Source organism: Mesorhizobium sp. WSM4819 (assembly GCF_055811215.1).
This window is the reverse complement of the sequence record NZ_JBVVQO010000040.1, coordinates 1-57,671: the sequence shown is the minus strand read 5'-3', so window position 1 is coordinate 57,671 and position 57,671 is coordinate 1. Positions and strand designations below refer to the sequence as shown.

The window sequence follows — 57,671 nt, the reverse complement described above, 5'->3', positions numbered from 1 at the left end:
ACGACGTAGTTGTCCGGATGGCCGAGAAAGTTCGGCAGGTAGAAGACGAAATAGGCGAAGATGAACAGGAACACCAGCATCCCGAACGCGTCCTTGATGGTCGCGTAAGGGGTGAAGGCCACGGTATCGGTCTTCGATTTGACCTCGATGCCGGTCGGGTTCGACTGGCCGACCACATGCAGCGCCCATATATGCAGCACGACGACGCCGGCGATCATGAACGGCAGCAGATAGTGAAGTGAAAAGAAACGGTTCAGCGTCGGGTTGTCGACAGCGAAGCCGCCGAGCAGAAGCTGCTGGATCCATTCGCCGACCAGCGGAATGGCGGTGAAGAAGCCGGTGATGACGGTCGCGCCCCAGAACGACATCTGTCCCCAGGGCAGCACATAGCCCATGAAGCCTGTCGCCATCATCAGGAGATAGATGATGCAGCCGAGGATCCACAGAAGCTCGCGCGGCGCCTTGTAGGAGCCGTAATAGAGGCCGCGGAAGATGTGGATGTAGACGGCGACGAAGAAGAACGACGCGCCGTTCGAATGCAGATAGCGCAACAGCCAGCCCGAATTCACGTCGCGCATGATCTTCTCGACCGAATCGAAGGCGAGACTGCTGTCGGCCGCGTAGTGCATGGCCAGCACGATGCCGGTCAGCATCTGCGCCGCCAGCATGAGCGCCAGGATGCCGCCGAAGGTCCACGCATAATTGAGGTTGCGCGGCACCGGATAGGCGACGAAGCTGTCATAGACCAGCCGCGGCAGCGGCATGCGGGCGTCGACCCAGCGTCCGATACCGGTCTTGGGCGTATAGGTCGAGTGTCCCTCGCTCATCGAAATGTCCCCTCGCCTCAGCCGATACGGATCTTGGTGTCGGAAATGAACTGGAATACCGGCACCGACATGTTCTCCGGCGCCGGCCCGCCGCGGACGCGGCCGGCGGTGTCGTATGTCGAACCGTGGCACGGGCAGAACCAGCCGCCGAACTCGCCTTCCTGGCCGAGCGGAATGCAGCCGAGATGGGTGCAGACCTGGACCATCACCATCCAGGCCTCCTTGCCAGGCGTGGTGCGGTTGGCGTCCGTCGCCGGCGCATCGGCCGGCAGATTGGCGTTGCGGGCGAGCGGATCCTTGAGCTCGGCCAGATTGACCGCCTCGCCGTCCTTCATCTCTTGTTCGGTGCGATTGCGCACCACCACCGGCTTGCCGCGCCATTTCACCACAAGCGACGTTCCCGGCGTCAGCGAGGAGACGTCGACCTCTACCGAGGCCAGCGCCAGCGTCGAGGCATCCGGGCGCATCTGGTCGATGAACGGCCAGGCGACGGCGCCCGCGCCGACCACCGCGGCCATGCCCGTGGCGACGTAGAGAAAATCACGACGGTTGGGATCCTGGATGTCGGTTGCGCTCACGGGTGCCTGATCCTTTCGCCTCTTCCGTGCCGATGGCCGAGGCTTGTTCCCCGCTCTTTCACGCCAACCCGACAGCGCATGGCGAACAGGCTAGCGAATTCCTCCGGCAATTGGCCTTCGGTTTATGCGTGAAGCCCGTTTTTGTCCAGACGGGTGAAGGCACAAGGGCAGATTGTCGCGGGGACGCAATTCGACGGCGGACGGCGTGGCGACGGGCACATGTCGAACACGGCGAAAACGAGCGAAATCAACCCGCGAAGCAGCGCCTGCGTTGCCTCGACAGAAGACGCGGCCTCGGTCTATTCTCGGCTCATGGCGCATGTCATCAATCGCGACACATGGGCCGGGACGCCCGACCATTGGCGGGGCGAACTGCAGTGCGGCGCCTACGGCTCCAAAAGCTGCCTGATCTTCAACTATCTGCCGGAGATCGGCGGCGGCCCGCGGTTGCACATGCATCCCTATTGCGAGATTTTCATCATCCGCACAGGCACCGGGCTATTCACCGTCGGTGACCGGCAGATCGAGGCCTCGGCCGGCCAGATCCTGATCGTGCCGCCGCACACGCCGCACAAATTCACCAATCTCGGCCCAGGTCCGCTGGAGACCACTGACATCCACGAAAACGGCAGCTTCATCACCGAATGGCTGGAGTAGGCCATGATCACGAACCGAAGGTCCGCGTCAGCGAAAACCGGAAACCGGTTTTCGGAAAAGATCATGGCCGAACTAGTGGTGAAAATCTGACGCTTGGTACCGGAGGTCAGACAACCGCTTTGGTGAAGGTACCAGGAATTGTCATCTGTAGCAGATTGAGGACCAAAACTGACATTCCATGATGCGTGTAAGCGAAGATCCAATTTTCTGGATTCTTGCGGATCTTCGCTTGGGTGCCGCCTCAGCTCGTCCCGAACATTCGCGCCACTCCGGGAAATCTCGACTCAGTCGAGGCTGGCCGGCGACGAGAACGGCTGATTGGCGTCCACGACGAAGATGGCCAATTCATCGAGATCGGTTGTGCCGGCGCTGAACACTTCCATCGGCGTGTTGGCCCCGTGTCCGGTCATGGCCGTGCCGGCTTCAACATAGCTCACGCCGTGGGGCGTCCTCTGGCCGAGCTTGCCGGCCAGCACGTAGAAGGCCTCGGGTCCCGGATGCGTATGGATCGGCGTCTTGGCGCCGGGCGCTCCACCGGCGCGGTTGACGCGCAGCAAATACTCGCTGGCGCTGATCGGCGGAAGGGGACCGATCTCGACGACCTCGGTTCCGCCGGGCGTAGAGCCATCCTTCGGTCCGAGGGTGAACAGCCAGACCTTGCCCGCGACCTCCGCCGCAAGCGAGGTCGGGCCCCCAGCGCTCTGGGCCTGCGCCAGTGTTGGGAAATTTTCCAGCCGCCAGTACAACGGTCCGGAGGGCAGTTCCTTCACCTTTTTCTCTACCATCGGCTTGACGGCGAATTTGCTGTCTGCAGGCATTGAGGCGGACGTCATCAGCCCGAAAGCACACAGTGAGAACAGAAGCACGCCAATACGGCGGGCGCTGAGGGAATGCGGCTTCATGGTCGGTCCTCCTTTGCATGGTCGTCCCCTCGATAAAAATATTAGCTGATGATAAAATAGCATCTCTGCCGGCTTACGGCACGACCAATTTCGGGCCACCCCCGAAAGTGCCTGCCGCCAAGAGGTCGGATCTCACGAAGGTCATCCACGAAAACGGCAGCTTCATCACTGAATGGCTGTAGGAGGCCTCCGAACCGAAAGTCCGCGTCAGCGAAAAGTAGAACCGGTTTTCGGAAAAGATCATGGTCAAACTAGTGGTGAAAATCTGACGCTTGGTACCCAAGGTTTACAACCGCTTTGGTGGGAGATCGCCATTCGGCGGGGATCTGCCGAACGGCTTAGTAGCGCCATAACGCGACCTTCAGGACGCTCCTTTAAAACTGCCCTTCGCGCATCTGCTCGAGTCGACCCTATTGCCGACCTTTAGCTGTTGTGTTGCGGTGACCGGAAGCACCATAACTGAATAGCGAACCTATCCTGAGCTACTTCTCCGGCAGACCTGCCTTGATCAAGTCGCCGACCTGTCGGTCCAGCACCTTGCCAGGCGCCTCCGGCGGCCGCGAGCACGGCTACCGACGCCGCGGCTGCCCACGGCGGTTGGAACTCACGGGGCATTGCGCCCTCACAGCCAAAAGACGAGCCTATGTCCTGACGAGAGCAAGCCGGCGATCCAAAGCGATGCGCTCTTTAGTCGGGAAGGCCAGCCTTGCGGTAGCCTTCGACGAAGCGCTGAAGCATTTCCTCGTCGTCGAATGGCTGCGATGTTGCCCAGTGTCTGATGCTGAAATGGGGATCGCTCATCATGAAGAATTCCGCCTCCTGACGAGCTTCATCCAGCCGCCCGAGCTGCGCGAGAGCTGCCGCCAGCAGGCGACGCGATGTGGTGCGGTAGGTTTCCGGCTTGCGTAAAGCCTCGACCGCGGATTGATAGTCGCCGAGCGCATAATAGGCTTGGCCCGCGATCCAAAAGTACCACCCCGGTGGGCGCGGATTGAGCCGCAACGCCCGCTTCACGAATTCGATACCCTTGACCGCGTCGCCCCTCAAGGTGATGAGATCCGAGCGCATCGCCCAGGCGTCGGCATGATTGGGATCGAGCTTGAACGTCGACTCGAACTCGGCATCCGATTCCGCGTAACGCCGTTCGTGACCAAGTATGATGCCCAGCCCCCAGCGGTTCCCGGCATCGTTAGGGTCGAGCGCCACCGCCCGCTGCGCTTCCGCCAGCGCGCGAGGCTGGTTGGTTTCCTTCGGCTCGTTCCAGAACAGCCAGCCGAGCCAAAGATTGAGGGCCAGCAAGCTATGTGCTTCGGCATAGTCGGGATCGAGTCCGATCGCCTTTTCCAGGAGCATGCGTGCTTCCCGCGCACCTAACCCGGTCTGAATACTGACGCCGCGGGCTTGCACGCATAGGTCATAGGCTTCGAGACTCGTCGGCCGTTTGCGCGCCGGCTGTCCGGCCAATCGGCCGACAAGGGCTTCGACGATCTTGGCCGTGACCTCATCCTGCACTGCAAAGATATCATCGAGGCTGCTGTCGTAGCGCTCGGCCCAGATATGATCGCCGCCGATCGCGTCGATCAGCTGCGCATTGATGCGCACGCGCCCCGCGGCGCGCCGGGCGCTGCCTTCAACCACATAGCGCACCCCAAGATCGCGCGCTGCCAAACGCACATCGACCGACCGTCCCTTGTAAGCAAAGGTCGAGTTGCGCGCGATCACGAAGAGGCCGGCGGAGCGAGACAGGTCGGTGATCAGGTCTTCGGTCAAGCCGTCGACAAAGGTTTCCTGCTCCGGATCGTTGCTCATGTTGGTGAAAGGCAAAACCGCGATCGAGGGCTTGTCGGGCAATTCCAGCGATGCCAGTCGGCCGGCCGGAGCGGCTCTCGGAAGCTGCAGGTTCACGCGATAGCAGTATATCGGCTCGGCTATATTCTTCACCCGCTGCTCGCCCATGGGCTCGAACGCAAACGCGAGCTTCTGCCTAACCTCCTTGGACACCTTCTCCGAAACGCAGATACCACCGGACTCGGCGAGTTGCTGGAGGCGCGACGCCACGTTCACGCCCTCGCCATGGCGATCGTCCCCCTCGACGATCACTTCGCCAAGGTTGATGCCGATCCGGACTTCGAAGCGCTGGTCTTCGGCGACGCTCGCGTTGCGTTCCGCCATGCCGCGCTGAAGCGTGACCGCGCATTCGACCGCATCCACGACGCTGCCGAACTCCGCCAGCAGGCCGTCTCCCATCAGCTTGAAGATTCGCCCGTGTCGCGCCGCGATTTCCGGCTCGAACAGCTCTTTGCGGCCACGTTTCAGCCGATCGAAGGTGCCCGCTTCATCCACCTCCATGAGCGCCGAGTACCCGACGACATCGATGGCAAGGATGGCAGCGAGCTTCCGCTCCATGTTGAGCCTCGGTCAAGATTCGCGACACGCAAGCCGCAGGTCTGAGGCAAGTTAGGGATCGGCGCTTCCGGCGTGTCCTTACCAACCTCTGATACCACAGATTACGCTTCTTGGGACTATGGATTGCGCGACGCCCCGGCGCTCCTGCCGCGGCGTCACCGAGGCGCGAGTCCCCCATCCCACCGCTTGTTCGCAGCAGTGCCCGCGCAACCTGACTGTGACCGCTTTGGCATCAGCACCGCTTCCGCGAAGGGGGCGCCGGACGGCCCGACCAGCCCGACCTTCTCGCCCGGCCGCTCACCAATGCCCTTGCTCTAGCACCCTTGCCGCTGGCTGCATAAAACGTCGCTGATTGGCCGTCCCGTTAGACCTCCTCTAGGGCGCACGTACGAGAAGGTGGGCCGGCATAGGCTCCGTTTATCATCCGAAGATCGCTTTTTTGCACCCGGTTTCAAAATTGCGGTTCAGCAAGGCTGAATTTTTGAACGCCAGAACTGCCATTCGCTCTTAGCTCGGAATGGCTGACGCCGACCATCGCGGGTGAGGTCGACAGCCCATTGGAGCGATATCAGCTTGGACAGTCGCCAACTTCACCTTCGACAGGAAGGAAGAAACGTCGCCGTTCGCAGGCGGTCAGTTCGCGTGGAACAATCCCACGTGCGTAGTCAATGAGGTCCAGAGGTGTTTGGAACGCGCGAATTATTCGGACGCTATCATCACCGGACACGATTGCGATCCTCGTTCCATCGGAATTGAAAGCCGCGCGCATCAGCGCCGGTCGGTTGGCCTCGTCCTCCCGGCTGGCAAGCACTGCGATCTCGCGCCCCGACTGCGCCGCCCAGAGCCTGACCGTGCGATCCTGAGACGACGTCGTCACGACATACAAACCGTTAGGACTGATTTGCGCGCTGTCCACTGCGCCGCTGTGACCCCTGAGAACGACCTTTTCTGTTCCTACCGGAACGCTCCAGATTCGAACGGTCCCATCGCGTGAGGCAGTTAGGAGAGACTGACCGTCCTGGCTGAACGCAACTGCTGTCAGTTCCTCGCTGTGGCCCTTCAGCGTCGCGACACTGTTTCCGTCCTTGATCGACCAGATCCGCGCGGTGCGGTCGAGTGAACCCGTGACAACCAGTTGGCCGTCCGGACTGAAAGCGGCCGCGGTGATTCGGTTCTGATGCCCGATGAGAACCTTGAATTCAGTTCCGTCCGTCTTCAAAAGGTGGGCAGCGTTGTCGTCCGTCGCGGTAAGGACGAGATCCCCGTCCCGGCCGAAAATCGCCTGTGGCAACTTCCCGCTTGTCTTGATGGTGGCCAGTCCGGCGCCGCTTGCCGCGTCCCACAACTGTGCGGTACCGTGAGCCGAACCCGCCGCTAACAGGTCTCCCTTGGGACTAAACTGAACTTGAAGTAGCCCGTCACGAGACTTGAGCTGCGCGACCTCGCGTCTGCTTGCAACGTCCCAAACAAGAACTCGGCCCCCAAGCGATGCCGTTGCAACGCGACTTCCATCAGGGCTGAACGTCGCACTTTGGACAGTTTCGTGTGTGTCAAGCTCGGCTATCTGACGTCCGTTTACAACCTCCCACAGGTGCGCTGCGCTATCCCCACCTCCAGTCAAAAGATGCACATTATCGGGACTAAAGACCGCAAAGGTAGGCGGATGTTCATGGGACAGCGCAGTTGTCAGAACCCCGTCGATATCCCAGAGCCGAGCGGTGCGATCGTGCGATGCAGTGAGAAGAATGCTGTTGTTAACGGGGCTGAATTCCACGTGCTCGACCAAGGCGTCATGGCCGACGATGGTGGTGAGCAGCGACGTGCGCTCAACATCCCAAATACGAACCGTGCCGTTGAGGGAAGCCGCAGCCAAGAACCGATCGTCTTGGCTGAAGACGCTGTTCATCTCCTGATCGCGCTCATCCGGGCCCATGTAACTTAGTTTGAGCCCCGAGGACTCCTGGCCGAGCACGCCAAGCAAACTACCCGAGATTCCGTCCCAGAGTCGTGCGCTACCATCGAGTGATACCGTCGCAATTCGACGGCCGTCGTGACTGAAGATTACGCCTTGTAATTGTGTGTCGCTCTTGTGACCGGCCAATGTCGCAATTTCCACGCCTTCCGATACGTCCCAAAGATGCGAAAGGAAAGGGTATGAAATTGGCCCCCACGAGCTTATCAGGATCCGGCTTCCGTCCGGGCTGAATGCAACGCTGTACGGCCAAGCGTTAACCCGCAGAGTCCGGTTCAGTTTGCCATCTTCCGCATTCCAGATAAGGACGGAGCGTTGATCGCGTTCTGCGATTGCGAAGCTCTGGCCATCGGGACTAAAGCTAGCCAGGGAGCTTCCACGTCTCTCTACACTCAGGATTTTGCTTCCGGTTTGAGCGTCCCAGAGTGATGCATCGCTGTTCTCCCCCGCTGTCAGCACCCGGGTGCCATTTGGGCTGAAAATCGCCGTAGGAAAATTGCCGACCGGCTGAAGTAAAAAGAGCTGCTCCCCTGAGGTGGCGTTCCAGATGCGCGCGGTGCCATCTCTAGCAACTGTAATGACGCGGCTTCCGTCCGGGCTGAACTCGGCTCTCTCAACGGCGCCTTGGTGGCCCTTCAGAACCGCAGCCTCGGTACCATTCAGGGCGTCCCAAATGCGTGCCGTAGCGTCATGCGATGAGGTGACAATGCGGGCGCCGGTCCGATTGAAAGCTGCATGCGTCACACTGGCGTCTTGGTGGAAGGTCCTCGTTTGACGATGCGCTAGCAAAGCCTTGTAAAGCGCGGCCTCCGCTTCAACGATGTACGGGCGTCTGTGTTCAGATGTGCCCGTCGGCAGCGCTTCGAGCGCCAGCAAAACCGCGGCCTCAGTATTACCGCTCGTTGCGGTTTGCTGCGAAAGAAACGCAAGCGAAAGAGACTGGTTGCGCAGCGCCTGGTCGCGCGCCTCAAGGGCCTTGCTCTCGGCCGACCTGGCCTTGTCCGCGCTCATTTGCGCCAGCACCGCCTGCCGCATTGCTTCCTGCTGTCCTCTGAACCCAATGAATGCGCCTGCTCCAGCCAAGAGAGCCAACACCGTCGCGACAATGGCCGCATAGCGCGTATGTCGTGCCAGCTGTATCGCAGCAGTCGCTGCCAGATCCCGACGCTCAGCTTCTCCCGCGAGCCGGTCGGCCTCGCGCTCCAAGCGTTCGCGTCTTGCTACTTCAGCAGCCTCGATCAGTGCCCGCTCTGCTTGCCGGTCCTTCTCCTCTCTCTCCTTCTGGGCACGTGAGGACGCCTCGATGTATTCAACCACTTGATCATCGACTTCCTGGCGTCTCGACAGCAGCAATTCCTCGCCCTCGGCGAGACGCTTGCCGGACGGCAGCAAAAGATCGCGGTTCTTGTTGTCCGAGTGCCATCGATGGGCGTCGGCCTTGAGCCGAGCCCGCATCTCGAGGAAGCTCCTATTCGCGTTGACAATGTCGCTGGCGCGTGGCCAGCGGCTGAGCAGCGCTTCATGGGCCACGCGGACGAAGACATGGCCCGCGGCATCTTCATCACTGACGAGGAGCCGGGCGGCGATCAGCGCGTCGACGAGAGCCAATCGTGCCGGGTTTCCAGCCGCTTCGCTGAGCAAGACTGGACTTGCCGTAACAGTTTCATCGCCCGGACGCACCGTGGTGAGAGCGCGCAGCACCGCCGGCAATGCCTCCTGGATGTCGGGCGGAAGCGCGTCAACGACTTCATCGGCGCGGCGCGCGATCGCCCCTTCGAGGCCGCCAAGCGCACGATACGCAGCAAAGGTGAGGATCCGGCGCTCCCGGCCCACCTCGTACAGCGCATCGAGAACGAATTCGAGAAGCGGCAACGATCCGGGATCGGCGGCTGCCGCGTCCTGCAGCACATCATCGAGCCGCCCCAGATCGGCGCGCTCCTCGAAGCGGAGCCCGGCAGCACGAGCCGGCTCGCGAATGATCTGGGCGATCTCAGGGCTCGTCGGCGGCAAGAGCTCATAGCTGCCGAGGCCGTCCTTCAGCGCCGAGAAACCTCGGACTTCGCCGCAGCGGTGAAAGAAATCCGACCGGATCGTCGCAATCACCCAGACCAGTCCGCTGCCGGCGAACGCCGCCAAGAGCCGCACAAGCCCTTCGCGCGACGCCGGTTCCTTCTCCGTCGTGAACAGCTCCTCGGTCTGGTCGATGGCGATCAGCAATCGTATTTGCGAAGGGACCGAGCCAGCGGCGGTGGCTGCTTTGCCGAGTGCCTGGCGGATCAGAGTCAGCGCGCGATCGGGAGCGCTTCGACAGAGTTGAGTCAGCTCTGCCGCTGTCAGTTCGAGAGCCAACTCGGGCAAAGCACCTTCGCGAAGCAGTCCCGCGGTCAATGAGGCGACAGCATCAGGCCCTTCGGACGGGCGGATCAGGCAACGGCGCCACAAACTGATGCCTACGACTGCGCCGGGTCGGGTGATTGAAGGCATCAGCCCCGCGCGCAGAAGAGAAGACTTGCCGGAGCCGCTCATCCCGTAGATGAGCAAAAATGCTTTGCCGTTGGCTGCCAGCTGCTCCAGCCTTTCGGTGCAAGCAGTGATCGCCCGCGCTCTGCCGAAAAAGAGGTCGGCGTTTTCAAATTCGAAGACGTCGAGACCGCGAAAAGGCGACCTGACCTGTTCCTCCGAAGCGAGGGGTACACGATAGACGTGCACAGGCCGGGCGATATTCTTCACCTTGTGCTCGCCAAGATCGATGAAATCGAGCGAAAGCCGATCGCGAGCCTGCGCATAGATCGCCTCGGAGACACATATTCCGCCCGGCCGTGATAACGGTTCCAAACGCGCGGCGACGTTGACGCCGTCGCCCATGAGGTTGTCACCCTCTACGACGACATCGCCGAGGTTGATGCCGATGCGAAATCGCAGGCGGCCTGGCTCGGAGAGGTCGGCGTTCTGTCTATCGATTTCCAACTGGATTTCGGTGGCACACCGCAGCGCCTCGACAGGGCTTGCGAACTCCGCGATAACACTGTCTCCGGCGCTGCCAAACACCCGTCCCTCATGGTGCACAATCAGCCGGTCAATGATCTGGCGATAGGCTCTCAGGGTCGCAAGAGTACCTTCCTCATCCCTGCCAATCAGCCGGCTGTAGCCGACCACATCGGCTGCAAGGATGGCAGCCATTCTGCGCTGAACGCGATCCACGGCCATAGCCAGCTCCCGCAATCCTGAAGCATCCTAAAGGAAATGGCGGGCGATGAGGAGGGAGGCACCAAGCTTACCCGAATTATTCCTTTTGACCTCAACACACAGTTTCCGCCCCCGTGGCGCACTTGCGACAACGGGACCCGGCATAAGTCCCGCCTATCGACCGAAGATCGCGTTTCGCACCCGGCTTCAAAACTGCCATTCGCAAACGACCGGGCTTGACCTGATCCGGACTTCCAGGGTGGTTCCACGGCACGGCAGCTAGGGATCATTGGCGTGAGTTCGACTGAGGGCGAACGAGTTTCCGCTTAGGGACGAACTCGGTATTTCGTCCAAGCCTCAGATTTTTACCACCGGCATTTATTTCGCGCCGAGCCTGGCCAGCACGGCTTTTGGAATATTGTATTCCCGGATCACTGCGTCGTGCTTGCGCAAGCCGCACAGTTCGCGCTGGATGAAATAGGCGTGGACGGCCTCGGCCGCGTCCTTGAGCAGCTTGGCGCGATGTTCGCCATCGTCGCCATGCTCTCGCAATCTCGCTAGCGTCTCATCCACGCGTCGGCCGGCGCGGCCGAGCGCCGCCGCCTTTTCGCCGAGGATTTCATGGCCGAGCAGGTCGAGCACGCTCTCCTGCGCCCCCGACCGTCCGAAATTCGATGGCATTCGCACCGACATGATTCACTCCGGTTTTTGCTGAAATCTGGCCCTACTCCGCCGGCCGCGTCTCCTCCAGCACGCGCTCCTCGTTGAATAGGAAGCCGCCGGACTGCCGCTTCCACAACCGCGCATAGAGCCCGTCTAGCGCCACCAACTCGTCATGCGTGCCTTGCTCGACGATGCGACCCCCGTCGAGCACCACCAGGCGATCGAGTGCAGCGATGGTCGACAGCCGGTGCGCGATGGCGATGACCGTCTTGTTCTCCATCAGCCGCGCCAGATTTTCCTGGATGGCCGCCTCGATGTCGGAATCGAGCGCCGACGTCGCCTCGTCGAGTATCAGGATCGGCGCGTCCTTGAGGAAGACGCGGGCGATCGCCACGCGCTGGCGCTGGCCGCCGGACAATTTCACGCCGCGCTCGCCGACAAAGGCCTCATAGCCCTGGCGCTCGCGATTGTCGCGCAAGTCAAGGATGAAGTCGTGCGCCTCGGCCTTCTTCGCGGCCGCGATCACCTCGGCGTCGGTTGCTTCCGGCATGCCGAGCTTGATGTTGTCGCGCAAGGAACGGTGGAAAAGCGCGGTATCCTGGCTGACGACGCCGATGTTGGCACGCAGCGAATTCTGCGTCACCTTCGAGACGTCCTGGCCGTCGATGGTGATCTTGCCGGCCTCAAGCTCGTAGAGGCGCAGGATCAGATTGGCCAGCGTCGTCTTGCCGGCGCCGGACGGACCGACCAGTCCGACCTTCTCGCCCGGCCGCACGACAAGATCGATGCCGTTGAGCACGCCGAATCCCTTGCCGTAGTGGAACTCGACATTGTTCACTTCGATCCGGCCGCCGGTCACGACAAGCTCCTTGGCGTCGGGCGCATCGGTCAGGCCGAGCGGCTGCGAGATCAGCGCCTTCGAGTTTTCCAGCACGCCGAGATTCCGCAGGATGCTGTTGAGCTGCATCATCAGCCGGCCGAGCAGCATGTTGAGCCGCAACACCAGGGACAGCGTGAAGGCGACGGCGCCGACGGTGATCGAGCCTTCGATCCAGAGATAGACGGCAAAACAGGCGATCGCGGTGATCATGATCCCCGACAGCGTCGTCAGCGCCATGCGCACGCCGGTCAGCCTGCGGGTGAACGGGCGCAGCGCATCGAGATAGATATTGAAGCCGCTCCTGATGTATCGGTCGTCGCCATCGGCGGAGAACAGCTTCAGCGTCTGCACGTTCGAGTAGGAATCGACGAAGCGGCCGGTGATCATCGAACCGGCCTCTGCGGTTTGCTCGGCATGCTTGCGGATCGCCGGCAGATAGCGCCTGGCCAGCCAGCCGAAGGCGGTGATCCAGATCACCACCAGCGCCGCCAGCCGCAAGTCGAGGCCGGCGACCAGCACCAGCGTCGTCACCGTATAGACGACCATGAACCAGACGACCTCGATGAAGCTTTGCATCAAATCGCCGGTCGCCTGCCCGGCCTGCCAGACTTTTGTTGCGATGCGGCCGGCGAAATCGTTCTGGAAGAAGTTGTAGGACTGGCGCGAGACATGGCGGTGCGCCTGCCAGCGCACCAGATTGTAGAAGCCGGGGGTGATAGTCTGCTCGTCGACCAGCGCCGCCAGGCCGACGACGATGGTGCGGATGACCAGCACCACGGCGGCCATGAAGACAAGTTCGGGGCCGGCGGCAGTCCACAGCGCGTCCCAGCTGCGCTCGCCGGGAAGCTGGTCGAGAATGTCGACCAGCCTGCCGACGAAGTAGAACAACCCAGCCTCGACCAGCGGCGCAATGCCGCCGATGACAAGCATGGCGAAGAAGGCGATCTTCGCCTGGCCGACATAGTGCCAGAGGAAACCGCTGACGCTGACCGGTGGCCGAAGGTCCGCGGGCTCCCTGAACGGATAAACCCAGTTCTCGAACCAGCGATAGACGGCAATCATCATTCGGCGGCCATCATTCTGGTGCCATCATTCTGCGGCCCATCATTCTGCTGCCCATCATTCCGCTGCTTGACCCTTCACAATGGCATCGTTGGCGGCCGCGCCCTCGTCGAGCAGGAAGCCGCCCGACTGACGCTGCCAAAGCTGCGCATAGAGCCCGCCGCTGGCGACGAGCTGCTCATGCGAACCCTCCTCGATGACGCGGCCCTTGTCCATGACGACGAGCCGGTCCATCGCCGCGATGGTCGAGAGCCGGTGCGCGATGGCGATGACGGTCTTGCCTTGCATGAGCTTGTAAAGGTTCTCCTGGATCGCCGCCTCGGCCTCTGAATCGAGCGCAGACGTCGCCTCGTCGAGGATGAGGATCGGTGCGTCCTTCAGCATGACACGGGCAATCGCGATGCGTTGCCGCTGGCCGCCGGACAATTTGACGCCGCGATCGCCGACATGCGCATCGAAACCGGTGCGGCCACTGGCGTCCGAAAGCTTTGATATGAAATCAAGCGCCTCGGCGCGGCGTGCTGCCTCGACCAGCATCTCGTTGCTGGCGTCCGGTCGGCCATAAAGGATGTTCTCGCGCACCGAGCGATGCAGCAGCGAGGTATCCTGCGTGACCATGGCGATCTGGGCGCGCAGCGAATCCTGCGTTACCGCCGCGATTTCCTGGCCGTCGATCAGGATCCTGCCGCTTTCAAGGTCGTAGAAGCGCAACAGAAGGTTGACCAGCGTCGACTTGCCGGCGCCCGAGCGGCCGACGATGCCGACCTTTTCGCCCGGCTTCACCGTCAGCGACAGGCGTTCGATCATGCCTTTCTGCTTGCCGTAGTGGAAGCGGATGTCCTCGAAACGGATCTCGCCCTTGGTCACGATAATGTCCTTGGCGCCCGGCCTGTCTTCGACGACGCGCGGCAGCGAGATCGAGCTGATGCCGTCCTGCACCGTGCCGATATTCTCGAACAGGGTGGACATCTCCCACATGATCCACTGCGACATGCCCCAGAGCCGAAGCACGAGGCCGATGACCAGGGCGACGGCGCCGATCGTCACCACCTGGCCGAGCCACAGCCACAGCGAGATCGCAGTGACCGAAAACAACAGCAGTGAGTTGAGGACGTAGAGCAGGCCGTAGAGCTGCGTCACCAGCCGCATCGACCGGTAGACCGTATCGAGAAAGCCGGCCATGCCTTCCCGGGCGAAGGACGCCTCGCGCCGCGCATGCGAGAACAGCTTGACCGTCTGGATGTTGGAGTAGCTGTCGACGACGCGGCCGGTCATGGTCGAGCGCGCGTTGGCCTGCTCCTCGCCGACCTTGCCCAATCGCGGGATGAAATAGCGCAGCAGCAAGACATAGCCGGCAAGCCAGACGGCAAGCGGTGCCGCCAGCCGCCAGTCGGCCGAGCCGACAATCAACAGCATGCCGAGGAAATAGACCACGACATAATTGAGCACGTCGATGAGCTTGATGACGCATTCGCGCACGGCGAGCGCCGTCTGCATCAGCTTGGTCGCGATGCGTCCGGCGAACTCGTCCTGGTAGAAGGCCATCGACTGCTTGAGCAGATAGCGATGCACCTGCCAGCGGATACGCATCGGATAGTTGCCCATCAGCGTCTGCTGGTTGAGGAGCGCATGGAACCAGACCGTCGCCGGCAGCGCGAAAATCACGATGAAAGCCATGCCTGCGAGCTTCCAGCCCTCGGTCTGCAGGAATGTCTCGCGATTCTGCACCGACAGCCAGTCGACGATCCGGCCCATGAAGCCGAACATCCACACCTCGGCAAGGGCGATAGCCGTCACCAGCATCGCATCGATTGCGATGTAGGGCCAGGCGCCGCGCGTATAGTGGACGCAGAAGGCGATCAACGTCTTCGGCGGCTCGACCGGCTCCTCGGCAGGGAACGGATCGAGCCTTGTTTCAAACCAGCGGAACATTGTCTTGGTACTCACATGCTCGTTTTCGCTCACGCCGCGCGGGAGTGCGTAGCGTCCTGGGAGCGCATGGCGTTTTGGTTCGCGTGGCAGCAAGGACCGGCGTCCCGGAATCAGCCGGGCCGCCGATCCTGCTTCGCGCAATATAGGATGTCGCGGGCTTTTCGCCGACAGGCTCGTTTGACGATCCTGACAGCGCTGTGTCGACGACCCGGAGTTTCGCGCCGGTTTTCGCGCCAGGGCGGATCAGCCTGATGATCCGGCGCACCAGCGACGGCCGGCTGCGGTCGGGAACCGCGCGCGAGAAGTCGACGTCCGGCAGCATGCCGCGATGCGGGCGCCGGCGGGTTTCGGCGTGAACCGCCGACGAGTAGGTTTCGCCGACCAACAGCGCCCAGGTCGCCATCCTGCGCTCGTGCAGGTTTCTTGAACCGGGAATTTTGCAGGGATCGAACATCGGTCCGTCCTCCATGTGAAAATAGGGAAAAAAATCCGGCCTGTTCGCAGGTGAATGGCCAGCGAAAGACGGGGGTTGAACAGCGGCGTGCTCAGGCGGGGCGTTCAGCCCCTTCGACAGCTTGAAAAACATCGCAGGATTCCTTCGAAGACCGAAAAAGGGTTTCGGCTAAGAATCGGTGCGATCGAAGTCTAAAAGGTCAGGAGAATCGTCGAACCGAAACCGCCGGCAGGCTGTTAAGCCCACATGAGGGGCGCTGGATGTGCATGATCATCATGAATTACCCCTCCATCGGTTCGGGTTGACAATGCCCGGCGTATAACCGACTTCGCAGAAAATGACCACCCGCCGGTCCAGAATTTTCCAAAACCGCGAACCTGTTGTGGCCGATCTGCCACTTATTAGAAGGATGCGGAAATGAACAACCGTCTCCGCATCGCGCTCTACCAGCCGGATATCGCCGGCAACACCGGGACAATCCTGCGCTTCGCGGCTTGCCTCGGTCTCGGCGTCGACATCATCGAACCGGCCGGCTTCCCGCTCTCCGACCGGGCGCTGAAACGGGCCGGCATGGATTATCTCGAAATGGCGGCCCTGACCCGGCATGTCGACTGGCAAGCCTTCGAGCACTGGCGCAGAGGCGAAGCGCGGCGGCTGGTGCTGCTGTCGACCAGAGCCGCGACCGCCTACACCGATTTCGCCTTCGCCGATGCCGACATTCTTCTGTTCGGCCGCGAATCCGCAGGCGTGCCTGACCCTGTCCACGAAGCGGCGGATTCGCGACTGATCATCCCGATGCAGCCGGGCGCGCGCAGCATCAACGTCGCGCTTTCCGTCGCCATGGTGGCCGGCGAGGCGATCCGGCAGCTCGGATAGGATTTGCAGATCCTCAGCGGGTGCAGCGATTATGGCGGCTTTCTCGCCGACGACCGCACCGGCGCTTGTCATTCTCACCCAGGCGCACATCGCCTTCTCCTGCGGTTTGCATATCAAGGGTTTCTTCGTTACAAGCTCAACTTAACTTGAGGTCAAGCGGAAAATTCAAATGGCTGCGGTGACGGAATTGACGGTCGGCCAGGTGGCCACGCGCAGCGGGGTGGCAGTGTCGGCGCTGCATTTCTACGAGGCGCGCGGATTGATCCGCAGCCACCGCACATCAGGCAACCAGCGGCGCTACGGCCGCGACGTGCTGCGGCGGGTGGCGATCATCAAGGTGGCACAGGAGGTCGGTATCTCGCTGGCCGAGATCAGCGAGGCATTGGCATCGCTGCCTGAAGGCCGCACGCCGACGCGCGGGGACTGGAATGTGCTTTCAACCGTCTGGCGCGACCAGCTCGATCGCAAGATTGCCCAGTTGAAGAAGCTGCGCGACGGGCTGACCGACTGCATTGGCTGCGGCTGCATGTCGATCGACAAGTGCCCGCTGCGCAACAAGGAAGACCGGCTGAGCGCCCAAGGCCCGGGCGCAAGGCGGTTGTTGGTCGCTCGCTAATCCGCCGCCGGCAATCGCCTGATGGTGAATTCGATGACGTCGCCCGGCCGCTCGAACCAGCTTTCGATCTCGGTCCAGTAGGCCTGCTTGGGAAAGCGCTCGAACCACTCCTTCGCCTTGAGCCGCGCATCGGAGCGCGGCAGGACGAAGGTCTCGCGCAAAAACCCGTCGCGCGGCATGCGCTCGCGCTCGGCGCGCGAACGGTCGAGCCTCTTCTTCAGGCCATCCAGCGGCGGTCTTGCCGGAGTGCGCACGAAAGAACTCCATTCACACTTGACCCTTGCACCTAAGAGATTAGGGATCGCGGCCGGAAAAGACGAGTCATTTGTCGGGGTACGCCCCCGACAACCGGAGACAGCATTTGCAACGACCCGAAATACCGGCGGGGCTGCCGGCCGACATCGAACAGAAGAAGATGAAGGCGCGGCTGTGGTTCGAGACGCTGCGCGAGCGCATCTGCGCCGCCTTCGAGCAGATCGAACAGGACCTGCAGGGGCCGCAGGCTTCATGGTCGCCCGGCCGCTTCGAAAAGACGCCGTGGCAGCGCGACGCCGGCAAGGGCGGCGGCGGCACCATGTCGATGATGCGCGGCCGCGTCTTCGAGAAGGTCGGCGTCCACACCTCGACGGTCTACGGCGAGTTCTCGCCGGAGTTCAGGAAGCAGATGCCGGGCGCCGAGGAGGACCCGCGCTTCTGGGCGAGCGGCATTTCGCTGATCGCCCATCCGTGGAACCCCAACGTGCCGGCGGTGCACATGAACACGCGCATGGTCGTCACCTCGCGCCAGTGGTTCGGCGGCGGCGCCGACCTGACGCCGGTGCTCGACCGTCGCCGCAGCCAGGGGGACCCGGACACGATCGCCTTCCACCGCGCGATGCAATTTGCCTGCGAGAAGCACGCTGGCGTCGCCGACCACGCGAAATTCAAGGCCTGGTGCGACGAGTATTTCTATCTGCCGCACCGCAACGAACCGCGCGGCACCGGCGGCATCTTCTTCGACTGGCTGCATTCGGACGAGGACAGAGGCGGCTGGAACGCCGATTTCAACTTCGTCCAGGATGTCGGGCGCACTTTTCTCGTCGTCTACGGGCATCTGGTGCGGGCCAATTTCAACGACAACTGGACCGACGGCGACCGCGAAGAACAGCTCATTCGCCGCGGCCGCTATGTCGAATTCAACTTGCTTCACGATCGCGGCACCATCTTCGGGCTGAAGACCGGCGGCAACGTTGCCGCGATCCTGTCCAGCCTGCCTCCAGAGGTGAAATGGCCGTAAAATCTCGGTGAGTTGGACGTGAGTCGCAATCGGGTCCAAATCGCAGGATTCTGGTGGCGAATGTGGCGCGCAGATTATCTTTTTCGTCTAATATCCATTTGAAAAAGCAAGACTATTTTTCGTTACGGGCCGGGAAACGCCGGCGGTTCTTGCCTCCCTGGAACCGCGACCCGACGCGACCAGACGGCCCATGATTGAGTGGGGCACCTCCAAAAATGGTGCCTTCATTTCCAGGAGAGCATGCCATGCGCAAGCTTATTATGTCGGTTGCGGCTGCTGCCGTTCTTGCCTCTGGTGGCGCTGCCTTCGCAGCGGTTAAGCACACCACGGGCACGATCAAAACTTACGATGGAACGGCGATGAGCCTCGTTCTGGATAACGGATCTACCTTTACGCTGCCCAAGGCCTTCAAGAATCCTGGCCTGAAGGCCGGCGAAAAGGTCCGCGTTTCGTGGGACATGAGCGGCAAGCACAAAATCGCCGAGGCAGTCAGGATCGTGAAGTGATGGCCTGGCCGCTGGAGCAAGACGAGGTCTTGCCTCCAGAGCAAGACACAGTCTTGTCTCCGGGGTAGCGTCAAGATGGCGGAGCAGCGATGCTCCGCCTTTTTCGGTCTCTGCAGCAACCAAAACCATCCGATCGTGTTATGCTGGTTCGGCCAGCGCATGACCCGAAAACCGAACCGGTTTCCGACAGGGATCATGCGTCGATCAAAGGTGCTGGAGCTTCCGTGTCAGAGCAGATGCGGCACTCCGAGGAGGAAAGGGAGAAATCCGATGAAGGAATTCCACTGCGGCTCGCTGGTTCCGGGTTGTGACTGGCATACGCGCGCCGACGAGGAAGCCGAGATCATGCGTCGTGCCGTCGAGCATATGCGTGAGACGCATGGCGAGACGATCATTCGTGAGACGATGATCGAAGCGATCCGTTCGCGCATCGAAAAGGCGCGCGACGCGGCCTGATTTGCCTAAGAGACTGTTTCGAAATTCGCTCTGGCGAGTCATATGGTGGTGGCTTCGAGAACCGGAGCGCAGCGGGCATTTGGGTCCGTGAGCACCGGAAGCGCAGAAAACGCCATCAGATGGCCGCCAGAGTAGAGTTTCCAAACGGTCTCTAACTTTCGAGTGCTTCTGCGGCGCGCTCGAGAAGTGCGCCGCGATCCAGCGCAAAGCCGGACTCGATCCACTCGTTTTCGAGGTTCTTCAGGGTTGCGCCGAGTTTTGGCCCGGGCGACGCGCCAAGCCTCGTCAGATCGGCGCCCTTGAGCGGAAAGCCGGGCTTTTTCCATTTTTCGGCAAAGGCCAGCAGCCGCGAGAAGCCGCCAGCTTCGAGCAGCGCGTCGTTGTCCTCGACGGCGCGGGCTCGAGCGGACGCGAGCGACAGCCGCAAGCGATCGACGAGGCCTTGTCGATCGCCGCGATAGAGCCGTTTTGCGAATCCCGCTTCGGTCGTCTTCGGCTCGACGGGCGCTGTCAGCGCCCACTGCCTGAGACGACCGGCGTCGCTGACGGAGAACCTCAACCGCTCGGCAAGCGTCTTCATCCGCGCTGCGTCCGGCGGCACGATCGCTTCCAGCCTGAGCAGCGGGTCCGGCGCCCAGCCGAGATCCTTCTCCGCCCTGGTCAGCGCATGGATCGCATCGATGCCCCATTTCTCGCTCTCCGGCAGAACGCTGGTGAGCACGCCCGCCTGACGCATCCACAGCAGGGCGCGCGATGGATCGGGGGCCGACAGCAGCTTCTTCAGTTCGGACCAGACGCGCTCGACCGAGAGTTGGCCAAGCCCCTCCTTGAGCCGGGCGCAAGCCTTCAGCCCTTCGGCATCCGGCCGGCCGTCGCCATACCAGGCGAAGAAGCGGAAAAAGCGCAGGATGCGCAGATAATCCTCGCGGATGCGCGCCTCCGGATCGCCGATGAAGCGCAGCCGGCGCGCCTCGATATCGGCAATGCCGCCGACCAGGTCGACGATCGTGCCGTCGGCCTCGGCATAGAGCGCGTTGATGGTGAAATCGCGCCGTTCCGCATCGGCTTTCCAGTCGCGTCCGAACGACACTTTTGCCCGCCGACCGTCGGTCTCGATGTCGGCGCGCAGCGTGGTCACCTCGAACGGCTTGCCGCCGGCGACAATGGTGATGGTGCCGTGCTCGATGCCGGTCGGCACCGCCTTGAAGCCTGCCGCCTCGGCGCGGCGGATGGTCTCGTCAGGCACGGTCGTGGTGGCGATATCGACGTCGGCGACCGGCTGGCCGATGAGCGCATTGCGCACCGCACCGCCGGCGACGCGCGCCTCCTCGCCGCCATCCGACAAAGCCGCCAGCAGCCGCTGCAAATGCCGTTCCCCGAGCCAGTCGGCTTTGCCCGCGAGCGACATCCGGCCGCTCACGTATAGAGCCTTTCATAGAGCGTGCGGATGATGCCCGCGGTGACGCCCCAGATGTGTTGTCCGTCATAGGGCATTTCGTAGAAGACCCATTCGAGATCGTTCCACATGCGGCTGTCGCGGCCGTGGTTGGCCGGGTCCATCAGAAAGCGCAGCGGCACTTCGAAGGCGGCGTCGACCTCCTCGGAATTCAGCGTCAGTGAAAAGTCCGGCCGCACTATTCCCAGCACCGGGGCGATCCGGTAGCCGCTGCCGGAGACGTAATCGGGCATGCGGCCGATGATCTCGACCCGATCCTGGCCAAGCCCGATCTCCTCGAATGTCTCGCGCAATGCCGCCGCCTCCGGGCTCGGGTCGGTAGGATCGATCGTGCCTCCGGGAAAGGCCACCTGCCCCGAATGGTTGCGCAGCTTTTCCGCCCGCTTGGTCAGCAGAACCGTTGCGTCGCGCCCGTGATCGACCACCGGGATCAGCACGGCGGCATCGCGCAGCGCCTTCGCGCGCTTCAAACGCGGATGTCCCGGGTTGAAGCGATGGTCGCCATAATCGTCGGCGGCATGCGCCAGCGGCTGCGCCGCGACGCGGGCGCGAAAATCCGCGGCCGAAAACGGCGCCGGCGTCACTTGGTCCATATTGTCACCTGGCTCATCGCGTCACCTGGTCCATCATGTCCCGGTTCATTTGGCCCCGGTCCATTTGGCCCCGGTCCATTTGGCGTCGCCCTCTCATGCGCTCAGCCGCTGCAGTTTTCCGCCGGCATGATCGGATAGACCGCACCCTTCGAGCGGACGGCAAACATCCTTCGGCCGCCGACCTCGATCTCCTCGCCATGCTCGACCAATTCATACATGACCGGCCGCGCCACCAGCGCCTCCAGCCGTCCGCGCACCAGCACATAGGGTTTCAGGCCGCCGGTTGCCTCCTCGTCGACAAAGCGCAGCGGATGCTCCGGCCCGGCCTCGACCACATCGCCGACATTGGTACGAAATGTGATGACCTGGCCATCGCCGGTGCCGCAAATGTCCATCTCGACGGCGATGAACGGCGCATCGACGACGCGGATGCCGACCCTTTCCACCGGCGTAACCAGGTAGGTCCTGCCGTCTTCGTCCTTGCGCAGCACGGAGGAAAACAGCTGCACCAGCGGCATGCGGCCGATCGGCGTGCCCTGGTAGAACCAGGTGCCGTTCTGTCTGATCTCCATGTCGAGATCGCCGCAAAAGGCCGGATTCCAACGATCCACCGGCGCCGGTCCTTTGCCCGCGCGGGCGGCACGCGAGATCAGCGCCTCCAGTCCGAGCGCCGCGGTCGCGGTCGTCAAACTTCCTTCACGATCTTCGGCGCGTTCTGTCATGGTCACGAAATAGTCACTGTTGTTCCGCTTGTCAGCCTAAGTCAGTGATTTAAGTTCAAAGACAGGCGCCACGCGAGGCCGAATCGCGGCACTCTGTGGCGTCGAAGCTGCAAGCCGGTATTTCCAACGAGAAGGATCGATGCTGCATGAGCGTGATGATCAAGGAAAGCCCGATCAGCGAAGAGGACATGATCGCCTTGGCCGAGACGGCGCTGGCCGACATTTCCAGGGTTCGCGAAGGCGTCGGCCGCGTCATCTTCGGCCAGGAAAGCGTCGTCGAACGCACGCTGGTGGCGCTGCTCGCAGGCGGCCATGCGCTGCTGGTCGGCGTGCCCGGCCTCGCCAAGACCAAGCTGGTCGAGACGCTGGGCATCGTGCTCGGCCTCGATTCCCGCCGCATCCAGTTCACGCCCGACCTGATGCCGTCCGATATTCTCGGCTCCGAGGTGATGGAGCAGGACGAATTCGGCAAGCGCTCGTTCCGCTTCATCTCCGGGCCGATCTTCGCGCAACTGCTGATGGCCGACGAGATCAACCGCGCCTCGCCGCGCACCCAGTCGGCGCTGCTGCAGTCGATGCAGGAATACCACGTCACCATTGCCGGTGTCCGCCACGACCTGCCGGCGCCCTTCCACGTGCTGGCGACGCAGAACCCGCTGGAGCAGGAGGGCACCTATCCGCTGCCCGAGGCGCAGCTTGACCGTTTCCTGATGCAGGTCGACATCCTCTATCCGGAAATCGAGGCGGAGCGCCGCATCCTCCTGGAGACCACCGGCATTGAGGACGCCAAGGCGCAGAACGTGCTGCAGCCGGCGCGGCTGAAGGAGATCCAGACCCTCATTCGCCGCATGCCGGTGCCGGAAAGCGTCGTCGAGGCGATCCTCCAACTGGTGCGCTCGGCGCGCCCCGGCCAGGGCAATGCCGAGACCGACAAGCACGTCGCCTGGGGCCCGGGCCCGCGCGCCAGCCAGTCGCTGACACTGTGCGCCCGCGCCCGCGCCCTTTATGACGGACGGCTGGCGCCGTCGATCGACGATATCAGAGCGCTGGCCGAGCCGGTGCTGCAGCACCGCATGGCGCTGACCTTTGCCGCCCGTGCCGAGGGCACGACCGTGCGCGACGTGGTGGCGAAACTGGCAAAAGGCATCTGATGGCGCGTATAGGCGAGGCCCAGGCACCGGCGGCGACGCGTGATGCGCTCGCCCGCGGCCGGTTGCGGGCATCGCTGGTGCCGGACCTGCTGGTCGAGGCGCGTCGCATCGTCAACACGGTGATCGCCGGCTGGCACGGCCGCCGCAAGCGCGGCATCGGCGAGAATTTCTGGCAGTTCCGGCCCTATGTCGAGGGCGACTCCTCGCGTATCGACTGGCGCCGCTCGGCCCGCGACGACCACATCTATGTGCGAGACCGCGAATGGGAGGCCGCCCATACGGTGTGGCTGTGGGCAGATCCCTCGCCTTCCATGCTCTACAAATCGACCGGCGCCACTGTCTCGAAGGAGTCCCGCGCGCTGGTGCTGGCGCTGGCCATGGCCGAGCTTCTGTCGCGTAGCGGCGAGCGCATCGCCTGGCCCGGGCTGACCGATCCGTTCACCGCCCGCAACGGCGCCGAGCGGATCACAGCACAACTCAGCCATGCCGGCGAATTGCCGGCAAAACCCGACCTGTCCGCTATCCGCCGCTTCTGCGACATCGTCATCGTCAGCGACTTCCTCGATCCGGTCGAGGACACCATCGCCTGGCTTGACGTGCTCGCCCGCCACGGCGTGCGTGCCCATCTGATCGAGGTCGCCGACCCGGCGGAGGAGAGATTCCCCTATGCCGGCCGCACCGAATTCACCGATCCCGAGACCGGCGACAAGCTGACCGCGGGCCGCGCCGAAACACTGGGCGACGACTACCGACTGCTTTACATCGCCCGCCGCCAGGAACTGACCGACTGGTGCAAGCGCCTCGGCTGGAGCTTTACCGTCAACCACACCGACCGCCTCGCCTCCGATGCGCTGGTGCGTGTCCACATGGCGATGACCGCCGATGGCAGCTCAGCCGGGAGGATCCGCGCATGAGCTGGCTGCCGCTCTCCTTCGGGGCGCCGATGGTGCTGTGGGGCCTTCTGGCCCTGCCGGTGATCTGGTGGCTTTTGCGGTTCACCCCGCCCAAGCCGCAGACCGAGGTCTTCCCGCCGCTGAAGATCCTGGCCCGCGTGCTGAAGCGCGAGGAGACGCCGCAACAGAGCCCGTGGTGGCTGACGCTGCTCAGGCTGCTGATGGCGGCCCTTATCGTTGCGGCGCTGGCCGAACCTGTCTTCAACCCGCGTGAAAGACTGCCGGCCGAGGGCACCGCTCTTGCGCTGGTCATCGACAATGACTGGGCAAGTGCCGCCGACTGGGGCCAGCGCGTCGCCACTGCCGAACGGCTGATCACCGATGCCAGCTCCAACGACGTGCCTGTCATCATCGCCTTCACCGCCGAAAAACCGAATGCCGAGATCGGCCCGTTCGACGCCGCCACCGCGCTCGACCGGCTGCGCGCGGCAAAGCCGCGGCCGATCCCGACCGACCGCCCGGCCGTCTATGCCCGCGTCGCGACAACCCTGGAGAGCTTGCCGGGCGCCAGCGTCGCCGTGCTCGCCGACGGTCTGGCGGCGGAAGGCGACGAGGCCGCCTTCAAAACGCTTCTGTCGAAGAACGCCGCCCGTGTCGTCTGGGCCGCCTCCGACCGGCCTGGCCTGATCGGCCTGACTGGCGCCGACAACCAGGTGGACGGCTTCGAGCTGGCCGCCATCCGCGCGCCGGGCGATCCGGCGCCGGCTCAGGTGACCGCCGGCGCCTTCGACGACAAGGGCCGCCGCATCGCCGACGCCACGCTGACCTTCTCGCCGGGCGAATCCACCGCCACCGGCACGATGGCGGTGCCGTTCGAGCTGCGCAACGACTTCGCCTCGATCACGCTCGACGGTCAGCGGCAGGCCGGCGCCGTCCGCGTGCTCGACGAGAGTTCCAAGCGCCGGCGCGTCGGACTGCTGTCGCAGGCCGAAGCCGACCAGGCGCAGCCGCTTCTGTCGCCGCTGTACTACATCCGCCGCGCGCTGCAGCCCTTCGCCGACCTCGCCGAGCCGTCGAGCGCCGACCTTGCCGACGCCATCCCGCAGCTCCTCGACCAGAAGCCGGTGATGATCGTCATGGCCGATGTCGGCACCATTCCGCAGCCGGTGCGGCAAAGGCTGGTCGACTGGGTCGACAATGGCGGCACGCTGGTGCGATTCGCCGGCTCGCGGCTGGTCGCCGCCGGCAATGACGACGACCTGCTGCCGGTCAGGCTGCGCACCGGCGAGCGCTCGCTCGGCGGCGCGCTGTCGTGGACGACGCCGCAGCCGGTCACCGATTTTCCGAAGACCGGCCCCTTCGCCGATCTCGCTCCGCCGGCCGAGGTCACCGTCACCAGGCAGGTGCTGGCCGAGCCGACGCCCGATATCGTCGAGCGCAGCTGGGCCACGCTTGCCGACGGCACGCCGCTGGTGACCGGTATGAAGAAGGGCAAAGGCACGCTCGTCCTGTTCCATGTCACGCCGGAGGCGACTTGGTCGAACCTGCCGATCTCCGGCAGCTTCGTCGAGATGCTGCGCCGCATCGTGCAACTGTCGCGCAACCAGGGTGCGGCGGTCGCCAATGCCGAAGCCGCTGCCGCCTCGCTAGCGCCCTACCGCATGATATCAGCCGATGGCACGCTGGTGCCGCCGACGCCGGATGCACGGCCGCTGGTGCCGGGTGCCGGCCCGCTGCCGGTGACGTTCGAGAATCCGCCCGGCCTGTATGGCTCCGACACCGGCGTCATCGCTCACAATCTGCTCAATGCCGAAAGCCGCTTGGCGCCGCTGGTCCGTCCTCAGATCACCGTGCCGGTCACCACCGTCCAGTACGCTTTCGACGAATCGCACAATTTGAAGGGCCCGCTGGTGGCGGCAGCTCTCCTGCTGATGGTCCTTGATACGCTGGCGGTGTTCTGGATGGGCGGCCTGTTATCGCGCCGGCCGCGCCGCGCCGGCACGGCCGCCGCAACCACCGCCGCCCTGCTGATTACGCTCGGCGCCCTGGTCGGCCACACCGACATCGCCCGCGCCGACGATGCCAAACCCGGTGATGAGCGGGCGATCGAGGACATTTCGAAAACCCGGATCGGCTATGTGCAGACCGGCGACCGGAGCGTCGATTCGATCAGCCAGGCCGGGCTGGAGGGCCTGACCCGCTTCCTGATCGAGAAGACCGCGCTCGAGCCGGGGGCGCCGGCCAGCGTCGATATCTCGAAGGACCAGCTTGCCTTCTATCCGCTGATCTATTGGCCGATCGATCCTGCCGCGCCGATGCCGAGCCAGGCCGCGATCGCCCGCGTCGACGCCTATATGCAGCAGGGCGGCACGGTGCTGTTCGACACGCGCGACCAGTTCGCCACCGGCATCGGCGCGGAGCAGGCTAGCCCGGCGACGGAGCGGCTGCGCGACATCCTCGGCAACCTCAACGTGCCGGCGCTGGAGCCGGTGCCGTCGGACCATGTGCTGACCAAATCCTTTTACATCCTGCCTGAGTTTCCCGGACGCTTCGCCGGTGGCCCGCTCTGGGTCGCGGCGTCGCTCGAAGCCAGCAACACCGAGAACCGCCCGGTACGCACCGGCGACGGCGTCTCGCCGATCATGATCACCGCCAATGATTTCGCCGGCGCCTGGGCGGTCGACGAGAATGGCGACCCGCTTTTGCCGACCGTGCCGTCGGATCCGATGCAGCGCATTTATGCGCTGCGCGCCGGCGTCAACATCATGATGTACATGCTGACCGGCAACTACAAATCCGATCAGGTGCATGTGCCGGTGCTGCTCGAACGGCTGGGGCAGTAAGCCATGAACTTGTCGCTCGCCTTCGAACCGCTCATCTCCTGGCCGCTGCTCGGCCTGGTGCTGGCGCCGCTGTTGCTGCTGGCATTGGTCGGCCTGTGGTTCCGCCAGCGCGGCGCGGTCTTCCGTTTTGCCGCCCTGCTGGCGCTGACTGCGGCCCTGCTCAACCCGGTGTTGCTCGACGAAGAGCGCGAGGCGCTGAAAAGCGTCGTCGCCGTCGTCGTCGACCGCAGCCAGAGCCAGGACATTGGCGAGCGCACCAGGCAGACCGACGAGGCGCTGGCCGGGCTTCAGCAGCGCCTCGGCCGCTTCAAGCAGTTCGACATCCGCGTCGTCGAGGCCGGCAAGTCGGAAGCCGCCGAGGAGCGCACCGAAACGCGGCTTTTCGGGGCGCTTGAGAGCGCTTTCCGCGACGTGCCGCCTTCGCGCATCGGCGGCGCCATCATGATCACCGACGGCGAGGTGCATGACGCCCCAGGCGGCACGCCCGACTTCAACGCGCCGCTGCACGCGCTGATCACCGGCAACGACCAGGAAAAGGATCGCCGCATCCGCTTCGAGAATGCGCCGCGCTTCGGTTTGGTCGGCAAGCCGCTCGAAATGACCTATCGCGTCATCGGCACCAACAACGAGGCCGGCTCGGTCGATGTGCGCGTCTCGGTCAATGGCGAGCAGGTTTCGGTCGAGAGGGCCACCATCGGCCAGGCCATGCCGCTGCAGGTGACCATTCCCGGCGCCGGCCGCAACATCGTCGAACTCGCCATCGATCCCGAGCCCGACGAACTCACCGACACCAACAACCGCGCCATCGCGCTGATCGACGGCATCCGCGAGAATTTGCGCGTGCTGCTGGTCTCCGGCGAACCGCATGCCGGCGAACGCACCTGGCGCAACCTTCTGAAATCCGACGCCTCGGTCGATCTGGTCCATTTCACCATTCTGCGGCCGCCGGAAAAGCAGGACGGCACGCCGATCAATGAATTGTCGTTGATCGCCTTCCCGACGCGCGAACTGTTCGTCGAGAAGATCAAGGATTTCGACCTGATCATCTTCGACCGCTACCAGCACCGCGACGTGCTGCCGGTCCTCTATTACGACTACATCGCCGAATATGTTGAAAAAGGGGGCGCGCTGCTGATCGCGGCAGGACCCGAATATGCCGGCGAAAGTTCCATCGCCCGCACGCCTTTGATGTCGGCACTGCCGGCGATGCCGACCGGCGAAGTCGTCGAAAAGGCCTTTTATCCACGCCTCACCGAGCTCGGCCAGCGCCATCCGGTGACGCGAGGGCTTGACGGCTCCGCCACCGAGCCACCGCACTGGAGCCGCTGGTTCCGCACCATCGGCGTCGAGAACCCCGGGGGCGAGGCGGTGATGAAGGGCGCCGACAACCGACCGCTGCTGCTGCTCGACCGCAAGGGTGAAGGCCGCGTCGGCATGTTTTTATCCGACCAGGGCTGGTTGTGGGCGCGCGGCTTCGAGGGCGGCGGCCCGCATGTCCAGCTCTATCGCCGCATCGCCCACTGGCTGATGAAGGAGCCCGAACTCGAGGAGGAGCGGCTGACTGCCGACGGCCGCGGCATGATGCTGGAAATCCGCCGCCAGACGATGAGCGACGATCCCGGCCCGGCGCAAATCATCACCCCGTCCGGCAAGGCGATGACCGTCAAGCTCGCGAGAGCTGAACCCGGCGTTTTCCTGGGCAGCATCGAGACGAGCGAGATCGGCCTCTATCAGGTCGGCAATGGCGACCTGAAAGCGCTTGCCCATGTCGGCCCGGTCAACGCACCGGAATTCACCGACGTCGTCTCAACCGAGAACCGGCTGAGAGCCCCGGCCGAGGCCACCGGCGGCAGCGTGCGCCGGCTGGCGCAATCGTCGACCCTTGGCAATCTCGCCGGCGGCGTGACGCTGCCGTCGGTCGTCCCGGTCCGCCCCACGGGCGTGGCGGCGGGCAACGACTGGATCGGCCTGCGCACCACCGACGACAGCGTGCTGAAGGCCGTCTCGCGCGTGCCGCTGTTCGGCGGGTTCCTCGGCCTCGGGCTGCTGCTTCTGGCATTGGGCTCGATGTGGTACCGAGAAGGGCGTTAGCGACGCGCCTTCACCTTCTCACCCTTGTGAGAGAAGGCGGCCGAGCGAAGCTCGGTTGGATGAGGGGTGTTCCAGCTTGGCAGCGACGGCACTCCGTCCAGCACCCTCAACCGTCTTGGCGCTGCGCGCCAATCCACCTTCTCCCACAGGGGAAGAAGGGGAAGCGGGCGCTACTCCTCCGGTTGCGTCGTGAACATCAGCGGGTAGCCCTTGGTCTTGCCGGCATCGGTCGCCCGAGTCGCCTTGGTCTCGGCGACGTCCCTGGTGAAGACGGCGACGACGCAGACGGCTCAGTCGCCCGGGCCAGCAAACGAAATGAGATTTCCGTCTGGATCCATAACAATGAAGTTTCTGGCACCCCAGGGTTCTTTCCTGAGGACTTGGTGAAAGGGCACCCCTGCGGCCTGAAAATTCAGAAAGAGCTGTTTAATCTCGTCTGCAGTATCGACTGTGATCCCGGCGGAGAGCAGGTGTTCACGTTGCCGTATATCGCCAACGAACACAGGTTCGCAAACCAACCTCAGCGCGAGTTGCGCATTGTCACGCGTCACCTGTCCGTAAAATGCCGGGTCGCCGTAAACAAAGTCGACTCCGAAGCCGAGCTTGGTGGTGAAGAATTCGAACGATGCTTTGATGTCGGTGACGAACAACTGCGCTGAGGTCGAACGCAGAACGGGTGCAGGCACGGTCTGTTTTTTCTGAACTGTCATGGCTGGGGCTCCTGTCTTGAGCGCCTGCCATCCCTCGAACCCCAATTGACGCGCGATCAGTTCCTGCGCGTCGCTGAGCTTGAAATTTGCTTCCAGTACCTGATTGTCATCGAGATGCTGGAAGCGTGGCAACGCAGCCCTGATCTCGGCTGCGACCGGATAGTACCGTTCGCGGTGCCACCGCAAATATTGCTTGGCCTGCTTTTTGAGGTTTTCGAGATTCGGCATGGGCGCAACGGTGGTTACAGTATAGGCGGGCATTGCCCTTTCGACGTTACACCGATGCGCCCTACGCAGCGCTGCGAACGTGCCTCGGCGATGAGCAGTTGTCAATCACCGCACTCCGTCCAGTACGCTCAACCGTCTTGGCGCTGCGCGCCAATCCACCTTCTCCCGCAGCAAGGGGAGGAGGGGAAGCCGGCACTACTCCTCCGGTTCCGTCGTGAACATCAGCGGGTAGCCCTTGGCCTTGCCGGCATCGGTCGCCCGTGTCGCCTTGGTCTCGGCGACGTCCCTGGTGAAGACGGCGACGACGCAGACGCCGCGCTGGTGCGCGGTGATCATCACCCGCCGCGCCTGGTCCTCGCTCAGCTTGAATTCGCCCTTGAGCACCGTCACCACGAACTCGCGCGGCGTGAAATCGTCATTGAGGAGGATGACCTTGTAGAGCTTCGGCCGTTCGATCTTCGGCTTCGTCTTGGTGCGGGGTTTGGTGACGATCTCAGGCATCGGAACCGGCAACTGCGCGCAAGAATTTCGCTTTTATTGTGACATGGACGAAAGCAATCGTCCATTTTGAACCGCCCGCAAACCGCCTTCCTGGCGGGGCGCCGCCGTTCACAAGTCCGTGCCTATATGGGACCGCCGCCAAGCCAGCGCAGACCGCGAAGAAACGATACGGACCGTTCCGTTCAGAAACAACTATCGCCGCAATACCGCGCTCAGCACGTCCCTGATGCCGATGGCGCCGACGAAGCGCGACTGGTCGTCGAACAGCGCCACCGGTGCGGTCTGCGAGCGGTGCATGGCCAGCATCACCGTCTTCAGCGAGGTGCCGGGATTGGCCCAGAATACCTGCGTCGTCTCCTCCGGCTGCGCCTCGACATCGGCGCACGACACCCAGAACGCCGGCTTGCCGTCGCGCTCGGCCGCTGCCACCAGCCCGTGCTCGTCGATCTTGAAACGCGTCGTCTTGCGGCGGTCGAGCCACACCCAGCCGTCCTCGCCGTGGTCGAGATCACGGCGGTCGCGCATCACGTTCCAGGCAGTCAGCACCGAGAGCGGGTTCACATTGGCGATGAAGTCGCGGACATAGTCGTTGGCGGGGCGCAGCACGATGTCTTCCGGCGCGCCGGTCTGCACGATACGCCCGCCTTCCATGATGGTGATGTGGCTGCCGATCTTCAGCGCCTCCTCGAGATCGTGGCTGACGAAGACGATGGTCTTCTTCAGCTCGGCCTGAAGCTGCAGCAATTCGTCCTGCAGCTTGGTCCGGATCAGCGGGTCGAGCGCCGAGAACGGCTCGTCCATCAGCAGGATCGGCGCTTCGGTGGCAAACGCGCGCGCCAGCCCGACGCGCTGCTGCATGCCGCCGGAAAGCTCGTGGGCGTATTTCGACGCCCACTGGTCGAGCCCGACGAGCTTCAACTGGCGGTCGACGCGCGCCTTGCGCTCGGCTTCGGGCACGCCGGAAAGCTCGAGCCCAAAGCCGACATTTTCCGCGACGGTGCGCCAGGGCAGAAGGCCGAACTGCTGAAACACCATGGCGACCCGCGTCTGTCTGATATGGCGCAGCGTGGCGGCGTCGCAGGCCGCGACATCGACCATGCGGTCGCCGTCCTTGACCATGACGTTGCCGCGCGCCGGCACGTTGAGCAGGTTGACGGCGCGCAGCAGCGTCGATTTGCCGGAGCCGGAGAGGCCCATCAGGACGGAAATCTCGCCCTCGTTGACGGTCAAATTGGCACCGGCGCAGCCGAGCACGGCGCCGGTCTTCTCCAGGATTTCCTGACGCGTCGCGCCGCTGTCGACGAGCGCCAGCGCTTCCTTGCGCGCCGCGCCAAAGACGATGTCGACATTCTTGAAATCGACCGCAGCGCTCATTTGGCGGCTCCGGTGCCGATGCGGCTGATGCGGTCGAGGATGATGGCGAGCACGACGATGGCGAGGCCGGCTTCGAGGCCGAGCGGGATGTTGACCGAGTTCAGCGCGCGCACCACCGGCTTGCCCAGGCCGTTGGCGCCGATGAGCGCAGCGATCACCACCATGGAGAGGCAAAGCATGATGCACTGCGTCAGGCCCGCCATGATGGTCGGCAGCGCCGCCGGCAGCTCGACTTTCCACAGCAGCTGGCGTTTTGTCGCGCCGAAGGCTTCGCCGGCCTCGATCATCGGTTTCGGCACCGAGGTGATGCCGAGATGCGTCAGGCGGATCGGCGCGGGAGCCGCGAAGATGACGGTGACAATGAGGCCGGGTGCGATGCCGAGGCCGAAGAGAATGAGCACCGGGATCAGGTAGACGAAGGTCGGCATGGTCTGCATCAGATCCAGGACCGGCTGGAGATAGCGGTAGCCACGCTCGTTATGCGCCGCCCAGATGCCGATCGGCACGCCGATGGCCATCGAGGCCGCAGCGGCGCCCACGACCAACACCAGCGTCTCGACGGTTTCCTGCCAGAGATCCTGGTTGACGATGAAGAGCAGGCCGAGCGCGACAGCAAGCGCCAGCTTCCATGATTTCTGCAGGTACCAGGCAAGCCCGGCAATGGCGGCGACCAGGAGGACCGGGGGGACGAGCAGCAAAAGATCGACGAGCCCGTCGAGAACGACGGTGAGCCCGTCGGCGATACTGTCGAAAAACCACTCGAAATTGGTGGTCAGAAAGTCGAAGAAGGTCTTGCCCCACCGCCCGATCGGGATCTTGAAGCTCGAAATCAGTTGCGAAACCGGATCCATGGCAAATGTCCCCTCATTCTTCTTCACCTCTCCCCTGACGGGGTGGGCCGAACCGCGCAGCCGAGCCGGGTGGGATGGTCACGGTTATGCTCCGTTCCGAACCATCCCAACCGCGGCGCGTGCCGCGCCGAACCTCCCCACACGGGGGAGGAGTAAGTTTGCTACGAACCCAGTGCGGTTTTCACCGCGGCCGCGGCGTCGCCGCCGTCGAAGGTCGTCACGCCGGCGAGCCATGGCGTCATCGCGTCCGGATTGGCCTTGAGCCATTTGGTGGCCGCGGCTTTCGGGTCGGCGCCGTCATTGAGGATCGCACCCATGATCTCGTTTTCCATCTTGAGCGAGAACACCATGTTCTTGAGCAGCGCGCCGACGTTCGGGCATTCGGTGGTGTAGCCGGCCCGGACATTGGTGGCGACGGTCGCGCCGCCGAAATTCGGGCCGAACACCTCGTCGCCACCCGACAGATAGGCCATCTTGATGTTGGCGTTCATCGGATGCGGCTCCCAGCCGAGGAAGACCACGTCTTCGCCCGATGCGGCCGCTTTCTGCACCGCCGACAGCATGCCGGCCTCGGAGCTTTCGACAAGCTCGAAATCCTTCAGGCCGAACTTGTCGGCGGCGATCATGTCGAGGATCAGGCGGTTGCCGTCATTGCCGGCTTCGATGCCGTAAATCTTGCCGTCGAGCTTGTCCTTGAATTTGGCGATATCGGCGAAATCCTTCAGACCGGCATCATAGGTGTGCTGTGGAACGGCGAGCGTATATTTCGCGCCTTCCAGGTTGGTCACGACCGTCTCAACCGACTTGTCTTCGAGATAGGGTTTTATGTCGGCTTCCATGGTCGGCATCCAATTGCCAAGGAAGACGTCGACGTCCTTGTTCTTCAGCGAGGTGTAGGTGACCGGAACCGACAGCACCTGCACGTCGGGCTCGTAGCCGAGCGCTTCGAGGATGACGCTGGCGGTAGCGGTGGTGGCGGTGATGTCGGTCCAGCCGACATCGGCAAAACGCACCGGCTTGCAGCTTTCCGGCTCGGCGGCGAGTGCACCGCTCGCCGAAAGAAATGCCGCCAGACCGAAGCCGGCGGCGAGTAGTTTCATACGCGACATCTGTATTCTCCCATTGTGATCTGTCGGCGAAGCGAAATTGCGGTTTTGTCTCCGCCTTGTTTCGTCAGCCAAACACCATTCTGGTGCGGTTTCAAGCGATAAGACAATCGCGATCAACGGCGCGGGCTGGCCGACCAGCGACAGGTTCGCCGCTTTTTCGGTGGCCAGGCGCTTTTCCGGTGGCCAGGCGCTTTTCCGGTGGAACGTCGGGACGCCCCTCCCCGCGTTGGGACAACTCGGCTTAAAAGGGCGGCATGGCCAAGCTGTACTTCCACTATGCGACGATGAATGCCGGCAAGACGACGATGCTGCTGCAGGCCTCCTACAATTACCGCGAGCGCGGCATGACGACGATGCTGTTCGTCGCCGGCCACTACCGCAAGGGCGACACCGGGCTGATCTCGTCGCGCATCGGCCTGGAGACGGAGGCTGAGATGTTCCGCGACGGCGACGACCTGTTCGCCAGGGGCGCCGAGCATCACGACCACACGACCGTGCATTGCGTCTTCGTCGACGAGGCGCAGTTCCTCGAAGAGGAGCAGGCGTGGCAGCTTGCCCGCATCGCCGACCGGCTGGACATCCCGGTGATGTGCTACGGCCTGCGCACGGATTTCCAGGGCAAGCTGTTTTCCGGCTCGCGCGCGCTCCTGGCGATAGCAGACGATCTGCGCGAGGTGCGCACCATCTGCCGCTGCGGCCGCAAGGCGACGATGGTCGTCGCCTCGGCGCGCACGGCAAGGTGGCGAGACAGGGCGAACAGGTGGCGATCGGCAAGGATGTTTATGTCTCGCTCTGCCGCCGCCATTGGGAAGAAGAAATGGGCCGCGCCGCGCCCGACGATTTCATCGGCTTCACCAAGGCCTGAGCAGCGCCGTCGGCGACGCTGCCGATCTCCCCCCTTGCGGGGGAGATCGGGTGCGGCTTCGGCTTTTCGCCAATCACCAGCGGTGGAAGGCAGGCCGATGGGGTCGGGTTTGTTTGAGGTATCGCGGCATCTTCCGCCTTTCCTTCCCCCCTTGCCATACATATATTCGCGGCGTTCGCGACACGAACAATTGCCGAAGCGGGAGGCTCCTATGGCGACATTGCAGAATTTCGATGCCGAAATTGCCAAGACCAATCAGGTCGTGCAGGACATGCGCACCAAGATCGAGCAGTCCGGCGCCGTGCTCGACACGCTCGCCAGGACCGACAAGAAGATCGGCGACGCCAATTTCGACCTCGAGAACGCCCGCATCGAGGATGTGCTGAAGCAGCAGAAGGTGATGGAAGGCAACATCGCCGACCTGATCATCGGGCTGGAGGACGCCACCAACGTCTTCGGCGCCGAATTCGAGAGCATGAAGAACTACACCGGCTGGGAAAGCTTCGTCGGCATATTTTCCGACCAGAGCAAGCAGCGCATGCGCACCGACCGCGTCCGCAATATGTCGCTGGCCGGCAATCTGCAGGAGCTTTTGGCGAAATCCGACACCATCGTCGGCATCCTCAAGGCGCAGAAGCAGATCCTCGACCAGCGTTACAAGACCTCCGAGGCCAGCCTGTCGCAGGTGATCGAGCGTCGCAAGGCGACCATGTCGAATCTTGAGACCGTGCAGAAGCGCATCGAGGAGCTCAATCCGATGCTGCTCGACATCGAGAACAAGATCGCCGCCTCGACCAGCCAGAAGGAGCGCACCGAGCTTGAGGGCGAGCGTTCGAAACTGGCAACCGAGTACAACGAGAAGCAGGCCAAGGAGCAGGAACTGCTGGCCGAAAGCCAGACCCTGGAGCGCTACACTTCGATGTTCCAGACCTTCGTCGATTCGCTCAACAACCAGATCGCGGCGCAGTCGACGCTGATCAACAAGCTGACCATCGATACCGAGCAGCGCATCGTGCTCTACAAGGCCCTGGAAGATTCGCTGAAGACCGCCGCCCAGCAGGACGTCGCTCACAAGATCAATACGCTGGGCAGCCAGGTCGACAACACCGCCGAGGAAACCATGGCCGGCATCGGCGCGGCCTCGCAGAAGCACATTGGCGATCTCCTCGAAATGCACGAGAAGAACATGGTGGCGACCGCCGACATCCAGCGCCGCAAGAAGCTGGCCGACGATGCCTTTGCCCGCCGCTTCGACGACGTGCTGAAAAAGCACAATGCGGCAAACTACGTGCAGTCGTAATTGCTGCATATCTCCCAAGGGCTGGCTGCATGACCCCCGAAAACGAAGCGGCAACGCGGTATTTCTCGGCGATCACCGCGGCACTCAGCGGCCTCGAAGTGTTCATGCGCGACGATCGCTCGCCGCTCTACCGGCACGGCATCGTCGCCAAGATCGTCGCCGAATATATTGCGCGGCTCGACAACTCGTTTTCCTGCTGGCGCAACCGGCTGGGCTTCATGGAGACATTCCGCATCTCGCGCGCCGAAAGCGGCTTTCCGGTCTTCCAGAACGTGCTCGAACTTGAAAACGACCGCCGCCAGGCCGATACGCGTCTCGCCAACATACCGCTGGCCGACGAGTTGCGCGAGGAATTGGCCGACTTCATCCTGCGCCACAAGGAATTCCCCGAGGCGCTGCAGAAGTCGATGGCCGAGCGGCTTTATCTGGAAGGCGTCAGGAGCGAGACGACCTTCGGGCCGTTCACCTTGGCGCAGACGGCAAAAGTCTTGGTCAATCCGAAGACCAGGCGGCCTTACTACCTCGTCCATTGGGCAGCCTTCGACGGCAGCGCCAACCTGCCGCTGGTCTACATGGTGACGGTCGAGGATTCCTCCGAAGAGATGATCGGGCAGCTTGTCGACCGCAATGGCAAGCTCAACGAAAAGGTCGACATTCCGCTTCCGGTTGAAGGACTGCTCAATCCCGAGCTTGCCCACCGCTTCGACGACTTCACCGAGAAGAACTCCGCCTATACGCTGTCGCCGGCTACGATCGCGGTCAACCTCGACAAGGATTTCGAGCAACTCCACCCCAAGCAGCTGCGCCGCGTCGTGCTCGGGCCTTTCTATTCGGCCGGGATCACCGACAACAATTCGACGGTGACCGACATTCTGGACAAGGTGCGCAAGCCGGAAAACGCCTGGCTGCTGACCTGGACCATCCAGGAGGTTTATTCGAAATCCGAAAAGCCAGGTCGCAAGGGGTTGTTTTCGAGCGAGAAGGCGACGCAGGAATTCTTCATCGACACCGACGATCTGGAGGCGGCGCGACAAGGCGTGTCGAGCTACGAGAAGCACGCGCTGATCCCGCATGAGGCCTATCAGGCGCTCTACGCCGCCGGCGAGGCGCAGAAGATCTTTTCCGGCTACAAGGTCCACATCCTGTCCAAAGGACAGGTCATCAGTGACGTCTGACAGTCAAACCGCGGAGCATCCTTCATGGACACCGGCCTGACCACGATTTCGGAAGCGGCAATCGAAAAGCACCGCGCCACCGCGCAGAGCTTCATCACCCGCATCGTCGTGCTGGAGGACCCGTCGCGGGAATCCGGTACCGCACTGGCCGGCACCAACCGCCGCTTCGTCTCGACCGTCTCGGTCGGCTCGGTGCGCCGCACGCGCGAGGTCGAGCTTTCCAAGACCGTCGCCGCCGTCCATCCCGACGACCAGCTGCTGAGCATTGCACAGCACATGCTGCTTTATCGCACCCGGCGCGGGCTGGCGATCGCGCTGGCCATCGCCGATGTCTTCGCCGAAGGCTCAGATCTCGAGAGCCTGAAGGCGAAAAACGCCCGCGCGCCGCTCGAAGGCGACGAGGCCGCCGCCTTCAAGAAGCTGCTGTCGGCCTCGGCCTATATTTCGGCCTTCAGCCTCGCCTCCTATCTGTTCCAGCTGATCGACAGCGACGGCGAGGCGCCGAACGACACGCCCGAGCCGGACTTTTTGTTCGACACGCCGCAGGACGCGGTGAAATCGATCGTAGCCGGCCTCGACAGGGCGATAGCAGGCGCGACGGACGACGCCGATCTGATGACCCGGGCGCGCGCATTCGCCCGTGTCGTCATCGACGGGCTTTTGGCGCGAAAGGGCCGCTTCGACGGCATTGGTCCGTTTGAGAATGCGCATATCCGCATCGACGTCGACGACTTCACCCTCGACGGCTTCGACGTCGCGCCGGGCAAGCGGTCGAAGCCGCTGGTGATGACCTTCAAGAAGCCGGAAGAGGTAGTCGGCAACCACATCGCCAAATACCAGTCGGTCAAGCTCGCCAAGATGCTGATGGCATACGATTTCGAGCGCGAGCTGAACCCGTTTGTCGAGCTCGGCGGCTTCCTGTTCACCTTCATCGGCGACGGCGCGCCCGGCACCGGCAAGACGACGCTGATCCAGATGATCGCCGGTCTCGTCAACGGCTACTGCCAGGTCGCCGGCTATCCCTTCGCCTACGAGAATTTCGGCGTCGACCAGATCTCCTCCTACCAGGGCAAGTCGGGCCAGAACTGCCGCCAGTTCATCAACAATGTGCTGAACTCGCGCGTCATCGGCTTCGGCACCATCGACGATATCGACCAGGTGGCGGCCCGCCGCTCCGACGATCGCGCCTCGGCCGGCCAGCAGGAAATCACCGGCGTCCTGATGGACGCATTCGGGGGTGCGGCCACGGTGGTGCGCGGCAACTGCTCCTTCGGCATGTTCTCCAACTATCCCGAAAACGTCGACGACGCGCTGCGCCAGCGCGCCGGCGCCCGCTGGCTGGTCAATGGGCCCCAAACGCGCGACGACTATATCGACATCTTCGTGCTGCTCGCCGGCAAGAACCACAAGATCCCGCTCGGCGACCACAAGCTCTATGCCGCCCAAGAAATCCAGCGCGCGGTGATGGCGGCCTATGAAGAGCACGAGAAGCCCAGGGAAGACGGGCTGATGAAGGTCTATGAGCGCTACATGAAGGAGAACGGCGCGCCGAAGTCGATGGCCGACATCGGCACCTATCTGCACATGATCAAGGAGGCCGAGCCGCGCTTCACCGGCCGCGCCATCAAGAACGTCACCGATGCGATCAAGATGCGCGCCATGGACATCGAGTTGCCGGACGAATGGTTCGAGAAGCCTGAAGTCTTCATGCACAAGAGCTACGACGACAAGAAGGCGATGATCGAGGAACTGCGCGGCCCGTTCTCGATGGACATGGTCATGCAGGAGGTCAACCGCTACGCCGACTCGGAGTTCCGCTATTCCGACAAGTCAGACGACGCCGCAGTGACCAAGATGATCCGCGACACCCGCCTGCGCGACCGCGCGGTCCGCGAGATCGAGGAGCTGAAGAAGAAGGGCCTGTGGAATGCGTGAGACGCGCCGACGCTCCCTTCTCCCCTTGTGGGGTCCGAAGGACGGGGCGAGACCGGTGGCTCGCCCCCGGGCGGTGTCGCCGAAGGCGACGGAAGAGGGGCATTCGTCAAGCTGGAACACCCCTCATCCGACCGAGCTTCGCTCGGCCACCTTCTCCCACAAGGGGAGAAGGGACATCCGCGCCCCTCATCCGCCCTTCGGACACCTTCTCCCCGTGAACGGGGAGAAGGGAGAATGAGCCCCGCCAAGAAATCCGACCTTTTGCGCGAGAACGAGCTGATCTATGGCCGGCTGCTGACCATCGACGAGCCACATCTGATCCAGCGCTACAACAAGGCTTTGGTCGCCTTCGGCCTGAAGCCGACGAAGCTGAAGAGCTTCGAGATCGACCGCACCGGCTTCTCGCCGCAAGTGGCCGAGGAATGCGGCGACTACAACTACCTCGATCCCAACGAGATCAATCGCCGCTTCATCCTCCTGACGCCGTCGCAGGTCGACCTGCCGGTGGTCCACACCGCCTTTTCCAACACCTCGCAGCTGATGTTCGAGTTCATGTCGACGAACCAGCGCGCCATCGACGCGCTGACCATCAAGGATGTCATCTACGGCGAGATCGAGGATTCGGTCCCCAAGGTCGACGACATCGAGGACCTGCTGTCGATCAACCAAGTCGAGTTCAAGGTGCTGTCGGCGGAGGACGTGCTCGGCAAAGCCGCCGAACTCGGCAAGCTCGTCGACCGGTTGAAGCAGGAGCCGGACGCCTGGCGCGACAGCGCCATGCTCACCCGCATGGTCGAGCTTGCCAAGATCTGCGGCGACATCCGCGAGAACGCGCTGGTGCCGGATCAGGTGATCTTTCGCCACAGCGCCTATTGGACCAGCCATTTCGGCGGGCTCTATGTGTTCATCGACCCCGACATGACGACGGTGATCGGCGACCCGGCAGCACCCGGCTTCCGCCGCTCGCGGCCGTGGCAGGTGAGCTACCTCTCGATCAAGGATGCCGACAGGGTGTTCAAGTTTCTTGCCGCGACCGGCCGCATCGAACTGCCGCGGGCCTCGTGGATCGAAACATCAGGCTATCTCGAGCACCGCGCCGAAATGGTGGTGCGGGCGCTGATCCGCGACGCCGAGCCCGACCGCAACCTGACCGACGTCGACAAGGTCTGGCTGCAGACCTGGATCCACAGCCATGCCGACCTGATCACCAGGGACGGAAATTTTCCCTTTCTCAACGCCGCCAAGCGCGAGATCGCTCACCTCGGCTATCTCAAGATCGAGGACGTGTTCCCGCAGCAGCGTTTCCTGACGATCCGGGCCAAGCCCGGACATCCTGACGCCTGGCTGACCAACCAGTTGATCTCGGATTTCGTGCCGCAGGACTTCGTCTCGCGCTACGTCTTCAACAAACCGGGTTTTTACAGGGACTATGACGGCTTCAGCGACGCCTGGCGATCGCATGTTGTGGACGTTCTGAAAACCACATATCTGAAAGACAAGGTGGCGTTTCGCACACGCCTCTACGGCCTTACCGATTGAATGCCTAACCTTATCGAATACTTGGCTGACTGACGAGGGGTGACATCGCCATGCTTGATCCGATCGTGAATTTTTTCACACGGATATTCCAGTGGATCGGCCGCGGCATCGGCTTCGCCGTCGGCGTGATCCTGTGGCCGTTCATGTGGGCCGGGCGCTGGTATACACAGCGCGGCTGGATCCTGAAGGCGGTGCTCGGCCTCGCTCTGCTCATGCTGATCGGCCTCTACGGCTATTTCATCTGGAACACGCAGGTCTGGAGCAATTTCAATCCCGCCTATGCGGAAGCATATAGGTTCACGCAGCCGGCCGGAACCACGCCGGCACAGCCCGCTCCTTCCGCCACCGGGGAAACCGCTGGCGTCGAGGGAGAGGTCAAGACCTGCACCCACTCGGCAATTGTCCAGGTTACGGCCGATCTCATCGATTTCAACGTCAACGAGAATGCCTGGATCTCGTCGATGATACTCTACAAGCTCGGGCTCTTCGGCATGGACTGGGACCGCACGCCGTTTCTCGACAACAAGGCCTCCTTCCAGCGCGGGGTCAATCAGGCCATCCGGCGCACCACGGTCGAGCTTGTCGACACGCTGGGCCGCGTCCGCGGCACCAGCCAGATCGACCAGAACCTGCAGGATGCGCGCGGCGCGATCACCTTCGACGAGGAAACCTGGTATTTCGGCCTCAGGCCCTTTGGTCCGAAAACCCCGACGCCGAGTTTTTATCGCACGGCGGCGAGCAGCCTTCGTGCCTTCAACGACCGGCTCATGAAATGTGAGGTTGTCTTCAACGCGCGCGCCGACAATCTGTTGCAGTTCGTCGATCGGATCGCGAGTGACATAGGCTCGACGTCTGACCTGATCCGTGACCGTTCGCAGAACTTCAACAGCGGCTGGTTCGACACGCGCGCTGACGACCGCTTCTGGTTCGCCTACGGCCAGCTCTACGGCTATTATGGCATCCTGACGGCGGCGCATCACGATTTTCAGCAGATCCTCGACAATCGCGGCCTCACGCCGCTGTGGAACAGCGTGGAAGGCCAGCTCAAGGCAGCGCTCGCCATCCAGCCTCTGATAATATCCAACGGCCGCGAAGATGGCTGGATCATGCCCACCCACCTCACCACGATGGGATTCTATGTGCTTAGGGTGCGATCGAACCTCGTCGAGGTCAGGTCCGTTCTGGATAGGTGAAGGGGCCGAATAGTGAAAGACGCCCTGGCTTGAAATCACCGCTGCCCGAGATCGGCGACGTTCTGGCGCGGCTGTTCGGCTGCGCATCTCCGGGGACGGAACCTGATCGTCTCGCCGTCGTTCAACCGTGGGCGGCAGCCAGCGAGGACACGCGATGGATATCCGGGAAATTGCTCGAAATCTCTGTGCCACGATCGATGCGCAAGACTGGGATAGACTGGCCGGTCTGGTCTCTCCGGATCTCGCCGTTCACCTCGCCAGCGCCAATCCGATCGGCTTCGATGACTGGCGAAAATCCCTGACCGAATTCTTTGTTGGTTTCCCGGACGGACATCACGTCATCGACGACTTTGTCGGCGATGCCGACAAAGTGGTCACGCGCGGTCGCTTTCAGGGCACGCATACCGGCATCTTCCACGGCGTCGCACCGAGCGGAAATTGCGTCTCGGTTGGTGTGATTAACATTGACCGCGTCGAGAACGGCATCGTGGTCGAACATTTCGGCCAGCTTGACGGCTTGGGGCTGATGCACCAGATCGGCGCATTCTAACGCGACCGCTCGAAGCGTCGACCGGCGCTCGAACCCTGTCGCATTCCGTGCATTCCGCGGCTGTTTTGAGACGGCAGGACGGCGCGTGCTCTGGCTTCTATACGGCGCGACAACCGGGCGCCAAGATCCGGGACAGGTCGACCGGGAAACAGACAGCCGTCTTTCTCTAGAGGAAACATAGTTGCATGCAAGTTGACGCCACGGCAGCGACAGGGATAGAACGTGCCCTCGCCTGCAGCGCCAGGCTGTTCCGAACAGGCTTGCGACCACACTGATCAAACCCGTCCCCTCCACCGTCCAATCCAGAGGAAAGCCGCCATGGCCGAAGTGAAGTCCGACATCGAGATCGCGCGCGCCGCCGACAAGAAGCAGATCCAGGCGATCGGCCAGAAGATCGGCATTCCAAGCGAGCATCTTTTGCCTTACGGCCACGACAAGGCGAAGATCTCGGCCGAGTTCATCAAGTCGGTGAAGGCAAACAAGGACGGCAAGCTGATCCTCGTCACCGCCATCAACCCGACGCCGGCCGGCGAAGGCAAGACGACGACGACGGTGGGCCTCGGCGACGGTCTCAACCGCATCGGCAAGAAGGCCATCGTCTGCATCCGCGAGGCCTCGCTCGGCCCGAATTTCGGCGTCAAGGGCGGCGCTGCCGGCGGCGGCTATGCGCAGGTCGTACCGATGGAGGACATGAACCTCCACTTCACCGGCGATTTCCATGCCATCACCACGGCGCATAATCTGCTTTCGGCGCTGATCGACAACCACATCTACTGGGGCAACGAACTCGGCATCGACATCCGCCGCGTCGTCTGGCGCCGCGTCATGGACATGAACGACCGCGCACTGCGCGAGATCATTTGCTCGCTCGGCGGCGTCGCCAACGGTTTTCCGCGCGAGGCCGGCTTTGACATCACCGTCGCCTCGGAGGTCATGGCGATCCTGTGCCTCGCCACCGACCTGAAGGATTTGGAAAAGCGCCTCGGCGACATCATCGTCGCCTATCGCCGCGACAAGTCGGCCGTCTATGCCCGCGACCTCAAGGCCGACGGCGCCATGGCCGTGCTGCTCAAGGACGCCATGCAGCCCAACCTCGTGCAGACGCTGGAGAACAACCCGGCCTTCGTCCATGGCGGCCCCTTCGCCAACATCGCGCACGGCTGCAACTCGGTCGTCGCCACCACGACGGCGCTAAAACTTGCCGACTATGTCGTCACCGAAGCCGGTTTCGGCGCCGATCTCGGTGCCGAAAAGTTCTTCGACATCAAGTGCCGCAAGGCCGGCCTGAAGCCGGCGGCCACGGTCATCGTCGCCACCGTGCGCGCCATGAAGATGAATGGCGGCGTCAAGAAGGAAGATCTCGGCAAGGAGAACGTCGAGGCGGTCAAGAAGGGCTGCGCCAATCTCGGCCGTCACATCGAGAATGTCAGGCAGTTCGGCGTGCCTGCGGTGGTCGCCATCAACCATTTCTATTCCGATACCGATGCTGAAATCAGGGCGATGAAGGACTACGTCGCCTCGATGGGCGAAGAGGCGATCCTGTGCAAGCACTGGGCCCACGGCTCGGCCGGCATCGAGGAACTCGCCAACAAGGTGGTGACGCTGGCCGAATCCGGCTCCTCGCAGTTTGCGCCGCTCTATCCCGACGCCATGCCGCTGTTCGAGAAGATCAACACCATCGTCCAGCGCATCTATCGCGGATCCGAAGCGATCGCCGACAAATCGGTGCGCGACCAGCTCCACGCCTGGGAGCACGCCGGCTACGGCAATTTGCCAGTTTGCATGGCCAAGACGCAATATTCGTTCTCGACCGATCCGAACCTGCGCGGCGCGCCGACCGGCCACACCGTGCCGGTGCGCGAGGTCAGGCTGTCTGCCGGCGCCGGCTTCATCGTCGTCATCTGCGGCGAGGTCATGACCATGCCAGGCCTGCCCAAGGCGCCGTCCTCGGAGAAGATATTCCTCAACGAGATGGGCCAGATCGAAGGCCTGTTCTGAGGGCTCGCTGCCCCTCACCCTTGCCTTAGCTTCGGCGACTGGCTGATCGACCAGCGCGTCGACCAATTCTCAATGTCGGCGCCGCCCCTCATCTGCCTGCCGGCATCTTCTCCCCGTGAACGGGGAGAAGGGGCTGGCCGCAATCTCGGCACGCATTCTGCAACGCTGAAGATTGGCGAATCGGCGATGACGGCATCTTTCTCCCCGTCACTATACGGGGAGAAATGCCCGGCAGGGCAATGAGGGGCGGCGCTGATTTCAACAATTGTCCTTACTTAAGGAACGCGGGAGACGCCTGAACATCTAAGTTCGCCTAAGCGGCGCTCCGCGCCAGCGCGCGCTGGTTGGAGGCGTAGGGATGATCGCGCTCGGGCAGCACGCCGGTCTTCAGGCAGTCGATCCATTCGGCGGTCTTGAGAACGGCGGCGAAGCGCGACTGCAGGACGACAGTCACCACGCGATGGATGTCCTCGGCCGAGGCGTAGCCGGCGCTGTTGGCATAGGGCAGCGACCCCGTTGCATCCGACAGGAACTCGACGGCAAAGCCCATATGGACGGCATGGATGACCGTCGACAGATCGCAATTATGCGTCATGTAGCCGATGACCGTAATCGTATCGATAGCGTTGGCGCGCAGCCATTCCTCGAGGTCGGTGCCGGTGAAGGCGCTTGGCAAGGTCTTTTCGATGGTGTGGTCACGGTTTCGCCTCGCGATCTCGGGATGCAATTCGGCGCCATGGCTGCCCTTGGCGAAGACCGGTGACGTTTCAGGCGCCAACTGCTTGACGACCACCACCTTGACGCCTGCCTCGGCGGCCGCGTCCATGGCGCGCGCCACATTGGCGACGGTGTCGCGGAAGGGCGGGTGCTTGATGGCGAGATTGCCGCCGTCATAGTCGTTCTGAACGTCGACGACGATGAGGGCACGGCGCGGCGCTTTGCCTTTGGCTGAGTCCGACATGGGGCTTTCCTTTCCCGTTGACATTGATGGTCGAGGATAGACTCGGCATCAGGCCGCAAAAGTGTCCCGATTGACATTGTTAGAAAGAATTGGGACATTCGGGAAATTCTCATGGTGCTCATCATGGCCGATCGGATCGTTGCCGCCATCGCCTTCGATGGCATCAGCCCGTTCCACCTCTCCGTGCCCTGCCTTGTATTTGCAGAGGATCGCACGACGCTCGGCCTGCCGCGCTTCGAGTTCCGGGTCTGCGCGATTGAGGACGGGCCGATCCGCACCGATGCGGGGCTGACCATCAGCGTCCCGCACGGGCTTTCCGCGCTTGATGACGCCGACATCGTCATCGTGCCCAGCTGGAAGAACCTCGAAGTCCCACCGCCGGCGGCACTGATCGAGGCGCTGCGTGGCGCGCACCGGCGCGGTGCGCTGATTGTCGGATTGTGCCTGGGAACGTTCGCTGTTGCGGCGACCGGACTGCTTTCGGGGCGGCGAGCCGCGACGCACTGGGCTTTTTCCGACCAGCTGCAGGCCCTCTATCCCGACATTCTCGTCGAGCCGGAGGTGCTCTATGTCGACAACGGCGATGTCGTGACCTCGGCCGGCGTCGCCGCCGGGCTCGACTGCTGTCTCCACATCATACGGGCCCGCTATGGCGCGGAGGCGGCACTCCGGCTTGCCCGGCAGATCGTGCTTTCTCCTCATCGGCAGGGCGGGCAGGCGCAGTTCATAGAGCGTCCGATCGCCAGGACCGAAAATGCCGACCGCTTCACCCACGCCATCGACACCGTGCGCAAGACGTTGCACGCGACGCACAGCCTGGACAGTGTCGCCGCTACCGCCGGCCTCACCCGCCGGACCTTCACGCGCCGCTTCCAGAAAACAATCGGCACCAGCTTCGGCGACTGGCTGACCGATCAGCGCGTCGCGCTGGCGCAGGGGCTGCTGGAAGTAACGGAAAAATCGATGGACATGATTGCCTTCGAGGCCGGCTTCGGCAGCGCCACCTCGCTGCGCCAGCATTTTGCGGCGCGGCTCAGAACCACGCCCGCGCAGTACCGCCGCGAATTCTCGAAGAACGCTCAGGAGCGCGTGGCAAGATAGTTCCAACTCATATTGGAACAACCACTGTCGGTATCGGCGCTGCCCCTCATCTGCCTGCCGGCATCTTCTCCCCGTATAGCGACGGGGAGAAGGGGCTGGCCGCAACCTCGGTACCCTTTCTGCAGCGCTGGTGATTTGCGAAATCGCCGATGACGGCATCTTTTTCCCCGTCACTATACGGGGAGAAATGCCCGGCAGGGCAATGAGGGGCAGCGCAAACCTGAAGCATTGTCTCTGCTCTCGATCCTGCTCGCCCTTGAAAGCGTCGCGTCACCTGTCATATATTGAAGCGACAGTTGACGTTAGGAGGCGAGCCCGTGGCGACGGCATCGAAAAAAACACCTGCGGCGCCAAGAAACAATGAACTGCAGAAGGTGGCCAGATTGCTCGGTGGCGCCCGCATCCTGTCGCGGCATCTCCGGAGCGCATTGGACGCCCATGAGTTGCTTGTTCACGGCCTGCCAGGTTCGGCGCTGGACCATTTGCTTGGGCAACTCGTCTTTATCCAGAAGACTGATTCGCTCGAGAAGGCCGTCGGCATGAGCTTGCGCACCTACCAGCGTCGTAAGGACGCCCCCTCCAAGCCGCTCAGCCAGGACCAGAGCGGACGAACCTGGAAATTCGCCGAGATCCTGTCGAAAGCGACCGACGTGTTCGGTTCACAGGCGGAAGCCGAGCAATGGCTGGAGCGCCCGGCGATCGGGCTCGACCAGTGCCGTCCCATCGATCTTCTGGCAACCCCGGCCGGTGTCGAGCTTGTGCAAGACTATCTTGAGCGGCTTGAATACGGCGTTTATGCATGACGCCGCTGCCGGCCGCACTTGGCGGCTCCGACCTCGTTGGCTGGCGTCTCGATCAGGCTGCGTTTGCGCCCACATGGGACAGTGGCGAGGGCGCATACAGGGTCGGCGGACGATGGAACAGCAGGGGCGTGCGCGCAGTCTACTGCTCAATCGATCCTTCGACGGCGATTCTCGAAGTCGCAGTCCACAAAGGTTTTAGGGCGCTCGACACGATCGCGCATGTGATGACGGCGGCGATAGTCAGCGATGTCACGGATGTGCATATCGTCGACCCTGCCGCCGTTCCGAACCCTAATTGGCTGCGTCCGGGCATTCCGAGCTCTGGGCAGCAGGCATTCGGCGACGATCTTCTCAAACGGCACCGGTTCGTGGTGATTCCGAGCGCAGTATCCCAGAATAGCTGGAATCTGGTTTTCGAGGCGAGCGCCGCGAAGGGCGCCTATGCCCTGAGGACCCAGGAAGCCTTTGCGCTCGATACGCGATTGCATCCGCCTCCTGCTAAATGACCGTGCTTCTCTCGCTGCTTCGCTACCCTGCTGTTTCAATATCGTTTCCATGAAAATCGTATAACGTCAGAGATCGCAGGCCTCTGGTCAAATGCCGAACCTATGCTAGCCTGCCCCGGCTGGGCTGTCCCCAGGCCGTGTGATCGAGGGGTCAATCATGCTGTACATCCTTGCACTTCTGATCGGCGTCGTTGCCGGCCTTCGCGCCATGACCGCGCCCGCCGCCGTCGCCTGGGGCGCCTGGCTTGGCTGGCTGCCGGTCGCCGGAACCTGGGCCAGCTTCATGGGCCACTGGATCGCCGTCGGCATCTTCACCATCCTGGCCATTGCCGAACTGGTCACCGACCAGTTGCCGTCGACGCCGAGCCGCAAGGTGCCGCAGCAGTTCGGCGCGCGCATCGCTGTCGGCGCCTTCACCGGCGCGGTGATCGGCGCGACCGGCGGCGCCACCGTCGGCGGCCTGATCGCCGGCGCCATCGGCGCGGTTATCGGCACGCTGGGCGGCGCCGAGCTGCGCAAACGCCTGGCGCTGGCTTTCGGCAAGGACCAGCCCGCCGCCCTCGTCGAGGACGCGGTGGCGATCCTCAGTGGCGTGTTGATCGTGGCGGCCGTGGCATGACGGCAAAGTCATTCGACGCCATCATCATCGGCGCCGGCCAGGCCGGCCCGCCGCTCGCCGGCCGGCTGACGGCGGCCGGCATGAGCGTGGCGCTGATCGAGCGAAAGCTGGTCGGCGGCACCTGCGTCAACACCGGCTGCATGCCGACCAAGGCCATGGTCGCCAGCGCCTATGCCGCGCATCTCGCCCGCCGCGCCGCCGACTACGGCGTGACGCTCTCCGGTCCGGTCGGCGTCGATTACACGGCGATCAAGGCGCGAAAGGACAAGGTGTCGGACGACGCGCGCGGCAACCTCGAAAGCTGGATTGCCGGCATGGACAGATGCACGCTTTTTCGCGGCCATGCCCGCTTCGAGACGGCCGATACCGTGCGCGTCGGCGACGACCTGCTGAGCGCCGAAAAAATATTCATCAACACCGGCGGCCGCGCCTCGGTGCCTGATCTGCCGGGCGTCGACGACATTCCGTTCCTGACCAACTCGTCGATGATGGATCTCGACGTGCTGCCGCGCCACCTCGTGGTCGTCGGCGGCAGCTACGTCTCGCTCGAATTCGCGCAGATGTTTTGCCGTTTCGGTTCACAGGTCACGGTGATTGAAAAGAGCCCGCGGCTGATCGGCCGCGAGGACGAGGATGTCTCGGCCGCCATCCTGTCCATCCTCGAAAACGAAGACATCACGGTACATCTCGGCGCCGGCGACATCGGCTTCGCCAGGCAGGGCAGCGACATCGCCGTGACTTTCACCGCCGGCCAGGCGCCGGCTGTCGGCTCGCATGTGCTGCTGGCAGTAGGCCGGACCCCCAACACCGACGATCTCGGCCTCGACAAGGCCGGCGTCGAGGTCGACAAACGCGGCTTCATTGTCGTCGACGACCAGCTGCGCACCAGCGTGCCCGGCATCTGGGCGATGGGCGACTGCAACGGCAAGGGCGCCTTCACCCACACTTCCTACAATGACTACGAGATCGTCGCCGCCAATCTGCTCGACAACGATCCGCGCAGGGTGAGCGACCGCATCGAGGCCTATGCGCTCTATACCGACCCGCCGCTCGGCCGCTGCGGCATGACCGAGGCAGCGGTCAGAAAGTCCGGCCGCCGCGCGCTGGTCGGCCAGCGGCCGATGACCCGCGTCGGCCGTGCCGTAGAGAAAGGCGAGACCCAAGGTTTCATGAAGATCCTGGCCGATGCCGACACCAACGAAATCCTCGGCTGCTCGGTGCTCGGCCCCGGCGGCGACGAGGCGATACACTGCGTGCTCGATCTGATGTACGCCAAGGCGCCGGTCAGCACGCTCGCGCGGGCCATGCACATCCACCCGAATGTCTCGGAACTTCTGCCGACGATCGCCCAGGAGTTGAAGCCGCTGGCGTAGGCCGGGCAGGCGTTGGACCGGTATGTCCGCGCCCGGCCGGGGAGACCCTTGCGCCCATAACGTGAAAAGCTGGACCAATCGACAGCGTATCGACGAAAGGGCATGTGTTCAGCCTCTTTCCAGGAGTCGTATCATGCAGAAATCGATCGAGCGCATTGCCGGCGACAGCGAGGGCGTTTCCTACGAATTCCCGGTCTTCCGCTTCGAGGGAACGGACATGGCGGCATCCTCGGCCTATCTGCAGGCCGCACTCCATGCCGGCGAACTGCCGGGGGTCGTCGCCATCGACGCGCTGATGCCGATGCTTGAAAAGGCCGAAGCCGAAGGCCGCATCAAGGGCAATATCACCATCGTGCCGCAAGCCAATCCGATCGGCCGCGCCCAGTATCATTTCGGCGAGCACCAGGGCCGTTTTCACCTGGGCACGCGCACCAACTTCAACCGCGGCTTTCCGCTGCTGGCCGCGCCTGACGTAAAATTGTTGCCCGACACCACGCTTGGCACTGCCGATCAGCGGCTGAAGAGCCGGCTGCTGCAGCTGTCGATCGGCCACGACATCGTGCTCGACCTGCACTGCGACGACGAGGGCCTTGCCTACCTCTATGTCCACACCAGCCTGTGGCCGACCATGGCGGATTGTGCTGCGGCCATGGGCGTCGATGCGGTGGTCCTGTGGGACGAGGACACCGACGGCACCTTCGAAGGCGCCTCGATCACGCCGTATCTGAACCTCCCTGCCGAGGTGGCGCGGTTCGACCGGCGCGTCGCCACCACGGTCGAGTATCGCGGCATTCTCGATGTCGACGGCGCTCTGGCCGGCGCCGATGCCGAAGGGCTCTATCGGCTGCTGGTGGCGCGCGGCGTGATCCTGGACCAGGCCCTGTCCACGTCCGGCGGCTTCACCGGGCCCAATTCTTTCACCGGTTTCGTCGCGCCGCTCGAAAACATCGACATGATGCCGGCGCCGCGGGCGGGCGCGGTCCTCTACGACGTGAAGCCCGGCGACCGTGTGGCAAAAGGCGCGCTGCTCGCCACCATCGTCCATGCGCCGGGTGAAGCCGGCGGCCGCACCCAGCTGTTCGCGCCGCAGGCGGGCATCATCCTGACACGGCGTTCCCGCCGCATCATCCGCGCCGGCGAAGATCTGCTAAAACTGGTCGGCGACAGCAAAAGCGCCGATGCACGGTCGGGAACGCTGGAGGATTGAGCGGCTCATTCTCCACGCCCTCCCCCTTCCCCTTCTCCAGGCCCCTCATTGAATCCAGTTGCGCGGCCGTGCAATCGCCGCTATTGGAATCGCCATGAACATGCGCTCGATCAAGACCGTTTGGTGGTGGGCTCGCTGACAGCGGCCTGTTCGAACGCGTGCGCGTGAAAAATGGAAGGTGGCCGCAACGGAATGTCCGGGCGGCCATTTGTTTTTCAAAGCCATGCCCCGGGTCCGTTGCCCCAAGACGCTGAATTACCAAGACGCTGATGGAGACGGCAATGACGACGAAAATTCTGGAGAACGGGGCGGAGCGCTTCGTCACGGCGGGTGGCGTGACGATTACCCGCGAGCGCCATGACCGGCCTTACCAAGGCGCGATCGACGCCTATGTCGACGGGTTGAATTCACGCCGTGGCGCCGTGTTTTCCTCGAATTACGAATATCCCGGCCGCTATACGCGCTGGGACACCGCCATCATCGACCCGCCGCTGGTGATCTCGGCGCGTGGCCGCGCCATGCGCATCGAGGCGCTGAACAGCCGTGGCGAGATGCTTCTGCCGGTGGTCGGCAAGGCGCTCGGCGGCCTTGACGAGGTGACGATCGCCGAGGCGTCGAAGCGACTGATCCGCCTCGACGTGGCCAAGCCAGGCCGTGTCTTCACCGAGGAAGAACGCAGCCGCGTTCCCTCCGTCTTCACCGTGCTGCGCGCCATCACCGCTCTGTTCAAGACAGAGGAAGACGCCAATCTCGGTCTCTACGGCGCCTTCGGCTACGATCTCGCCTTCCAGTTCGATCCGGTCGACTACAAGCTCGAGCGCCAGCAAGGCCAGCGCGACCTCGTGCTGTTCCTGCCCGACGAGATTTTGGTCGTCGACCACTATTCGACAAAGGCCTGGACCGACCGCTACGACTATTCCAGCGATGGGTTTTCGACGCAGGGATTGCCGCGCGACGAAATCGTCGAGCCGGTCAGGACCGCCGACCGCATCCCGCCGCGCGGCGACCATGAGCCCGGCGAATATGCCAATCTGGTGCGCAAGGCGATGCAATCTTTCAAGCGCGGCGATCTGTTCGAGGTGGTGCCCGGCCAGATGTTCTACGAGCGCTGCGAGACGCCGCCCTCCGAGATCTCCCGCAAGCTGAAGGCCATCAATCCCTCGCCCTATTCCTTCTTCATCAATCTCGGCGAAGGCGAATATTTGGTCGGCGCCTCGCCCGAGATGTTCGTACGCGTCAACGGCCGCCGTGTCGAGACCTGCCCGATCTCCGGCACGATCAAGCGCGGCGGCGACGCCATTTCCGATAGCGAGCAGATCCTGAAACTGCTCAATTCGAAGAAGGACGAATCCGAGCTGACCATGTGCTCGGACGTCGACCGCAATGACAAGTCGAGGGTCTGCGACCCGGGCTCGGTGCGCGTCATCGGCCGCCGCCAGATCGAGATGTATTCACGGCTGATCCACACCGTCGACCATATCGAGGGGCGGCTGCGCGAAGGCATGGACGCCTTCGACGCGTTCTTGTCGCATGCCTGGGCGGTCACCGTCACCGGCGCGCCGAAATTATGGGCGATGCGCTTCATCGAGCAGAACGAGAAGAGCCCGCGCGCCTGGTATGGCGGGGCGATCGGCATGGTCAATTTCAACGGTGACATGAACACCGGCATGACGCTTCGCACCATCCGCATCAAGGACGGCATCGCCGAGGTGCGCGCCGGCGCCACGCTGCTCTTCGACAGCATTCCCGAGGAAGAAGAGGCCGAAACCGAACTGAAGGCATCCGCCATGATCTCCGCCATCCGCGACGCCAAATCAGGCAATGCCGCCGACACCGAACGCGCCACCGCGCGCGTCGGCGACGGCGTCAACATCCTGCTGGTCGACCACGAGGACTCCTTCGTCCACACGCTGGCCAATTATTTCCGCCAGACCGGCGCCAATGTCTCGACCGTGCGCACGCCGGTGCCGGACGAGGTCTTCGACCGGCTGAAACCCGATCTCGTCGTGCTGTCGCCCGGTCCCGGCACGCCGAAGGATTTTGACTGCGCCGCCACCATCAAGCGGGCCCGCGCCCGCGACCTGCCGATCTTCGGCGTCTGCCTCGGCCTGCAGGCGCTGGCCGAGGCCTATGGCGGAGAGCTGCGGCAGCTGCACGTGCCGATGCACGGCAAACCGTCGCGCATCCGCGTGTCGAAGCCGGGCATCATCTTTTCCGGCCTGCCCAAGGAGGTGACGGTCGGCCGCTATCACTCGATCTTCGCCGATCCGGTCCGCCTGCCCGACGGCTTCGTCGTCACGGCCGAGACGGAAGAAGGCGTCATCATGGCCTTCGAGCACAGCAAGGAGCCGATCGCCGCAGTGCAGTTCCACCCGGAATCGATCATGACGCTCGGCCACAATGCCGGCATGCGCATCATCGAGAACATCGTTGCGCATCTGCCGCGCAAGGCCAAAGAAAAGGCGGCTTAGCTCCGGTTTCGGCGGCCGGAAGCAATCGATGACCGCTATTGATTCGAAAAACGCCGCCAAGCGCAAGGTCGCCAGCCTCGCCTTCTGGTCGATCATCATCGCCTTCGTCGTGCTCGGCCTGAAGCTGGCGGCCTGGTATCTCACCGGCTCCGTGGCGCTGTATTCGGACGCGCTCGAATCGATCGTCAACGTCATTGCCTCTGCCGCCACCTACTGGGCGATCCAGGTCAGCCACAAGCCGGCCGACCAGGATCATCCGTTCGGTCATCACAAGGCCGAGTATTTCTCGGCTGTTTTGGAAGGCGTGCTGATCGTGCTGGCAGCCCTGCTGATCCTCAACGAAGTGTGGTGGTCCCTGCGGCATCCCGTTCCGCTCGAACAGCCCTGGACCGGCCTCGCCGTCAACGGCGTCGCGACGGTGATCAACGCCTTCTGGGCCATGACGCTGATCCGTGCCGGCCGTGCCGAAAAATCACCGGCACTGGTCGCCGACGGCAGGCACATCATGACCGACGTGGCGACCTCGGCCGGCGTGTTCATGGGTGTGGTCGGCGCCGTGCTGACCGGCTGGCAAGTCCTCGATCCCGCTCTTGCCGTCATCGTTGCGCTGAACATCCTGTGGCAGGGCTGGCACGTCATCGGCTCGTCGATGAACGGTCTGATGGACCGCGCCGTCGACACGCAGGAGCACATGCGCATCCGCGACATCATCTCGGCCAATTGCAAGGGCGCGCTGGAAGTCCACGATCTGAAGACGCGGATTGCCGGCCGCGCCACCTTCATCGAGTTCCACCTGGTCGTCGACGCCGACATGTCGGTGGGCGCCAGCCACGTCATCTGCGACCGCATCGAGGATGCGCTGAAGGCGGAAATCCCTTCGGTGCGCGTCACCATCCATGTCGAGCCCGACGACGAGGCAAAACTGCCCAGGGGCACGACCGCCGTGCCGTTCGCGTGAGATGGCTCACGCAGTAACGCTGCACAGAGGATTTTGACGGGTTGAAGGCTTACCGACAGGCAACAGCCATCGTTCGTTTCAGCGGACTATCGCAAACGCTGGAGATTGGCCGAAGCCTCCCCAACTTCGTCATCCCTGGGCGAAGCAGGAGCGAAGCTCCGTCGCGGAGACCCTGGGATCCATGCCGTAACCTCAGTCGGAGAGTGCAGCGGAGCAGAATTCAGCAGCGCAGCAGCGCTCTGAAGTCACGGCATGGATCCTGGGGTCTGCGCCGCGTCGCTTCGCTCCTTGCTTCGCCCCAGGATGACGAAGCGATGGCGGCGCCGATGAAATAGCGAGACCAGAACACCTTTGCTTTGTTCATACGGCCTCCTTCTGACCCAAAATCTCAAGGCGCGCAGGCAGCCTGCGGCATCGGCTCCAGCCGATAGACCTTGTCGTCGGATACGGTCTCGCCTTCTGCCGCCTTCGAGCACAGGTCGACGATCGGCAGGCTGCTGTTGGGGTTCGCCAGCATCATCGTGCCGTTGGCGCCGCGGCGCAGATAAATCTCCCTGGCCGCGATGTCGCAGGAAAAGTCGCTCGTCCTTCCGCTCGCCACACAGCGCCACTGGTCCGCTTCGCCGTCACAACTGTAGCTCTGCGTGACCCTGGCGGCACTTTGGCGCGTGGTGACGGAAACTTCTATGGCGGCGCCATCAGGCCAGTTTGCCGGATCGCCGTCCTTGGCGAAGGCGGCCAGTTCGATCGGGCCCCGGAAAACCCGGATGCTGTGGGTAAGCTGATCGGGATGCGAGCCGAGATGCGCGACATCGTAGTCGCGCCCGTAGCAGAACGGCTGGTCCGGTTTCAGCCGCTCGCGCAGCGGTGCTCCCAGCGCCGGATCGACCGGATCGATGCGCGCGAATTCGGCCTTGCAGGTCTCACCCGGCATGCGGTCAAGCCGGAAGCCGTCGTCTTCCGTGCCGAGTGCCTGCCTGGAAAACTCCGTTTCGCCAAGCTCGTCCTCGGCGCCGGCATCGAGATAAAGGTTGCGATGCACGCCGGAGACGATCAGCCAACCTTTTTCGTCGACGTTCAGCAACGCCATGGTGCGGTCGCATTCCATGCCGCAATGGATCTCGCCCGACTGCGGATCATCCTTGCCGCACCAGCCGCCGACCCATTCGGGCTTGTTGGCGCCGCGCACCGTCGTCGCCAAAAAACCGTTGTAGCCGGACGGAGCGCTGCTCGGCTCCTCGTTCGGATGGCTGACCGGATCGCTGCCAAAATAGAAGAAAATCCGTCCCACCTTCTGGTTCGGGTGCAGCTTGAGATGCGCGGCATCGTAGATACGCCCGAAACAGGCATCCTTGCCGTTCGGGCCGAGTTCGGTGAGCTCAGGCGTATCGTCGGCAAGGGCCGTGCCGGCGACAGCGGCCAGCAAGGCGACAGCAAGCCCGGCGCCGACAATGGTCTTCCCTCGAATGGTCTTCGATATCATGTGCCCCTCCTTCGCCCGACCCCTCTTCGCCCGACCACGACGTTACGTCAATTTATGCTAGGAACGAGGCCGAAGCCACGCAATTTGCGAGGACAAAGTGGAGAACGACATGATGCGACGCCGCGATATTTTCCGCGTGGCCCTTGCCGGCGCCGCCGGCTTTTTCGGGCTGCGCCAGGTCAAGGCGGCGGCCGTGCAAGAGGAAAGGCAGAAGGTCGCCTACCACCTCAGCGACCTCGACAAGGTCGGCTTCGCGCTTGGCAATATCAAGAACCACTATGAGGGCACCGGCGGCAAGGTCGACATCGTGCTGGTTGTGCACGGACCGGCACTCGCCGCCTTCAAGTCGAAGAGCGCGTCGGCTGCCATTTCCAGCCGTTTCTCCGGACTGGTCCGCGACGGGCTGGCCCCGCATGCTTGCGCCAACACCATGCAGGGCATGGACGTTGCGCTCACCGATCTGCTCGACGGCTTCCATGCCGCCGAGACCGGCGGCGTCGTCAAGCTCGCCGAATTGCAGCGCCAGGGCTACGCCTATTTGCGGCCCTGAACCTCTACCGACTTGAACATGAGCACGGCGAGGCCCTACGAAGAGCAGGAGAGTCCCGGAGGAATGCCAGCCACCACAACCGCCCCTGTCACCGCCGCCCCTGTCACTTCCACCCCTGTCACTTCCGCCCTTGTCCCCCCTTTGGCGACCTCGCCGGCAAGGCGGTGCTGGTCACCGCGACCGGCATCGGGGCGGTACTTGCACCGGCCTACGCCGCGCAGAAATGCCGCGTCGCGCTGCATTACAATTCAAGTCGGCCAAAACCTCGCCAAAACCATCCGCAACGGCGGTGGCGAGGTGTTCCCGGTCCAGGGCGATCTCTCGATAGCTGCCGATGTCGAGCGCGTCGTCGAGGGCCGCACGCAACATTTCGGCCGGCTCGATGGCTTGGTCAACAATGCCGCCTCGGCCGCGTGCCTTACGCCCCACTGACCGAGGCGCATTGCGACGCGGACCTCAACGCCCGCTCCGTGCTGACCGCATCACGCAAGGCGATGCCATAGCGCCAGGGCGGCTTCAGCGTCAACACCTCGTCGATCGCGGCGCGCAATGGCGCCGGCGGCGGCGCCGGCCTTTATGGCTCGGCTCGTCTCCACCCGCGGCATGGCCAAGGAACTGATCGGCTCGCGTCAACGCGGTGGCGCCGGACACCATCGCCTTCCATGAGCGCTATTCGACCGAGGAGCAGGCCATGGTTGCCACCATTCCGCAGGGCCGCGCCGGCACGCCGCAGGACTGCGTCGGCGCCGTTCCTCTCGTCCGCTCAGTTGAGCGGTTACATCACCGGGCACGACGGTGGCCAGTTGATGCCGTGAGCGGCGACCTGCATACTTGTCGCAGCAAGCAACGGAGAAACCGGCAATGTATGGTCTGATCGGCAAGATGCGGGCGACGCGCGGCCACCGCGACGCAATGATGGACGTCCTGCTTGCCAGCACCGGCGCCCTGCCGGGCTGCCTGAGCTACATCATCGCCACCGATCCGGCCGATGCCGACGCGATCTGGGTGACCGAGGTATGGACCGACCAGGCAAGCCACAAGGCTTCGCTGCAATTGCCGGAAGTCCAGGCGGCGATTGCCAGGGCGCGGCCGATCATCGCCGGGTTTGAGTTCCAGGTGGAAACGCATCCTGTCGGTGGGTTTGGGTTGCCGGCGAAGGCGGGATAGGCTGGCGGGGGGGGGGGGGGGGGGGGGGGGGGGTGGGGGGGGGCGGGGGGAGGGGGGGGGGGGGGGCGCCGCCCCGCGCCCCAAGATGTAGGGCCCCCGCCCCCCCCCCCCCCCCCCGGCGCCCCCCGCGCCCGCGGCCCCCCCCC

46 protein-coding genes and 4 pseudogenes (1 of these 50 running past the window's edge) are annotated in these 57,671 nt (G+C 63.3%); 29 read left to right on the top strand and 21 right to left on the bottom strand.

Annotation, left to right across the window (positions count from 1 at the left end; all coding sequences use genetic code 11):
* Together AC0L18_RS27200 and petA are read right to left on the bottom strand one after the other, a co-directional pair.
* Window positions 1-827: the 5' portion of a cytochrome b gene (locus AC0L18_RS27200; protein ID WP_091598435.1), read on the bottom strand. Its footprint begins 478 nt before the window's first position; the window shows 827 of its 1,305 coding nt (coding positions 1-827); its start codon is at window positions 825-827; its stop codon lies off the left edge, out of view.
* Window positions 828-844: 17 nt separating this feature from the next.
* Window positions 845-1,405, bottom strand: coding sequence for a ubiquinol-cytochrome c reductase iron-sulfur subunit (gene petA / locus AC0L18_RS27195; protein WP_077380015.1), 561 nt, complete (start codon window positions 1,403-1,405; stop codon window positions 845-847).
* A 312-nt stretch (window positions 1,406-1,717) separates the two neighbouring features.
* Between petA and AC0L18_RS27190 the strand changes: the two genes are divergently transcribed.
* Window positions 1,718-2,062: a cupin domain-containing protein gene (locus AC0L18_RS27190; protein WP_473494964.1), complete on the top strand. Its 345-nt coding sequence runs from the start codon at window positions 1,718-1,720 to the stop codon at window positions 2,060-2,062.
* Between the two features lie 284 nt (window positions 2,063-2,346).
* On the opposite strand, the gene AC0L18_RS27185 is transcribed toward AC0L18_RS27190, so the two are convergent.
* From AC0L18_RS27185 to AC0L18_RS27155, 7 genes are all read right to left on the bottom strand, one after another.
* Complete coding sequence (locus AC0L18_RS27185; protein ID WP_473494958.1) at window positions 2,347-2,964, bottom strand: cupin domain-containing protein; 618 nt, start codon at window positions 2,962-2,964, stop codon at window positions 2,347-2,349.
* A gap of 687 nt (window positions 2,965-3,651) precedes the next feature.
* Window positions 3,652-5,370 carry an adenylate/guanylate cyclase domain-containing protein gene (locus AC0L18_RS27180; RefSeq protein ID WP_473494957.1) on the bottom strand — a complete coding sequence of 573 codons (1,719 nt, stop codon included), beginning with the start codon at window positions 5,368-5,370 and terminating at the stop codon, window positions 3,652-3,654.
* 568 nt (window positions 5,371-5,938) lie between these two features.
* Entirely contained in the window at window positions 5,939-10,549 is a 4,611-nt protein-coding gene (locus AC0L18_RS27175; RefSeq protein WP_473494956.1) for an nSTAND1 domain-containing NTPase, read from the bottom strand.
* A gap of 357 nt (window positions 10,550-10,906) precedes the next feature.
* Entirely contained in the window at window positions 10,907-11,221 is a 315-nt protein-coding gene (locus AC0L18_RS27170) for a DUF6665 family protein (protein WP_473494955.1), read from the bottom strand.
* A 31-nt stretch (window positions 11,222-11,252) separates the two neighbouring features.
* Window positions 11,253-13,136 carry an ABC transporter ATP-binding protein gene (locus AC0L18_RS27165; RefSeq protein WP_473494954.1) on the bottom strand — a complete coding sequence of 628 codons (1,884 nt, stop codon included), beginning with the start codon at window positions 13,134-13,136 and terminating at the stop codon, window positions 11,253-11,255.
* 54 nt (window positions 13,137-13,190) lie between these two features.
* Window positions 13,191-15,065, bottom strand: a complete 1,875-nt coding sequence (locus AC0L18_RS27160) for an ABC transporter ATP-binding protein (RefSeq protein WP_473494963.1) — start codon at window positions 15,063-15,065, stop codon at window positions 13,191-13,193.
* Complete coding sequence (locus AC0L18_RS27155) at window positions 15,049-15,519, bottom strand: hypothetical protein (RefSeq protein ID WP_473494953.1); 471 nt, start codon at window positions 15,517-15,519, stop codon at window positions 15,049-15,051. Before AC0L18_RS27155 ends, AC0L18_RS27160 begins: the two co-directional genes overlap by 17 nt.
* Window positions 15,520-15,936: 417 nt before the next feature.
* Here AC0L18_RS27155 and AC0L18_RS27150 point away from each other — a divergent pair, with 417 nt between their 5' ends.
* A complete protein-coding gene (locus AC0L18_RS27150) occupies window positions 15,937-16,395 on the top strand; it encodes a tRNA (cytidine(34)-2'-O)-methyltransferase (protein WP_473494952.1) in 459 nt (152 codons plus the stop codon).
* 169 nt (window positions 16,396-16,564) lie between these two features.
* Window positions 16,565-17,011 carry a redox-sensitive transcriptional activator SoxR gene (soxR, locus tag AC0L18_RS27145; RefSeq protein ID WP_473494951.1) on the top strand — a complete coding sequence of 149 codons (447 nt, stop codon included), beginning with the start codon at window positions 16,565-16,567 and terminating at the stop codon, window positions 17,009-17,011.
* On the opposite strand, the gene AC0L18_RS27140 is transcribed toward soxR, so the two are convergent.
* Window positions 17,008-17,265, bottom strand: a complete 258-nt coding sequence (locus AC0L18_RS27140) for a hypothetical protein (RefSeq protein ID WP_006202578.1) — start codon at window positions 17,263-17,265, stop codon at window positions 17,008-17,010. The two genes, soxR and AC0L18_RS27140, sit on opposite strands and share 4 nt — an antisense overlap.
* Before the next feature lie 107 nt (window positions 17,266-17,372).
* Between AC0L18_RS27140 and hemF the strand changes: the two genes are divergently transcribed.
* The 3 genes from hemF (at window position 17,373) to AC0L18_RS27125 (ending at window position 19,249) form a co-directional block, all read left to right on the top strand.
* Entirely contained in the window at window positions 17,373-18,287 is a 915-nt protein-coding gene (hemF, locus tag AC0L18_RS27135) for an oxygen-dependent coproporphyrinogen oxidase (protein ID WP_473494950.1), read from the top strand.
* A 245-nt stretch (window positions 18,288-18,532) separates the two neighbouring features.
* Window positions 18,533-18,793, top strand: coding sequence for a DUF1344 domain-containing protein (locus tag AC0L18_RS27130; protein WP_023799944.1), 261 nt, complete (start codon window positions 18,533-18,535; stop codon window positions 18,791-18,793).
* Window positions 18,794-19,063: 270 nt separating this feature from the next.
* On the top strand, window positions 19,064-19,249 hold the full coding sequence (locus AC0L18_RS27125; RefSeq protein ID WP_023799945.1) for a DUF1059 domain-containing protein: 186 nt from the start codon (window positions 19,064-19,066) through the stop codon (window positions 19,247-19,249).
* Window positions 19,250-19,400: 151 nt separating this feature from the next.
* Here AC0L18_RS27125 and AC0L18_RS27120 read toward each other — a convergent pair whose 3' ends face one another.
* From AC0L18_RS27120 to AC0L18_RS27110, 3 genes and pseudogenes are all read right to left on the bottom strand, one after another.
* Entirely contained in the window at window positions 19,401-20,657 is a 1,257-nt protein-coding gene (locus AC0L18_RS27120) for a CCA tRNA nucleotidyltransferase (RefSeq protein WP_473494949.1), read from the bottom strand.
* Window positions 20,658-20,665: 8 nt separating this feature from the next.
* Window positions 20,666-21,298: a CoA pyrophosphatase gene (locus AC0L18_RS27115; RefSeq protein WP_473494948.1), complete on the bottom strand. Its 633-nt coding sequence runs from the start codon at window positions 21,296-21,298 to the stop codon at window positions 20,666-20,668.
* Window positions 21,299-21,391: 93 nt separating this feature from the next.
* Window positions 21,392-22,020: pseudogene (locus AC0L18_RS27110) on the bottom strand (DUF1285 domain-containing protein).
* Window positions 22,021-22,166: 146 nt separating this feature from the next.
* Between AC0L18_RS27110 and AC0L18_RS27105 the strand changes: the two are divergent.
* The 4 genes from AC0L18_RS27105 to AC0L18_RS27090 are packed head-to-tail and all read left to right on the top strand — an operon-like array spanning window position 22,167 to window position 28,998.
* Complete coding sequence (locus AC0L18_RS27105) at window positions 22,167-23,171, top strand: AAA family ATPase (RefSeq protein WP_473494947.1); 1,005 nt, start codon at window positions 22,167-22,169, stop codon at window positions 23,169-23,171.
* The gene (locus tag AC0L18_RS27100) at window positions 23,171-24,085 is read left to right on the top strand and encodes a DUF58 domain-containing protein (protein WP_473494946.1); all 915 of its coding nucleotides are present in this window, start codon (window positions 23,171-23,173) and stop codon (window positions 24,083-24,085) included. The genes AC0L18_RS27105 and AC0L18_RS27100 overlap by 1 nt, the downstream gene beginning before the upstream one ends.
* Entirely contained in the window at window positions 24,082-26,907 is a 2,826-nt protein-coding gene (locus AC0L18_RS27095) for a DUF4159 domain-containing protein (RefSeq protein WP_473494945.1), read from the top strand. The genes AC0L18_RS27100 and AC0L18_RS27095 overlap by 4 nt, the downstream gene beginning before the upstream one ends.
* 3 nt (window positions 26,908-26,910) lie before the next feature.
* A complete protein-coding gene (locus tag AC0L18_RS27090; RefSeq protein ID WP_473494944.1) occupies window positions 26,911-28,998 on the top strand; it encodes a hypothetical protein in 2,088 nt (695 codons plus the stop codon).
* Window positions 28,999-29,168: 170 nt separating this feature from the next.
* Here AC0L18_RS27090 and clpS (AC0L18_RS27085) read toward each other — a convergent pair.
* The 6 genes and pseudogenes from clpS (AC0L18_RS27085) to AC0L18_RS27060 all read right to left on the bottom strand — a co-directional run.
* Window positions 29,169-29,285, bottom strand: a pseudogene (gene clpS, locus AC0L18_RS27085) (ATP-dependent Clp protease adaptor ClpS); the annotation flags it as partial.
* Window positions 29,286-29,288: 3 nt separating this feature from the next.
* On the bottom strand, window positions 29,289-29,936 hold the full coding sequence (locus AC0L18_RS27080) for a VOC family protein (RefSeq protein WP_473494962.1): 648 nt from the start codon (window positions 29,934-29,936) through the stop codon (window positions 29,289-29,291).
* A gap of 195 nt (window positions 29,937-30,131) precedes the next feature.
* A complete protein-coding gene (clpS, locus tag AC0L18_RS27075) occupies window positions 30,132-30,437 on the bottom strand; it encodes an ATP-dependent Clp protease adapter ClpS (protein ID WP_023799954.1) in 306 nt (101 codons plus the stop codon).
* 192 nt (window positions 30,438-30,629) lie between these two features.
* Complete coding sequence (gene choV, locus AC0L18_RS27070; protein ID WP_473494943.1) at window positions 30,630-31,811, bottom strand: choline ABC transporter ATP-binding protein; 1,182 nt, start codon at window positions 31,809-31,811, stop codon at window positions 30,630-30,632.
* A complete protein-coding gene (gene choW / locus AC0L18_RS27065; RefSeq protein WP_023799956.1) occupies window positions 31,808-32,662 on the bottom strand; it encodes a choline ABC transporter permease subunit in 855 nt (284 codons plus the stop codon). The genes choV and choW overlap by 4 nt, the downstream gene beginning before the upstream one ends.
* A 161-nt stretch (window positions 32,663-32,823) precedes the next feature.
* Window positions 32,824-33,771: a choline ABC transporter substrate-binding protein gene (locus AC0L18_RS27060; protein ID WP_473494942.1), complete on the bottom strand. Its 948-nt coding sequence runs from the start codon at window positions 33,769-33,771 to the stop codon at window positions 32,824-32,826.
* Window positions 33,772-34,025: 254 nt separating this feature from the next.
* Between AC0L18_RS27060 and AC0L18_RS27055 the strand changes: the two are divergent.
* From AC0L18_RS27055 to AC0L18_RS27020, 8 genes and pseudogenes are all read left to right on the top strand, one after another.
* Window positions 34,026-34,636: pseudogene (locus AC0L18_RS27055) on the top strand (thymidine kinase).
* A 211-nt stretch (window positions 34,637-34,847) separates the two neighbouring features.
* Window positions 34,848-35,936 (top strand): hypothetical protein, encoded by a 1,089-nt coding sequence (locus AC0L18_RS27050; protein WP_287068528.1) that lies wholly within the window; start codon window positions 34,848-34,850, stop codon window positions 35,934-35,936.
* A 29-nt stretch (window positions 35,937-35,965) separates the two neighbouring features.
* Window positions 35,966-37,111 (top strand): hypothetical protein, encoded by a 1,146-nt coding sequence (locus tag AC0L18_RS27045; RefSeq protein ID WP_473494941.1) that lies wholly within the window; start codon window positions 35,966-35,968, stop codon window positions 37,109-37,111.
* Window positions 37,112-37,135: 24 nt separating this feature from the next.
* Window positions 37,136-39,046: an AAA family ATPase gene (locus AC0L18_RS27040; RefSeq protein WP_473494940.1), complete on the top strand. Its 1,911-nt coding sequence runs from the start codon at window positions 37,136-37,138 to the stop codon at window positions 39,044-39,046.
* A 234-nt stretch (window positions 39,047-39,280) separates the two neighbouring features.
* Entirely contained in the window at window positions 39,281-40,585 is a 1,305-nt protein-coding gene (locus tag AC0L18_RS27035; protein WP_473494939.1) for a DUF6638 family protein, read from the top strand.
* Window positions 40,586-40,635: 50 nt separating this feature from the next.
* Window positions 40,636-41,778 carry a DUF2333 family protein gene (locus tag AC0L18_RS27030; protein ID WP_287375416.1) on the top strand — a complete coding sequence of 381 codons (1,143 nt, stop codon included), beginning with the start codon at window positions 40,636-40,638 and terminating at the stop codon, window positions 41,776-41,778.
* A gap of 127 nt (window positions 41,779-41,905) precedes the next feature.
* On the top strand, window positions 41,906-42,328 hold the full coding sequence (locus AC0L18_RS27025) for an ester cyclase (RefSeq protein WP_473494938.1): 423 nt from the start codon (window positions 41,906-41,908) through the stop codon (window positions 42,326-42,328).
* 318 nt (window positions 42,329-42,646) lie between these two features.
* Window positions 42,647-44,326 (top strand): formate--tetrahydrofolate ligase, encoded by a 1,680-nt coding sequence (locus AC0L18_RS27020; RefSeq protein WP_254020013.1) that lies wholly within the window; start codon window positions 42,647-42,649, stop codon window positions 44,324-44,326.
* Window positions 44,327-44,639: 313 nt separating this feature from the next.
* Here AC0L18_RS27020 and AC0L18_RS27015 read toward each other — a convergent pair whose 3' ends face one another.
* Window positions 44,640-45,287, bottom strand: coding sequence for a cysteine hydrolase family protein (locus AC0L18_RS27015; RefSeq protein WP_473494937.1), 648 nt, complete (start codon window positions 45,285-45,287; stop codon window positions 44,640-44,642).
* Window positions 45,288-45,410: 123 nt separating this feature from the next.
* On the opposite strand from AC0L18_RS27015, the gene AC0L18_RS27010 reads away from it, so the two are divergent.
* The 8 genes from AC0L18_RS27010 to AC0L18_RS26975 all read left to right on the top strand — a co-directional run bounded on the left by AC0L18_RS27010 (window position 45,411) and on the right by AC0L18_RS26975 (window position 54,325).
* Window positions 45,411-46,388, top strand: coding sequence for a helix-turn-helix domain-containing protein (locus AC0L18_RS27010; protein ID WP_473494961.1), 978 nt, complete (start codon window positions 45,411-45,413; stop codon window positions 46,386-46,388).
* A gap of 317 nt (window positions 46,389-46,705) precedes the next feature.
* Window positions 46,706-47,191 carry a type II RES/Xre toxin-antitoxin system antitoxin gene (gene parS / locus AC0L18_RS27005; protein WP_473494936.1) on the top strand — a complete coding sequence of 162 codons (486 nt, stop codon included), beginning with the start codon at window positions 46,706-46,708 and terminating at the stop codon, window positions 47,189-47,191.
* Complete coding sequence (locus tag AC0L18_RS27000; RefSeq protein ID WP_473494935.1) at window positions 47,188-47,697, top strand: RES family NAD+ phosphorylase; 510 nt, start codon at window positions 47,188-47,190, stop codon at window positions 47,695-47,697. Before parS ends, AC0L18_RS27000 begins: the two co-directional genes overlap by 4 nt.
* A 157-nt stretch (window positions 47,698-47,854) precedes the next feature.
* Window positions 47,855-48,316 carry a DUF4126 domain-containing protein gene (locus tag AC0L18_RS26995; RefSeq protein WP_473494934.1) on the top strand — a complete coding sequence of 154 codons (462 nt, stop codon included), beginning with the start codon at window positions 47,855-47,857 and terminating at the stop codon, window positions 48,314-48,316.
* Window positions 48,313-49,689 carry an FAD-containing oxidoreductase gene (locus AC0L18_RS26990; protein WP_473494933.1) on the top strand — a complete coding sequence of 459 codons (1,377 nt, stop codon included), beginning with the start codon at window positions 48,313-48,315 and terminating at the stop codon, window positions 49,687-49,689. Before AC0L18_RS26995 ends, AC0L18_RS26990 begins: the two co-directional genes overlap by 4 nt.
* A 133-nt stretch (window positions 49,690-49,822) precedes the next feature.
* Window positions 49,823-50,896 carry a succinylglutamate desuccinylase/aspartoacylase family protein gene (locus AC0L18_RS26985; protein WP_473494932.1) on the top strand — a complete coding sequence of 358 codons (1,074 nt, stop codon included), beginning with the start codon at window positions 49,823-49,825 and terminating at the stop codon, window positions 50,894-50,896.
* A gap of 281 nt (window positions 50,897-51,177) precedes the next feature.
* Window positions 51,178-53,367, top strand: coding sequence for an anthranilate synthase (locus tag AC0L18_RS26980; RefSeq protein WP_473494931.1), 2,190 nt, complete (start codon window positions 51,178-51,180; stop codon window positions 53,365-53,367).
* 28 nt (window positions 53,368-53,395) lie between these two features.
* A complete protein-coding gene (locus AC0L18_RS26975) occupies window positions 53,396-54,325 on the top strand; it encodes a cation diffusion facilitator family transporter (protein WP_473494930.1) in 930 nt (309 codons plus the stop codon).
* Between the two features lie 388 nt (window positions 54,326-54,713).
* Here the strand turns inward: AC0L18_RS26975 and AC0L18_RS26970 are convergent, their stop codons facing one another.
* Entirely contained in the window at window positions 54,714-55,808 is a 1,095-nt protein-coding gene (locus AC0L18_RS26970) for a hypothetical protein (protein ID WP_473494929.1), read from the bottom strand.
* A 112-nt stretch (window positions 55,809-55,920) separates the two neighbouring features.
* On the opposite strand from AC0L18_RS26970, the gene AC0L18_RS26965 reads away from it, so the two are divergent.
* From AC0L18_RS26965 to AC0L18_RS26955, 3 genes and pseudogenes are all read left to right on the top strand, one after another.
* Window positions 55,921-56,358, top strand: a complete 438-nt coding sequence (locus AC0L18_RS26965) for a DsrE family protein (RefSeq protein ID WP_473494960.1) — start codon at window positions 55,921-55,923, stop codon at window positions 56,356-56,358.
* A gap of 164 nt (window positions 56,359-56,522) precedes the next feature.
* Window positions 56,523-57,173: pseudogene (locus AC0L18_RS26960) on the top strand (SDR family NAD(P)-dependent oxidoreductase).
* A gap of 46 nt (window positions 57,174-57,219) precedes the next feature.
* Window positions 57,220-57,525 (top strand): putative quinol monooxygenase, encoded by a 306-nt coding sequence (locus tag AC0L18_RS26955; RefSeq protein ID WP_473494928.1) that lies wholly within the window; start codon window positions 57,220-57,222, stop codon window positions 57,523-57,525.
* Window positions 57,526-57,671 lie beyond the last annotated feature (146 nt).

What these genes read in the sequence shown, in the direction of transcription:
- AC0L18_RS27190 (WP_473494964.1), top strand. Translation starts at nt 1,718, where the DNA reads ATGGCGCATGTCATCAATCGCGACACATGGGCCGGGACGCCCGACCAT.
- AC0L18_RS27185 (WP_473494958.1), bottom strand. Translation starts at nt 2,964, where the DNA reads ATGAAGCCGCATTCCCTCAGCGCCCGCCGTATTGGCGTGCTTCTGTTC.
- AC0L18_RS27180 (WP_473494957.1), bottom strand. Translation starts at nt 5,370, where the DNA reads ATGGAGCGGAAGCTCGCTGCCATCCTTGCCATCGATGTCGTCGGGTAC.
- AC0L18_RS27175 (WP_473494956.1), bottom strand. Translation starts at nt 10,549, where the DNA reads ATGGCCGTGGATCGCGTTCAGCGCAGAATGGCTGCCATCCTTGCAGCC.
- AC0L18_RS27170 (WP_473494955.1), bottom strand. Translation starts at nt 11,221, where the DNA reads ATGTCGGTGCGAATGCCATCGAATTTCGGACGGTCGGGGGCGCAGGAG.
- AC0L18_RS27165 (WP_473494954.1), bottom strand. Translation starts at nt 13,136, where the DNA reads ATGATGATTGCCGTCTATCGCTGGTTCGAGAACTGGGTTTATCCGTTC.
- AC0L18_RS27160 (WP_473494963.1), bottom strand. Translation starts at nt 15,065, where the DNA reads ATGTTCCGCTGGTTTGAAACAAGGCTCGATCCGTTCCCTGCCGAGGAG.
- AC0L18_RS27155 (WP_473494953.1), bottom strand. Translation starts at nt 15,519, where the DNA reads ATGTTCGATCCCTGCAAAATTCCCGGTTCAAGAAACCTGCACGAGCGC.
- AC0L18_RS27150 (WP_473494952.1), top strand. Translation starts at nt 15,937, where the DNA reads ATGAACAACCGTCTCCGCATCGCGCTCTACCAGCCGGATATCGCCGGC.
- soxR (WP_473494951.1), top strand. Translation starts at nt 16,565, where the DNA reads ATGGCTGCGGTGACGGAATTGACGGTCGGCCAGGTGGCCACGCGCAGC.
- AC0L18_RS27130 (WP_023799944.1), top strand. Translation starts at nt 18,533, where the DNA reads ATGCGCAAGCTTATTATGTCGGTTGCGGCTGCTGCCGTTCTTGCCTCT.
- AC0L18_RS27125 (WP_023799945.1), top strand. Translation starts at nt 19,064, where the DNA reads ATGAAGGAATTCCACTGCGGCTCGCTGGTTCCGGGTTGTGACTGGCAT.
- AC0L18_RS27120 (WP_473494949.1), bottom strand. Translation starts at nt 20,657, where the DNA reads ATGTCGCTCGCGGGCAAAGCCGACTGGCTCGGGGAACGGCATTTGCAG.
- AC0L18_RS27115 (WP_473494948.1), bottom strand. Translation starts at nt 21,298, where the DNA reads ATGGACCAAGTGACGCCGGCGCCGTTTTCGGCCGCGGATTTTCGCGCC.
- AC0L18_RS27105 (WP_473494947.1), top strand. Translation starts at nt 22,167, where the DNA reads ATGAGCGTGATGATCAAGGAAAGCCCGATCAGCGAAGAGGACATGATC.
- AC0L18_RS27100 (WP_473494946.1), top strand. Translation starts at nt 23,171, where the DNA reads ATGGCGCGTATAGGCGAGGCCCAGGCACCGGCGGCGACGCGTGATGCG.
- AC0L18_RS27095 (WP_473494945.1), top strand. Translation starts at nt 24,082, where the DNA reads ATGAGCTGGCTGCCGCTCTCCTTCGGGGCGCCGATGGTGCTGTGGGGC.
- AC0L18_RS27090 (WP_473494944.1), top strand. Translation starts at nt 26,911, where the DNA reads ATGAACTTGTCGCTCGCCTTCGAACCGCTCATCTCCTGGCCGCTGCTC.
- AC0L18_RS27080 (WP_473494962.1), bottom strand. Translation starts at nt 29,936, where the DNA reads ATGCCGAATCTCGAAAACCTCAAAAAGCAGGCCAAGCAATATTTGCGG.
- clpS (WP_023799954.1), bottom strand. Translation starts at nt 30,437, where the DNA reads ATGCCTGAGATCGTCACCAAACCCCGCACCAAGACGAAGCCGAAGATC.
- choV (WP_473494943.1), bottom strand. Translation starts at nt 31,811, where the DNA reads ATGAGCGCTGCGGTCGATTTCAAGAATGTCGACATCGTCTTTGGCGCG.
- choW (WP_023799956.1), bottom strand. Translation starts at nt 32,662, where the DNA reads ATGGATCCGGTTTCGCAACTGATTTCGAGCTTCAAGATCCCGATCGGG.
- AC0L18_RS27060 (WP_473494942.1), bottom strand. Translation starts at nt 33,771, where the DNA reads ATGTCGCGTATGAAACTACTCGCCGCCGGCTTCGGTCTGGCGGCATTT.
- AC0L18_RS27050 (WP_287068528.1), top strand. Translation starts at nt 34,848, where the DNA reads ATGGCGACATTGCAGAATTTCGATGCCGAAATTGCCAAGACCAATCAG.
- AC0L18_RS27045 (WP_473494941.1), top strand. Translation starts at nt 35,966, where the DNA reads ATGACCCCCGAAAACGAAGCGGCAACGCGGTATTTCTCGGCGATCACC.
- AC0L18_RS27040 (WP_473494940.1), top strand. Translation starts at nt 37,136, where the DNA reads ATGGACACCGGCCTGACCACGATTTCGGAAGCGGCAATCGAAAAGCAC.
- AC0L18_RS27035 (WP_473494939.1), top strand. Translation starts at nt 39,281, where the DNA reads ATGAGCCCCGCCAAGAAATCCGACCTTTTGCGCGAGAACGAGCTGATC.
- AC0L18_RS27030 (WP_287375416.1), top strand. Translation starts at nt 40,636, where the DNA reads ATGCTTGATCCGATCGTGAATTTTTTCACACGGATATTCCAGTGGATC.
- AC0L18_RS27020 (WP_254020013.1), top strand. Translation starts at nt 42,647, where the DNA reads ATGGCCGAAGTGAAGTCCGACATCGAGATCGCGCGCGCCGCCGACAAG.
- AC0L18_RS27015 (WP_473494937.1), bottom strand. Translation starts at nt 45,287, where the DNA reads ATGTCGGACTCAGCCAAAGGCAAAGCGCCGCGCCGTGCCCTCATCGTC.
- AC0L18_RS27010 (WP_473494961.1), top strand. Translation starts at nt 45,411, where the DNA reads ATGGCCGATCGGATCGTTGCCGCCATCGCCTTCGATGGCATCAGCCCG.
- AC0L18_RS27000 (WP_473494935.1), top strand. Translation starts at nt 47,188, where the DNA reads ATGACGCCGCTGCCGGCCGCACTTGGCGGCTCCGACCTCGTTGGCTGG.
- AC0L18_RS26995 (WP_473494934.1), top strand. Translation starts at nt 47,855, where the DNA reads ATGCTGTACATCCTTGCACTTCTGATCGGCGTCGTTGCCGGCCTTCGC.
- AC0L18_RS26990 (WP_473494933.1), top strand. Translation starts at nt 48,313, where the DNA reads ATGACGGCAAAGTCATTCGACGCCATCATCATCGGCGCCGGCCAGGCC.
- AC0L18_RS26985 (WP_473494932.1), top strand. Translation starts at nt 49,823, where the DNA reads ATGCAGAAATCGATCGAGCGCATTGCCGGCGACAGCGAGGGCGTTTCC.
- AC0L18_RS26980 (WP_473494931.1), top strand. Translation starts at nt 51,178, where the DNA reads ATGACGACGAAAATTCTGGAGAACGGGGCGGAGCGCTTCGTCACGGCG.
- AC0L18_RS26975 (WP_473494930.1), top strand. Translation starts at nt 53,396, where the DNA reads ATGACCGCTATTGATTCGAAAAACGCCGCCAAGCGCAAGGTCGCCAGC.
- AC0L18_RS26970 (WP_473494929.1), bottom strand. Translation starts at nt 55,808, where the DNA reads ATGATATCGAAGACCATTCGAGGGAAGACCATTGTCGGCGCCGGGCTT.
- AC0L18_RS26965 (WP_473494960.1), top strand. Translation starts at nt 55,921, where the DNA reads ATGCGACGCCGCGATATTTTCCGCGTGGCCCTTGCCGGCGCCGCCGGC.
- AC0L18_RS26955 (WP_473494928.1), top strand. Translation starts at nt 57,220, where the DNA reads ATGTATGGTCTGATCGGCAAGATGCGGGCGACGCGCGGCCACCGCGAC.